This window comes from Parabacteroides gordonii MS-1 = DSM 23371 (assembly GCF_000969825.1).
GTDB lineage: Bacteria > Bacteroidota > Bacteroidia > Bacteroidales > Tannerellaceae > Parabacteroides > Parabacteroides gordonii.
The window spans coordinates 3,112,749-3,170,419 of sequence record NZ_KQ033919.1 but is presented as its reverse complement, the minus strand read 5'-3'; the positions used below and the strand labels follow the sequence as shown (position 1 = coordinate 3,170,419).

General features: G+C 46.3%; 56 protein-coding genes and 1 pseudogene (1 of these 57 only partly in view). 31 read left to right on the top strand and 26 right to left on the bottom strand.

Going from position 1 to position 57,671, the window contains the following annotated elements:
• Nucleotides 1-439, bottom strand: the 5' portion of a protein-coding gene (locus HMPREF1536_RS12010) for an RNA polymerase sigma-70 factor (protein ID WP_044193406.1). The gene continues 119 nt to the left of window position 1, outside the view; 439 of the gene's 558 nt are visible here — the first part of the coding sequence; it begins with the start codon at nt 437-439; its stop codon lies off the left edge, out of view.
• Between the two features lie 498 nt (nt 440-937).
• On the bottom strand, nt 938-1,819 hold the full coding sequence (locus HMPREF1536_RS12005; protein WP_044193409.1) for an ion transporter: 882 nt from the start codon (nt 1,817-1,819) through the stop codon (nt 938-940).
• An 81-nt stretch (nt 1,820-1,900) separates the two neighbouring features.
• On the opposite strand from HMPREF1536_RS12005, the gene HMPREF1536_RS12000 reads away from it, so the two are divergent.
• From HMPREF1536_RS12000 to HMPREF1536_RS11965, 8 genes are all read left to right on the top strand, one after another.
• Nucleotides 1,901-3,592: a right-handed parallel beta-helix repeat-containing protein gene (locus HMPREF1536_RS12000; protein ID WP_028729963.1), complete on the top strand. Its 1,692-nt coding sequence runs from the start codon at nt 1,901-1,903 to the stop codon at nt 3,590-3,592.
• Nucleotides 3,593-3,745: 153 nt separating this feature from the next.
• Nucleotides 3,746-4,645, top strand: a complete 900-nt coding sequence (locus HMPREF1536_RS11995) for a Fic family protein (protein ID WP_028729964.1) — start codon at nt 3,746-3,748, stop codon at nt 4,643-4,645.
• 293 nt (nt 4,646-4,938) lie between these two features.
• On the top strand, nt 4,939-7,917 hold the full coding sequence (locus HMPREF1536_RS11990) for a SusC/RagA family TonB-linked outer membrane protein (protein WP_028729965.1): 2,979 nt from the start codon (nt 4,939-4,941) through the stop codon (nt 7,915-7,917).
• Nucleotides 7,918-7,939: 22 nt separating this feature from the next.
• A complete protein-coding gene (locus tag HMPREF1536_RS11985) occupies nt 7,940-9,517 on the top strand; it encodes a RagB/SusD family nutrient uptake outer membrane protein (RefSeq protein WP_028729966.1) in 1,578 nt (525 codons plus the stop codon).
• A gap of 280 nt (nt 9,518-9,797) precedes the next feature.
• Nucleotides 9,798-10,613 (top strand): transglutaminase-like domain-containing protein, encoded by an 816-nt coding sequence (locus HMPREF1536_RS11980; RefSeq protein ID WP_052349924.1) that lies wholly within the window; start codon nt 9,798-9,800, stop codon nt 10,611-10,613.
• Nucleotides 10,614-10,641: 28 nt separating this feature from the next.
• Nucleotides 10,642-11,679, top strand: a complete 1,038-nt coding sequence (locus tag HMPREF1536_RS11975; RefSeq protein ID WP_044193413.1) for a 6-bladed beta-propeller — start codon at nt 10,642-10,644, stop codon at nt 11,677-11,679.
• A gap of 162 nt (nt 11,680-11,841) precedes the next feature.
• Nucleotides 11,842-12,603 (top strand): glycosyltransferase, encoded by a 762-nt coding sequence (locus HMPREF1536_RS11970; protein WP_044193415.1) that lies wholly within the window; start codon nt 11,842-11,844, stop codon nt 12,601-12,603.
• A complete protein-coding gene (locus tag HMPREF1536_RS11965) occupies nt 12,584-13,564 on the top strand; it encodes a glycosyltransferase family 2 protein (protein WP_028729968.1) in 981 nt (326 codons plus the stop codon). The genes HMPREF1536_RS11970 and HMPREF1536_RS11965 overlap by 20 nt, the downstream gene beginning before the upstream one ends.
• A gap of 3 nt (nt 13,565-13,567) precedes the next feature.
• On the opposite strand, the gene HMPREF1536_RS11960 is transcribed toward HMPREF1536_RS11965, so the two are convergent.
• A complete protein-coding gene (locus tag HMPREF1536_RS11960; RefSeq protein ID WP_028729969.1) occupies nt 13,568-16,354 on the bottom strand; it encodes an ATP-binding protein in 2,787 nt (928 codons plus the stop codon).
• A 490-nt stretch (nt 16,355-16,844) separates the two neighbouring features.
• On the opposite strand from HMPREF1536_RS11960, the gene HMPREF1536_RS11955 reads away from it, so the two are divergent.
• The 11 genes from HMPREF1536_RS11955 to HMPREF1536_RS27875 all read left to right on the top strand — a co-directional run bounded on the left by HMPREF1536_RS11955 (nt 16,845) and on the right by HMPREF1536_RS27875 (nt 25,638).
• Nucleotides 16,845-17,792 (top strand): hypothetical protein, encoded by a 948-nt coding sequence (locus HMPREF1536_RS11955; RefSeq protein WP_028729970.1) that lies wholly within the window; start codon nt 16,845-16,847, stop codon nt 17,790-17,792.
• A gap of 79 nt (nt 17,793-17,871) precedes the next feature.
• The gene (locus HMPREF1536_RS11950; protein ID WP_028729971.1) at nt 17,872-20,874 is read left to right on the top strand and encodes an N-6 DNA methylase; all 3,003 of its coding nucleotides are present in this window, start codon (nt 17,872-17,874) and stop codon (nt 20,872-20,874) included.
• A gap of 308 nt (nt 20,875-21,182) precedes the next feature.
• Nucleotides 21,183-21,677, top strand: a complete 495-nt coding sequence (locus tag HMPREF1536_RS11945) for a hypothetical protein (RefSeq protein ID WP_005834205.1) — start codon at nt 21,183-21,185, stop codon at nt 21,675-21,677.
• A gap of 11 nt (nt 21,678-21,688) precedes the next feature.
• Nucleotides 21,689-22,003: a hypothetical protein gene (locus tag HMPREF1536_RS11940; RefSeq protein ID WP_005834203.1), complete on the top strand. Its 315-nt coding sequence runs from the start codon at nt 21,689-21,691 to the stop codon at nt 22,001-22,003.
• A gap of 28 nt (nt 22,004-22,031) precedes the next feature.
• Nucleotides 22,032-22,532: a DUF4313 domain-containing protein gene (locus tag HMPREF1536_RS11935; RefSeq protein ID WP_005834201.1), complete on the top strand. Its 501-nt coding sequence runs from the start codon at nt 22,032-22,034 to the stop codon at nt 22,530-22,532.
• Between the two features lie 73 nt (nt 22,533-22,605).
• A complete protein-coding gene (locus HMPREF1536_RS11930; protein WP_209279531.1) occupies nt 22,606-22,953 on the top strand; it encodes a hypothetical protein in 348 nt (115 codons plus the stop codon).
• Between the two features lie 5 nt (nt 22,954-22,958).
• Entirely contained in the window at nt 22,959-23,168 is a 210-nt protein-coding gene (locus HMPREF1536_RS11925; protein WP_034522946.1) for a hypothetical protein, read from the top strand.
• Between the two features lie 25 nt (nt 23,169-23,193).
• A complete protein-coding gene (locus tag HMPREF1536_RS11920; RefSeq protein WP_028729973.1) occupies nt 23,194-24,216 on the top strand; it encodes an LPD29 domain-containing protein in 1,023 nt (340 codons plus the stop codon).
• A 29-nt stretch (nt 24,217-24,245) separates the two neighbouring features.
• The gene (locus tag HMPREF1536_RS27880; protein WP_005834194.1) at nt 24,246-24,404 is read left to right on the top strand and encodes a hypothetical protein; all 159 of its coding nucleotides are present in this window, start codon (nt 24,246-24,248) and stop codon (nt 24,402-24,404) included.
• Between the two features lie 90 nt (nt 24,405-24,494).
• Nucleotides 24,495-25,478, top strand: a complete 984-nt coding sequence (locus HMPREF1536_RS11910; RefSeq protein WP_005834192.1) for a hypothetical protein — start codon at nt 24,495-24,497, stop codon at nt 25,476-25,478.
• A 10-nt stretch (nt 25,479-25,488) separates the two neighbouring features.
• Complete coding sequence (locus tag HMPREF1536_RS27875) at nt 25,489-25,638, top strand: hypothetical protein (RefSeq protein ID WP_157395738.1); 150 nt, start codon at nt 25,489-25,491, stop codon at nt 25,636-25,638.
• Here the strand turns inward: HMPREF1536_RS27875 and HMPREF1536_RS11905 are convergent.
• From HMPREF1536_RS11905 to HMPREF1536_RS27870, 21 genes and pseudogenes are all read right to left on the bottom strand, one after another.
• Nucleotides 25,627-28,728 (bottom strand): DEAD/DEAH box helicase, encoded by a 3,102-nt coding sequence (locus tag HMPREF1536_RS11905; RefSeq protein ID WP_028729974.1) that lies wholly within the window; start codon nt 28,726-28,728, stop codon nt 25,627-25,629. The two genes, HMPREF1536_RS27875 and HMPREF1536_RS11905, sit on opposite strands and share 12 nt — an antisense overlap.
• Nucleotides 28,725-29,558, bottom strand: a complete 834-nt coding sequence (locus tag HMPREF1536_RS11900; protein WP_137569085.1) for a Hachiman antiphage defense system protein HamA — start codon at nt 29,556-29,558, stop codon at nt 28,725-28,727. Before HMPREF1536_RS11900 ends, HMPREF1536_RS11905 begins: the two co-directional genes overlap by 4 nt.
• A gap of 224 nt (nt 29,559-29,782) precedes the next feature.
• Nucleotides 29,783-30,283, bottom strand: a complete 501-nt coding sequence (locus HMPREF1536_RS11895) for a glycoside hydrolase family protein (RefSeq protein ID WP_028729976.1) — start codon at nt 30,281-30,283, stop codon at nt 29,783-29,785.
• Entirely contained in the window at nt 30,280-30,873 is a 594-nt protein-coding gene (locus HMPREF1536_RS11890) for a DUF3872 domain-containing protein (protein WP_028729977.1), read from the bottom strand. The genes HMPREF1536_RS11895 and HMPREF1536_RS11890 overlap by 4 nt, the downstream gene beginning before the upstream one ends.
• Nucleotides 30,874-30,887: 14 nt before the next feature.
• Complete coding sequence (locus HMPREF1536_RS11885) at nt 30,888-31,457, bottom strand: conjugal transfer protein TraO (protein WP_028729978.1); 570 nt, start codon at nt 31,455-31,457, stop codon at nt 30,888-30,890.
• 2 nt (nt 31,458-31,459) lie between these two features.
• Nucleotides 31,460-32,458 carry a conjugative transposon protein TraN gene (traN, locus tag HMPREF1536_RS11880; RefSeq protein ID WP_028729979.1) on the bottom strand — a complete coding sequence of 333 codons (999 nt, stop codon included), beginning with the start codon at nt 32,456-32,458 and terminating at the stop codon, nt 31,460-31,462.
• Between the two features lie 26 nt (nt 32,459-32,484).
• Complete coding sequence (gene traM, locus HMPREF1536_RS11875; RefSeq protein ID WP_028729980.1) at nt 32,485-33,786, bottom strand: conjugative transposon protein TraM; 1,302 nt, start codon at nt 33,784-33,786, stop codon at nt 32,485-32,487.
• A 2-nt stretch (nt 33,787-33,788) separates the two neighbouring features.
• A complete protein-coding gene (locus HMPREF1536_RS11870) occupies nt 33,789-34,094 on the bottom strand; it encodes a TraL conjugative transposon family protein (RefSeq protein WP_005834178.1) in 306 nt (101 codons plus the stop codon).
• Nucleotides 34,095-34,107: 13 nt separating this feature from the next.
• Nucleotides 34,108-34,731: a conjugative transposon protein TraK gene (traK, locus tag HMPREF1536_RS11865; RefSeq protein ID WP_005834176.1), complete on the bottom strand. Its 624-nt coding sequence runs from the start codon at nt 34,729-34,731 to the stop codon at nt 34,108-34,110.
• An 18-nt stretch (nt 34,732-34,749) separates the two neighbouring features.
• Complete coding sequence (gene traJ, locus HMPREF1536_RS11860) at nt 34,750-35,757, bottom strand: conjugative transposon protein TraJ (RefSeq protein ID WP_028729981.1); 1,008 nt, start codon at nt 35,755-35,757, stop codon at nt 34,750-34,752.
• Between the two features lie 21 nt (nt 35,758-35,778).
• Entirely contained in the window at nt 35,779-36,408 is a 630-nt protein-coding gene (locus HMPREF1536_RS11855) for a DUF4141 domain-containing protein (RefSeq protein WP_028729982.1), read from the bottom strand.
• Nucleotides 36,409-36,482: 74 nt separating this feature from the next.
• Nucleotides 36,483-37,499 (bottom strand): hypothetical protein, encoded by a 1,017-nt coding sequence (locus HMPREF1536_RS11850; protein ID WP_028729983.1) that lies wholly within the window; start codon nt 37,497-37,499, stop codon nt 36,483-36,485.
• A gap of 12 nt (nt 37,500-37,511) precedes the next feature.
• Complete coding sequence (locus HMPREF1536_RS11845; RefSeq protein WP_262496405.1) at nt 37,512-37,970, bottom strand: TraG/VirB4 family ATPase; 459 nt, start codon at nt 37,968-37,970, stop codon at nt 37,512-37,514.
• A 92-nt stretch (nt 37,971-38,062) separates the two neighbouring features.
• On the bottom strand, nt 38,063-39,874 hold the full coding sequence (locus HMPREF1536_RS11840; protein WP_046151773.1) for a reverse transcriptase/maturase family protein: 1,812 nt from the start codon (nt 39,872-39,874) through the stop codon (nt 38,063-38,065).
• A 559-nt stretch (nt 39,875-40,433) separates the two neighbouring features.
• Nucleotides 40,434-42,518, bottom strand: a pseudogene (locus HMPREF1536_RS11835) (TraG family conjugative transposon ATPase); the annotation flags it as partial.
• Entirely contained in the window at nt 42,515-42,847 is a 333-nt protein-coding gene (locus tag HMPREF1536_RS11830) for a DUF4133 domain-containing protein (protein WP_005834165.1), read from the bottom strand. The gene HMPREF1536_RS11830 and the pseudogene HMPREF1536_RS11835, both read right to left, overlap by 4 nt.
• Before the next feature lies 1 nt (nt 42,848).
• A complete protein-coding gene (locus tag HMPREF1536_RS11825) occupies nt 42,849-43,145 on the bottom strand; it encodes a DUF4134 domain-containing protein (RefSeq protein WP_005834163.1) in 297 nt (98 codons plus the stop codon).
• 237 nt (nt 43,146-43,382) lie between these two features.
• Nucleotides 43,383-44,072 carry a DUF4122 family protein gene (locus HMPREF1536_RS11820; protein ID WP_005834161.1) on the bottom strand — a complete coding sequence of 230 codons (690 nt, stop codon included), beginning with the start codon at nt 44,070-44,072 and terminating at the stop codon, nt 43,383-43,385.
• Between the two features lie 2 nt (nt 44,073-44,074).
• Nucleotides 44,075-44,515 carry a DUF3408 domain-containing protein gene (locus HMPREF1536_RS11815; protein ID WP_005834159.1) on the bottom strand — a complete coding sequence of 147 codons (441 nt, stop codon included), beginning with the start codon at nt 44,513-44,515 and terminating at the stop codon, nt 44,075-44,077.
• 5 nt (nt 44,516-44,520) lie between these two features.
• On the bottom strand, nt 44,521-45,282 hold the full coding sequence (locus HMPREF1536_RS11810) for a ParA family protein (protein ID WP_005834157.1): 762 nt from the start codon (nt 45,280-45,282) through the stop codon (nt 44,521-44,523).
• 5 nt (nt 45,283-45,287) lie between these two features.
• A complete protein-coding gene (locus HMPREF1536_RS27870) occupies nt 45,288-45,560 on the bottom strand; it encodes a hypothetical protein (RefSeq protein WP_157395725.1) in 273 nt (90 codons plus the stop codon).
• Nucleotides 45,561-45,936: 376 nt separating this feature from the next.
• On the opposite strand from HMPREF1536_RS27870, the gene mobA reads away from it, so the two are divergent.
• From mobA to HMPREF1536_RS11755, 10 genes are all read left to right on the top strand, one after another.
• Nucleotides 45,937-46,386, top strand: coding sequence for a conjugal transfer protein MobA (mobA, locus tag HMPREF1536_RS11800; RefSeq protein WP_005834153.1), 450 nt, complete (start codon nt 45,937-45,939; stop codon nt 46,384-46,386).
• A 3-nt stretch (nt 46,387-46,389) separates the two neighbouring features.
• A complete protein-coding gene (gene mobB / locus HMPREF1536_RS11795) occupies nt 46,390-47,640 on the top strand; it encodes a conjugal transfer protein MobB (protein ID WP_028728912.1) in 1,251 nt (416 codons plus the stop codon).
• 34 nt (nt 47,641-47,674) lie between these two features.
• Complete coding sequence (gene mobC, locus HMPREF1536_RS11790; RefSeq protein WP_005834149.1) at nt 47,675-49,702, top strand: conjugal transfer protein MobC; 2,028 nt, start codon at nt 47,675-47,677, stop codon at nt 49,700-49,702.
• A gap of 325 nt (nt 49,703-50,027) precedes the next feature.
• Entirely contained in the window at nt 50,028-50,285 is a 258-nt protein-coding gene (locus HMPREF1536_RS11785) for a hypothetical protein (protein WP_005834147.1), read from the top strand.
• Nucleotides 50,286-50,301: 16 nt separating this feature from the next.
• Complete coding sequence (locus tag HMPREF1536_RS11780; protein ID WP_005834145.1) at nt 50,302-50,559, top strand: DUF6926 domain-containing protein; 258 nt, start codon at nt 50,302-50,304, stop codon at nt 50,557-50,559.
• 16 nt (nt 50,560-50,575) lie between these two features.
• On the top strand, nt 50,576-50,854 hold the full coding sequence (locus tag HMPREF1536_RS11775; RefSeq protein WP_005834143.1) for a hypothetical protein: 279 nt from the start codon (nt 50,576-50,578) through the stop codon (nt 50,852-50,854).
• An 11-nt stretch (nt 50,855-50,865) separates the two neighbouring features.
• The gene (locus tag HMPREF1536_RS11770; protein ID WP_005834141.1) at nt 50,866-51,060 is read left to right on the top strand and encodes a hypothetical protein; all 195 of its coding nucleotides are present in this window, start codon (nt 50,866-50,868) and stop codon (nt 51,058-51,060) included.
• Between the two features lie 19 nt (nt 51,061-51,079).
• Nucleotides 51,080-51,850, top strand: a complete 771-nt coding sequence (locus HMPREF1536_RS11765) for a DUF3560 domain-containing protein (protein WP_005834138.1) — start codon at nt 51,080-51,082, stop codon at nt 51,848-51,850.
• Nucleotides 51,851-51,949: 99 nt separating this feature from the next.
• On the top strand, nt 51,950-52,378 hold the full coding sequence (locus tag HMPREF1536_RS11760) for a hypothetical protein (protein WP_225607944.1): 429 nt from the start codon (nt 51,950-51,952) through the stop codon (nt 52,376-52,378).
• Between the two features lie 40 nt (nt 52,379-52,418).
• Nucleotides 52,419-52,709 carry a DUF4120 family protein gene (locus HMPREF1536_RS11755; protein ID WP_005834134.1) on the top strand — a complete coding sequence of 97 codons (291 nt, stop codon included), beginning with the start codon at nt 52,419-52,421 and terminating at the stop codon, nt 52,707-52,709.
• 111 nt (nt 52,710-52,820) lie between these two features.
• On the opposite strand, the gene HMPREF1536_RS11750 is transcribed toward HMPREF1536_RS11755, so the two are convergent.
• Together HMPREF1536_RS11750 and HMPREF1536_RS11745 are read right to left on the bottom strand one after the other, a co-directional pair.
• Nucleotides 52,821-53,894 carry a nucleotidyl transferase AbiEii/AbiGii toxin family protein gene (locus HMPREF1536_RS11750; protein ID WP_005834132.1) on the bottom strand — a complete coding sequence of 358 codons (1,074 nt, stop codon included), beginning with the start codon at nt 53,892-53,894 and terminating at the stop codon, nt 52,821-52,823.
• Complete coding sequence (locus HMPREF1536_RS11745; protein WP_005834130.1) at nt 53,891-54,613, bottom strand: type IV toxin-antitoxin system AbiEi family antitoxin domain-containing protein; 723 nt, start codon at nt 54,611-54,613, stop codon at nt 53,891-53,893. Before HMPREF1536_RS11745 ends, HMPREF1536_RS11750 begins: the two co-directional genes overlap by 4 nt.
• 782 nt (nt 54,614-55,395) lie before the next feature.
• Between HMPREF1536_RS11745 and HMPREF1536_RS11735 the strand changes: the two genes are divergently transcribed.
• Together HMPREF1536_RS11735 and HMPREF1536_RS11730 are read left to right on the top strand one after the other, a co-directional pair.
• The gene (locus tag HMPREF1536_RS11735; RefSeq protein ID WP_005834127.1) at nt 55,396-57,168 is read left to right on the top strand and encodes a DUF3945 domain-containing protein; all 1,773 of its coding nucleotides are present in this window, start codon (nt 55,396-55,398) and stop codon (nt 57,166-57,168) included.
• Between the two features lie 42 nt (nt 57,169-57,210).
• The gene (locus tag HMPREF1536_RS11730) at nt 57,211-57,471 is read left to right on the top strand and encodes a DUF4099 domain-containing protein (protein WP_005834126.1); all 261 of its coding nucleotides are present in this window, start codon (nt 57,211-57,213) and stop codon (nt 57,469-57,471) included.
• Nucleotides 57,472-57,671 lie beyond the last annotated feature (200 nt).

The window sequence follows — 57,671 nt, the reverse complement described above, 5'->3', positions numbered from 1 at the left end:
ACAATCCTTCTTTCCGACTCATCTTAAAAATACGGCGGCGCTGCTCCGGCATTTGCTCAATGGCAATATCGATCAGGAGAGATAATTCTTTTGCGTACAGATCTTCTTCTATCAGGTCGGTGTATTCATTGGAAGAAGATTGTTGTTTTTGTTCATAAGACTCTTTTACAAGGCTGTGTTCATAATAATCGTAAATCATATTCCGGGCCATCCGGTACAAGTAAGCTTTCAACGAGTTCACCTTCGAAATGCTTTCCCGGTTTATCCAAACCTTAAAGAAAATATCCTGCGCCATATCGCACGCTTCCTCTTCATCCTTAATAAACCCCAGCAGAAAATTTTTCACTCGTGGATGATACAGCATAAACAAGGCATCGAAAGACTTATGATCTCCCTGCCCCAGTTTTTCCATATATTCAGATTCACGATCTCCACCCATAGCGACACAAATATAGACAATAAATTATTATACAACCCCGCAATTATTTTACAGATAGTCTAAATATTGGTATTCTTATTCCTATCTTTAGCAAGTAATAGTTATTTCTACAAACCTAATACTAAAAACGATGGATCAATACATAAAAACAATAATCAGTGTAGGCGGCAGTGCAATCATGCTGGTAATGATCGTCTGTGTTATATGGTACGTTATAAAAGATACCTGGAAAGATATAAATGACAAACGAAGGGACTGAAATATCCTAAGATCGATGCCTCAAAAAAGAAATAGCCCTTTTCCTCTTTTTGCTAAAAACAGTTGATAGTAATAACCAGAGCGATACGCCCCAAGCAGTCCCAAGAATGCCTAGAAATAACACCGGGTTTGCTTCTATCTGATAGAGAGAATATCCTCCGATACCAAAAATAAAAGTAATAAACAATGCTGCAAAAATTGTGGTCAATAGTGTTCTCATAGCTGCAAATATAGAAATATTCACGAAATATCCAGCTTGCCACCACAATATTTACAAAATTTGGCCTCTTCTTCATGCCCCGTTCTAAGGCAATGCGGACATCTCAGCAGGCTGCGTTTCCTATGTTCTTTCATCATTGTAGCCGAAACAATACCCGTTGGAACCGCAATGATCGTATACCCGATCAGCATCACACAAGCCGAGATAAAACGTCCGACAGGAGTAACAGGGGTAATATCTCCATAGCCGACCGTAGTCATCGTAACAATCGCCCAATAAATACAATTGGGAATGTTATTGAACTGGGTATTCGGCTGTGTCCCCTCGACCATGAACATGATCGTTCCGATAGAAGTAACCAGGATCAGGACAAAAAAGAAGAATACGAATATCTTCCGGCTGCTCAACCGCAGGGATACCAGCAATAAATTTCCTTCTTCCAGAAAATTAAATAATTTGAATACCCGAAAAACCCGGACCAGGCGGAAAGTCCTTATTATTAACAGGTAACGTGCTCCGGTAAAGAAGAATCCCAGATACAGAGGCAAGGTCGCCAGTAAATCGACAATACCGAAAAAACTGAATATATACTTTTTAGGCTCAGGACTGCAATAAATACGAACCAGATACTCAAAAGTAAAAAACGCTGTAAAAACATATTCCAGTATCTGAAGTGCCAGCCTGAAATGATCGGAAAAGGTCACGACACTCTCCATTATCACCACCAATACGCTCGCAATAATAAATCCGATCAGAAAAACATCAAACAACTTCCCCTTAGGCGTATCAGATTCAAATATGATGATATACAACTTCTCCTTCAACTCCTTATTATGAAGAAAAGCATTGATCCTGTTCCTAATCCTACCCAAAAATCCGGATTTCGTTCCTTCCTGTTCCATATATCTAAATTTCTTATTTGGAGATTTTTATACGAACTCCTATCTTTGTAACAATTCAATATTCAATTAGACAAAAATACCATGAAAAAATCAATTCTTTTTACCATTTGTTCTTTTTTTGTGCTTACCGCTACCGCACAAAACATTATTAAAGTGAGTCCTGAAAAGGGGGACATGACTACCAAACTTCAGGTGGCCGTAGAGAAAGCGCGAAGTTATAACGGGAAAGCCGTTGTTATCGAATTGCAGAATGCAGACTATAACATTCATCGGGAAAGTTCGTCACAGATACTTTACCACATTTCAAACACTGCTTCAGAGAAGGAGAACCCGGATCAGACCAAGCATATCGGATTATGGTTGAAAGGGCTGAAAAACGTAACGATCGACGGAAAAGGCGCCCACCTCGTCACTCATGGCGAAATGACCAGTTTCGTAATCGACCAGTGCGAAAATATTACTTTACGTAACTTCACCGTAACGGCTGCCGATCCGACTGTACCGGAACTGACAGTTACCGAAGTAGGGGAACGCCACATGACTGTACGTATTCACCCCCGGTCACGCTACCAGATCAAAGACGGCAAATTCTCCTTTGTCGGCGACAACTGGTCACTATCCGATGGGATCGCACAAAGCTACGACCCGGAAAAGGATATTACCTGGCGTAGCTGGTCACCCCTCAACGGACTTCGCAAAGCGATCGAACTCGAACCGAACTTGCTCCGTTTCGTTTACGATAACACACCACAAGCCCGGCCGGGACTGACTTTCCAGATGCGCGACGGCATCCGCGACCAGGCCTGCGGACTGATCCAGTTCAGTAAAAATGTAATATTGGACAACTTACACCTGGATTTCCTGGGTAACTTCGGCATCGTCGGCCAAATGTCCGAAAACATCACTTACCGCAATATGGCTTTCGAACCCGAAGCCGGTAGCGGACGTACCTGCGCCGGATTTGCCGATTTCGTGCAAATGTCCGGTTGTAAAGGAAAAATCACCATCGAAAACTCCCGTTTCTCCGGGGCACATGACGATCCAATTAACATACACGGTACCCACCTAGCCGTGACGGAGTTTCTTGCCCCCAACCAGATTGTAGTGAAATATATGCACCATCAAACTTACGGCTTCCAGTCGTTCCTGCCGGGTAATACGATCGAATTCATCGACCCGCATACCCTGTTATCCCTCTCTTCTGCAAAAGTAAAAAAGGCAGAGATGAAAAACGAACGCGAAATCACGATCACCCTCGATAAACCGGTAACATCCAAGGTAAAAGAAACAGAGGGGCTTGTTATCGAAAATGTCACGTACACTCCCGAAGTCGAAATCCGCGGAAACTACTTCTCCCGTATTCCTACCCGCGGGATTCTGGTATCCACCCGCCGCAAGGTTATCATAGAAGACAACACTTTCTTCCGTATGCAAATGAGCGGTATCCTGATCGCAGACGATGCCCGAAGTTGGTTCGAGTCGGGCATGGCACGTGATGTGACTATCCGTAACAACTACTTTATCGAATGTGGAGGCCCGGTGATCTTCATCGTTCCCGAAAACGACCGGAATGAAGGCTACGTCCACCGCAATATCACAATCGCCAATAACCGTTTCCGGTTAACAGGGACAGACGCTATCTCCGCCAAATCGGTCGACGGCCTGAAAATCACAGATAATTTGTTCCTGACTCCTAAAACCTCCACCACGGAAGAGTTGATAAAAACACGGGAATGCAAAGACGTTACAATAGAAGGAAATATCATTCAATGATGAACATGTTACAAAACGAACAATTCATTATGTGCATGGATAACAATATATGACACTCTATTTTTTGAGATGATTTTGCCGTTATCGGCAAGAAATTGATATATTTGCATATAAATATCCACATTTCTTGCCGATAACGGCAAAATTATAATTATGAAATATTACTCAGTCAGCGAATTTGCAAAACAACAAAATCTTCCGGAAAGGACGATACGTCACTATTGTGCTACAGGAAAAATAGCAGGGGCTTTCCTGACTGGAAAAACATGGAACATTCCGGAAGAAGCTGTAATCTCTGATTCTAAAACCAAAAAGCGATTCAATGAAAACCCGCTACTTGATGCTCTCAAAGAACAAAAAGACATGAAACTGAACGGAGGAATATACCACCGCGTTCAGGTAGACCTCACCTATAATTCAAACCATATTGAAGGTAGCCGGCTAACCCACGATCAGACAAGATTCATCTTTGAAACCAATACAATCGGAGCTACAGGCGAAATGATAAACGTCGACGACATAATCGAGACAACCAACCATTTCAAATGTATCGACATGATTATCGAAAAAGCGAAAACAAAAAAGTTGACAGAAACTTTTATCAAAGAATTGCATTATACACTAAAATCAGGAACTTCCGACAGCAGGAAAGATTGGTTTCAAGTTGGCAACTATAAAAAATTACCTAATGAAGTTGGAGGAAATAAAACCTGTTCCCCCGAAGAAGTCCCTGGCCGGATAAAAACGCTTTTGGCAAATTATAATGCCATTAACAATAAAACAATCGAAGATATTATCAGTTTCCATAGAGAATTTGAATGTATTCACCCCTTTCAGGATGGAAACGGACGCGTAGGACGCCTGATCATGTTCAAAGAATGCCTGAGTAATAATATTGTACCATTCATAATAGACGAAGAGTTGAAATGGTTCTATTACCGTGGCCTACAAGAATGGAACAGAACACATTTATATCTTGTTGATACCTGCCTTACCGCCCAGGATAAATTCAAAATAATTCTTCAATACTTCAAAATCGACTACAACGAATAATCTTTTTTCTAAAACCTTTCCGCCTAATTTCATATCACCTATAATAATCAACCCTTCTGAAAAACAAAAGATAGACATCTTATTATCAGGCAGTAAAGTCTGCGTATTTACTGAAAAACCACACATAAAAACAAATATTTTTTCATTAAATAAAATAACACATTCACACACAAACCTTGTTTTTCATAAATTATATTCTTTACATTTGTTTATTTTAGAAAAAATAGAATTATATTTGAGCGTGATAATTCTCAGTAACTAGTATAAGTGTTAACCAAGAAAATTAAATGATTATGCAAGGAAAGAAAACGATTAGTTCTTTCAGACGCTGCAGAGTAGGGATACTTTCTGCATTAATGTCACTTTGTATGACAGCTGTCTTCGCTCAATCGGGCACTGTTAAAGGAAAAGTTTTAGATGAACTAGGCGAACCTATCATCGGAACAAACGTAGTAGAAAAAGGTTCGACCAATGGTACTGTCACAGACGTAGACGGTAACTACACACTCACATTGAACGACCTCTCGAAAGCCGTTCTTCAATTCTCATTCATCGGTTATAACACGACGGAAGAAGCGGTAAAAGGCCGGAAGACAATCGATGTCAAACTGGCTCCCTCTGTTGTTAACCTGGGTGAAGTCGTAGCTATCGGCTATGGAACACAGACACGTAAAGAAATTACCGGTTCCGTTGCCAATGTTTCGGAAGAGAACTTCAACAAAGGAGTAACAAGAGACGCCTCCGACCTGTTGCAAGGGAAAGTGGCCGGCCTGACGATCACGTCCGGTTCCGGCGACGTGACCAAAAGCTCGACTATCCGGCTGCGCGGAACATCCACCCTGCAAAACGACCAGGGGCCGCTGATCGTTATCGACGGTATTCCCGGAGGCGATATGACTACGGTAGCGCCTTCCGATATCGAATCGATATCGGTGCTGAAGGATGCTTCTTCAGCCGCCATCTACGGGTCGCGTGCAGCCGGTGGTGTTATCCTGATCACCACCAAAAGAGGTTCAGGCTCGAAAACACAGATTTCCTACGACGGATACGTCGCTATGGATCACCTCGCCAACAAGCCCGACCTGATGAACGCCGACGAATGGAGAGCTTACGCCAAAGAATCCGGGCAGGATCCCAGCGTATACGACCAGTATGGAGCCGACACCGACTGGTTCGACGCCATGACCCGGACAGGTATTTCACAAAACCATGCCATCTCCCTTTCCGGAGGAGGTTCGAAAAGTAATTACCGCGCCTCATTCACCTACCTGGATCGCAACGGTATCATGCGCGACAACGACATGAACCGCTATAGCTTCCGCTTCCAGTTCCAGCAACGGGCCATCAACGACCGCCTGCGCATCGGCTTGCTCGGGTCAGCTACACTGACGGATGCGCGCATCCCCTATGGCGACAATTTCGTATTAGCCTATAGTATGCTTCCCGTGTACCCGGTTTACAATGCCGATGGTTCTTATTTCACCAAAGTCAACACAGAATATGACCAGGGAAACCCGGTGCAAAACCAGGATCTGAACAGAAAAGACATGAATAATATCTATTTCTACGGCGCAGGAGATATACAATTTACCGTGATCGACGGGCTGAACGTAAAAGCGAATTTATACAAAAGCCGCTATTCCAGTGAGTTCAGCCAATACGACAACTCCGAAACCAAACAGGGACAAAGCAATAACGGATACGCCCAGAAACGGAACCGCACCTGGAACCGCAACCTGATGGAATGGACAGCCGACTACGAAAAAGTATTCGGAACAGCCGAAGAGCACAAGATACAAGGCATGATCGGTTACTCCTGGGAAGATAACAATTATTCGTCATTCACTTCACAGAACCGTAACTTCCTGACCAACGACCTGGGATCGAACAACCTTCAATCGGGTACCGGCCTGAAGACTGGCGACGTATCTTCCGATAAGAACTCCTATAAACTGATCTCCATGTTCGCACGTGCCCATTACAGCTATGACGAACGTTATATGATCACAGCTACCGTACGCCGCGACGGTTCTTCCAAATTCGGTGCCAACCATAAATGGGGTACGTTCCCATCCGCATCCGCAGCCTGGGGTATCTCGCAGGAATCGTTTATGAAGGACGTCAAGTGGGTGAACGATTTGAAATTCCGCGTCGGATATGGTGTCACCGGTAACCAGGACGGCCTGCAACCTTATAAGAGTCTTGAGTTATACGGATCAGAGGGTATCTATTATAATGACGGCAGCTGGCAGACAGCATACAAGATCAACCAGAATGCCAACCCCGACCTGAAATGGGAATCGACCGCCATGCTGAACGTCGGCCTCGACTTCACCTTGTTCAACAGCCGCCTGAACGGTACCATCGAATGGTATAACAAGAAAACATCCGACATGCTTTACAATTACGAGGTTCCGACTCCCCCGTTCGTGTACAACAAAATGCAGGCCAACGTAGGCGATATGACCAACAAGGGTATCGAAATCATGCTGAACATGGATATCCTGCGTAAGAAAGACTTCTCTTGGAACATGTCATTGAACCTGGCCCACAACAAGAACGAGATCACCAAACTGTCGAGCGACGTATATACGACCAGCCGCCTTTACACGGGCGATCCCTGGCTACGCGGCGGTTCAGGCGTTACCTCACACGTCATTGAAGAAGGCCGTCCGGTAGGACAATTCTATATGCTGATCTGCGAAGGGATCGACGAAAACGGCAAATACATCATCAAAGACAAAAACAAGGACGGACAGATCACCGACGACGACCGCGATTATTGCGGCGACGCACAGCCGGATCTGACATTCGGATGGAACAACTCATTCAGTTGGAAAAGCTGGGATCTGAGCTTCTTCTTCCGCGGTTCCATCGGCCAGAAAGTATTCAACAACCCGCGTGCCGCCTATGGCAACAATACTTTCCTGATCGGTACCAATGCTTTGAACGATCCGTTGGTTCATCAGCTCACAGAGTCTTCCCGTATCTGTTCCTACTACATCGAGAATGCTTCCTTCATGCGCCTCGACAACATGTCACTGGGTTATACGTTCAACACGAAGAAAATCGACTGGCTGGATAAAGCCCGTGTCTACGTGGCCGGACAGAACCTGTTCGTAATCACTGGCTATAAGGGTGTCGACCCGGAAGTAGAAATCTTCCGCGGAGAAATAACAGATGCGGATGCCGGTCTTTCCCCGGGTATCGAACACCGCCAGTTCTTCCCCAAATCAAGAACTTTCACTTTAGGCGTTAACTTAACATTCTAACTTACTAATTAAGCACATTCTTATGAAAAAGAAATCATTGATAATATCACTTGCCGGAGCAACTCTTCTCCTTTGCTCTATGCCCTCGTGTATGGATCTGGGCGAAACAGTGTACGATAAAGTGCAGGCCGACCATTTCGGCAAGAACGAAGCGGAAATAGCATCCATAGTCGGGCCGGTTTACAGGAGTCTGAACCAATATGTTCCTTACAACTTCATGGCATTGTCCGAATGCAGCGGCGATATGGCGATTGTCCCGACCCGCAAAGGGGGCGACTGGTACGACGGCGGACAATACCGCGAATTACACATGCACTCGTGGACAGCCAACACCAACCAGATAAAGAATTGCTGGAGCATGGCTACCAAGTCCATTTCTACCTGCAACCTGGTCTACAGCATCGTTGAAAGCAACACTTTCATCAGCGACGAACTGAAACAAAGAACATTGGCCGAGATTAGGGGCGTACGCGCCATCTGGTTCTACATTATGATGGATAACTGGGGGAATATTCCTCTTATCACCGACTTTAAAGACACCAGTCTCCCCACCGTGACACCGCGCAAGGAGGTCTACAATTTCATACTGAAAGAACTTACCGAGATTAAAGATGTCTTACGGGAGGATGTCAGTACGGCTTCTTACGGGAAATTCACCAAAGGAGCCGCCTATGCACTATTAGCTAAAATGTATCTGAATGCCGAAGCATGGGGTGTCGACGTCCCACGCTGGCAGGAAGCAGCAGATGCCTGCGATGTAGTAATGAAGCTCGGCTATACCCTCGAATCGGACTGGAAAGCCAATTTCGCAAGCAACAACGAGTCGTCTATGGAAACCATTTTCCCGATTTGTTTCAGTGCAAACGACCAGGATCTGAATGGGACTGATTATCGTAACCGCCTATTTGCCTGGACGCTGCATTACAAAGACAATCTGGTTCTCGGATTGAAAGTGACGGGTGATAACGGAGTTTGCGGACAGCCGGATTATGTAAAACTGTTCGACGATGCCGACATCCGTAAAAACGGATCTTTCCTGCTGGGTGAAATGATCGACCCGGCTACCGGGAAAGTGATCATCACGGCTCACGACCGTCCGTTGATCCACACGGCAGATGTAACGATCATCCCGGGAACCGAACGCGACGGCACCGCCTGGGGCGACGTAAACCAGGAAGATGGCGGCCGTGCCATCAAATGGCCTTTCGACAAATCGACGGTGGACGGTATAGAGAACGATTTTGCATTGTTCCGCCTGGCCGATATCTACCTGATGAAAGCCGAATGTCTGGTACGGATGGATAAGGACAACGGAGAAGCGACCCGCCTGGTCAATGAGATCCGCCAAAGAGGATTTGAGAATTCGGAACATAATTATGCGTCAGTCACACTCGATGAGATTGCCTTGGAACGTAAGCTTGAACTTGCCTGGGAATGCTACTCCCGTCAGGATTGCATCCGTTTCGGCACTTTCCAGAATGCCCGTTTCCTCAAACCGGAGACGAAAGGGGAAGATTACAGAAACCTGTTCCCTATCCCGCAGGATGCCTGGCAAACGAATCAAAATCTGAAACAGAATCCGGGCTATCCGGCATTCTGATAAAACAAAGACAACGCGGAACGTCTGAGAATCCAGACGTTCCGCGCTTCTAACAAATCAGATGGTTTATTTTCGTAAAAACGCGTGAACGACTATCTGACAGGCCGGTCTGAACCGACTTTAAAATTGCACGCATGATATACAAGGTGCTAAATATACCTCCTGCCGTTATGTTAGGTATTTGATACACAAAGACTGTGCATTTGCAAGGCATAACCATAGCTGCATCTCAAATATTTACTAATTTTGCCATCAATTGTAAATCATAAAACGAAACGTCATGAGTAAAGCCCCATTTATGCTGATTATATGTATGTTTATTGTACAATCAGCTTTTGCACAATCATATTCCCAATACTTCCGCTTGGAGAATCAGGATACCGTCAACTTCACCTTTACAGTAAGAAAGCCTGATATTAAAGCAATAGACTGTTATCCTCAACGGATTACCCAAATATCGAAAAAAGGAGACAACTATGAAATATCACTCACAATTATCAACCCTTATCTGGATGGAAGCAAACTGGCAAAAATGAAAGAAGCCAAATATGATAAATCACAGGAATACGACAGAGAGATCGCCAGATTTTTGCAATCTACTCCGTTGATAGATACACAAAACGAACACGTTAGGCAAATAGCTGATACGTTATTTAAAGATGACACGCAGACCTTTGTCATAATAGAGAAAGCCCTCAAGTTTGTCCACAGTTATTTGTCACCTTCCGATTCCATAGCCAAACAGATTGATGCAGGCACTTGCAGAACCGTAGATGTAAATACTGTTATTCAGACAAGGAAAGGTACTTGCAGCGAATATACAAACGTATTTACGGCTTTGATGCGTTACATGAATATACCGACTCGTTTTGCCGTAGGGTATTTCAATGTCCCCGAATGGAAAGCCGAAAGCACCCATGCCTGGCCTGAATGTTATATAGAAGGTGCTGGTTGGTGTACTGTCGATCCGACTTTCCCTTCGTATATCGGCCCGCATTTTGCTGAAATCAGGATGCGTTACGGAATAGATTACGAAGACTGCGACATCAAAACCCTGAGTGATGATATCGAACCAATTGAGTTTACAAAAAGATAAGCCATTGTGAAAGGTTAATTATACGATTATGAACACATCCATCCGCCCTTCGGGCTTATCCAATCTGTTGAGCAAGGTAGTGTGCCTCTTGCTTATTTTCATCTGTTGGAGTTGTACACAGAGCAGTGAAACTGAAAAATATCAGAAGAAAAGGGATAATATCGTTAATGTCAAAGACAAAATAAAAGAGATCGCGATAGATGATGTTCTGATCGGACGGATGGCTCAAACTAGGCTAATCGACAATTATCTGATTATAGGCGATTACAGATCACCGGACAAGCTCATACATATTTTCGATAAAAACGATTTCCATCACATAACCAGTGTTACTTATCAAGGACAGGGCCCCGGCGAAATAGCCAATATGGGACATATAGCGATCGATGAAGCTCATCGCAAATTTTATGTATCCGATCATGGCAAGCAAAAGATATTCAGCTACGATCTGGACAGTGTTCTAAACAATCCTTATTATGAACCGGCTGTCAAAGCGGATATGAACATAGGATTATTTCCCAGCGAATACAGATATTTCAATGATACGCTATGTATCGGCCGGATCATTCAACCGATAGGGTCTAATAATTTCAAGCCGATCGTCGGAAAATGGAATATGCTGACAGGAGAAATAAAGCTAATGAAATATGAGCATCCCGACATAAAAAAGAAACGCATGACGTCTGATGTTTCTTTCGAGCACGGGATATATGCCGAATGTTATTCAAATTACGACTTAATGACTATTTGCGATCTGGACGGAAATTTAAAATACAATATATACGGCCCCAAATGGGAGAATGAACCGGGCCCAACGCTCCACTACACAATGCAACCTGCTTTTTGCGGCAACAAGATCATCGCCGGCTATTCCGGAGAAGACGGCCGCGGAGAGGGTTCTTATCCAACAAAATTCATAGTCTTTGACCTCGCCGGAAACTATCTCCAGACCTTAGAAACAGGCTATAAGATTGCCGATTTCTGCTACGACAAAGAAAATAACCGTATCATCATGTGCATGAATGACGATATACAGTTCGGTTATTTGGATTTGGATCTGGATTGAATTGCAGAAGTACTTTTCTTCCCTCTCAGTTCAGGAACTCTTGTCTTGCTGAACTGAAATATTACGATATGTTGAAAATCATATAACAAATTAAAACATTTACTTTTAAATCCAACAACGATATCGTACCTTTGTTACGAACAACTGATAACTTAATATTATATGTCTGTAATTGTTTCCCTAACAAGCCATCAAAAAAGACTAGCAACTCTTCATCTTTGTTTGGATAGTCTTTTTCTTCAGCAATATCAACCAGATAGAGTTGTATTGTATCTGCATGAGGGTGAAAAAATAGCTGAGAATATAAAATCGTTTCAAGATAAGGGGCTTGAGGTAAAATATTTTACAGATGACTATAAGCCACATAATAAGTATTTTCATGCTATGCGCGAATATCCAGACGATATCATTATAACTTTCGATGACGATGCCATATATCCTCCATATCTTTTAAAATTATTAGTTGAAACCCACCAACAATTTCCCGAAGCTGTTATTACAGGACGAGCTCATAAAATCCGGATGAACCAAGATGGCAGTCTGCTTCCCTATCAACAATGGGACTGGGAAACTTCAGTAACAGGGACACCATCAATACAGATAATGGCAACAGGAGTAGGAGGTGTTTTATATCCTCCATATTGTATGCATCCTGAACTTTTTAATGCAGAAAACATTCTTAGGTTATGTTTGTATTCAGATGATATCTGGTTGAAGTGTATGCAGGTACTAAATAATACTCCTGTAATTGTTGTTGCACACAAACCTCAGCATCCGAAAAGTATCAAAGAAGTCGCAAAAGAAGGACTTTTTCTAGTGAATAAACTTCAGAACAGAAATGATTTTTATCTGTCATCTGTAACAAAACAATATAATATTAACTGGAAGGAAATGATTGAAAACGATGAAAAATATAATACTTAGCATAATTATACCGGCATATAATACTTCAGACTATCTGAAGAAATGTATTGACTCCCTACTTTTTCAAACTTTACAGAAAATCGAAGTTATTGTAGTGGATGACGGCTCTACGAATGATCTAACTTCGATTATAGATTCTTATGGAAATAAAGAAAATTTGATTTATATACGGAATGAATATTCGGTTGGACCTGGAGCTGCAAGAAATATAGGGCTTTGTCGAGCAAAAGGGAAATTTATTGCATTTTGCGATAGTGATGACTGGGTTGATTTGGATTTATATGAAAAAAGCATTGCCCATATGGAGAAGACTGATGCAGATATCGGAATTTTTTCAGTAATAAGAGAACGCGATGGATTTAGAGGACAACCAGAGTATTTATGTTATTTTAATCAGTTTTACACTTTTTCGTCTGAAATGGCGTTGCGAATATTAAGCGGACAATATGAAATGGGGATTAAACTCCATAGAGCTTGTTGGAATAAAGTATTCAGGAAAAGCTTTCTTGATGCCTCCAAAGCGAGATTTGAGGAAGGTATTTATTTTCAGGGTGTTTTATTTTGCGTTTATACATTTCTTCGTGCTGAGAAAATAGTATGTGTTCCTCATGCTGCGTATCATCATTACCGACGCTCCGATTCGATCATTCAATCTTTCAGCGAAAAACATATTCTTGACTTTAAGGAATGTTATTTAAGAATGAGAAAATATTTTGTTGAGGAGAATAAATTCGCAACATATCAATTAGATTACTACCGATTATGCGAAAGTTATATGAACATAATTATTAAGCAAATATTTGAATATGAACATTCTGAGGAACGAAAGAAATTTTTCCTCAGAAAAGTGTTACAAGCATTTACATCATTAATAACAACAGATGAGTATTTTGCTTATGCCACAGCTGAAGAAATTAGACAGCATATACAACCAAACATTACAGATACAACTTTATATTGATTGTTACCAAGAACAACGTGGGTCAATATAATAGTAGGGAACTGTTAGCTCACTACCAAACCAGAAACAAATATAGGTGCTGGAAAAGCACCCGCTTTTGATTATATTCATATTATGTATTACAATTACTTTGTAGTCGGGCAGTTCGGATAAAAGTTGATCGGCATCTTTTAAATAATTATATGCTTCGCTCTGACTTCCATAAACAGCTTCGTGCAAGGCCAGTGCCATATAATGAAAGGCTCTTTGCCTTGCACATAGTTCACGGCTAAATATACTTTCTTTTAGTAAATATTTATTGCCATTCATTTCATCATTTATACTATAGTAATACATGGCAAGTATACTCAACCTGTGTCTATAATTACTATAATGATTTTTTTTCATTTTCAAATGATAGTCTAATACGTCTTTTAATAATTCATGACGTTCTTCATAAATCATTCTAAAAAAGTTTAGATGAAATCCACACCAGTTATAATGCTTATCATTAACACCATACCTTTCGGCAAGTTCTATCATACTTTTTTCTATCATTTCTATACATTGGGGCATATCTTTGGTACATCGTGTAAGTGCATACCTTATTGTGAAACTCAGATAACGATAATCAAAGCCATTATCCTTCATCTCTGCAGAGCGCTTTAAATAAAGCTGATACGTAGCTTCGTTTTTATTCGCTTTTATCAGCGTATCAGCCACCATTGCGTCATGATAGTGCAGGCATTTTAGCATTTTAGACGGCAATACAGCACTTCTTTGAAGTTTCTTTATCAATAGCATCATCATATCAAGTTTTGCTAATGCTATTTTATAACTCATATTTTCATAATGTAACAAAGCAAGCTCCCACATAGCTTGCAAGCAAATATGCTGAATATTGCTATTTTCACTATGATAAATTTCATTTATAAGTTCATCAAAAAGTGCCCTACAATTTGCCGTCAGGCTTTGTTGATTTGCCGCTAAAGCATACATCAGATATAGTTCATAGTATTGTTCTTCAGGTAGTTTTTGCTTTAATTCCTGCTTTAAACTAGTTTCAAACAGATTTTGCAAAATAAAAAGTACAGTGTTAAAATTCTTGCTTTTTATAAGTTGCCGCACTGACTCAATACTTTTTGTTAGTTTACTAGGTATGTATACATTTGCAAGACAAGTGAATATATTAAGTGGATAAACCGTAGTAAGATCTGCTTCCTCATATTGCGGAGATGAAAAATGTCTTCGATAGCATTCTGCATATATATCATGCTGCGGTATTAGAGCATCGTCGCTGTTATATCGAGCGAGGCCTACTCTGACAATCTTTTCGGCAATCTGGTGCTTTTCCGATCCTGGAGGGATTGAAAAGGGGATGTGTGACCAATATATCAGGTTGCACAGCTCTTTACAGTCCGGATTAGTTAAGAAAAACTCATTAAACTTACTCAATAAATGCTGCTCCATTATCCCACTACGGCGGAATGCTTTACACAAAAGCATTAGTTCATCTACACTTTTTATCGAATGAGATTCTTCCCAAATATATTTAGAGAATATAAATAATTCAATTACATTAAATTCAAGTGCATGTAGCCATTTAGTCGTTATTTCATCTTCGGCAAGTTTATGAAATGAAAAGCAATCTAAAATATCATGTATTCTTATTTCATAGATATGTCGTTTTACAACACAATTCTCTTTTAAATATTTAAATTCCTGACTGTTGTTAAAATAATAAGGCTGTCCAGAGAGGAGTATAAAAACCGGAAGTTTACGTTGGTTGATTGAAGTAAGAAATGATACTAAACATTTTGAGATTACTTGATCCAACTTTTGCAAATCGTCGAGAAAAATAAATCTTCTGTTTATTGATATTTCTTGAGGGATAAGTAAATCATTCTCACAAATATTAGTTAAAGCCCCAATAAACGACTCGATATCATTTTTGTTTTCAATAAGATCAAATAATGCATCACTTATATTCTTGTTGTTTAAGCCACGGATATATTCCTTTGTTATTGCATCTGGAGCTAAATAAGGGAATAAAAAGAAAAGAATCATATTTAGAAACAATTCAGCGTTTTTCTCTGTAGATTGTACAAAAGAACCAAAAAATAAATCTTCTTTTTCATCAATTGTATGGCGATTGAGAAGTTGTTCTATCAAATGACTTTTTCCAGCTCCCGATATACCCTCTAAAGTATGGATAGCTGTTCTACTTTTTTTTATAAAATCTTTAATTCCCGTTACTAACTCTTCCAGTGTTTTGATTTGAGTAGAGATTGTAAGTGTACCTTTCAAATTTTCAGTAGGTATAATTGGGCGCAGTGGCGGAACTTTTAATTTACCTATGGTAAATATTGGTACAGTGCGTTCATTTTTGTTTTGTGTATATTCTTTTCCTATCTCAAACTGAAATTTTATCTGGTTTTCTCCTGGTTCTAATATAATCTTGTTTTTTGAAAGAAGCTTTAAACCTTTGATGCCAGGGGCAGCACGAAGAGCTACAATTCTTTTTGAATCACTGAATACACTGAAATATCCTATGTAGCTTTCACCTATGTACAATGAACGCACAGGCTCCTTAAAAGATACTCTACTACCACCAACAGTATAAAAATTGATATCCTGTGTTGCAAAAAGTTCTGAACCGGTTATCGGCACTAGTTTATACTCCTCATCAATATTAAAAAATTTATGGTAAATACGATTATTATTTGCAAGCCAATGCTCCAAGGTATACCGTGTACAAAATATGATATCTCTGCAATTTAAAGCATTGTATAATGCTGTACGAATATCCATAATCGTTTTTGTACTTATTCGTATATTTGATACAGTCTGACGCTATTTATTTGACTGTAAATAGATTAACAAGAATTCGCGTGAGGTGTGGGCAACGGATAAGAAATTAGTAAGCCTCTGTGGAACACCATGTTTCTCACGCTTTCAAATAACTCTCTTACTGGGTACAAAGGTAACATTTATTCCGGAAAAAACAGTCTGTTTCAGTCGGAAATCCATCTAAAATCTTATCATTTCATGTTCTGTGGAGTAGAATGCAGCTACTCGTCATAGAGAGACCGTAGTTTCCATAGCCACAGGCAAAGGTAGCCCGTGTTCTTGTCGGACATTGCAAGGTCAAGCCCTTCGGGTTTCGGGGAAAATCATCCTCGCCCGGAGGGCTTGCGGTATTTTCCCTCGAAAACCTTGCATGTCCTGAACACGACCTTTTAAGCCTGCGACTATGGGAACTCCGGCCCCATAAGCCGGACTAACTAAAAAAAATAAGATTATGCAGACCGACAACATTGCAAAAAGAGGAAACACTCCCGACCTGCTTTCCGGCATCTTAAGTGTACAAGTAAGAAACGAGGACAAGATTACGGAACATGACCGTATCTATTGTCAGAGCCAGCAGGATTTGCTCTACGAGACGCTCGACCAGATCGACCGATGGTATGCCCTCTTCAAAGAGGACGCGGAACAGTACAAAGAAAAATTCAAGTTCAAATACGAGGAGAACGGCAAAACCACGTACAAAAACTATCATGCGTATAATCACTACGATGACGAAAGCTATTCCCACAACGAGTTCAAACCGTTCGACATCATCAACGATCTGGTGGATAAGAACTGCAATGCAAATGCAAATTTCGCCAACCGTATCATTTCCTATTTTAACAAGACCTATAACGTGTCCGTACCTGTTCCGAAGATTGACGAGAAGACACTGCACATGGGATTCCGTCCCGTCTATGAAACCTATGTGGATATGGTCATAGAACATCTTGGCGGCAAAAGTTTCCGTGAAACTGCGGAAGAGGAACTGCTCAAACGTTTTTTGCAAACGGTCACGCCTTCCTGTTGGAGCAAGGTCAAGCCCGAACTGAAGAAAGACAAAATCATATTCCCTGACATCGTTCGCTGGGATAATATTCATCTTGAATATCACCAAGAGTACGAGTTTGAATATGGTACAAAACAAAAGGTGGATACCTTCTGCGAGGGCATTGCTTTCGGTACGGATGACGTCTTATGTGGAGGTATCGGAATGATTGTCGGCTTATGTGACAGAAATGTCGATATAACTGGATGGTACGACCTCACGACCACCAATGCCGAGCAGATTAAGTTCTACAAGAACGGTCGTATAGACGTCAAATTCAAGGACAGCATAGCTGCCCGTAACTGTTTCGACCGTCTTCGATTGGGCGAAATCAAACTGAGAAACGAGAACTGACCATGAGAGACCAGCCACAGCCACCCCGTAAGGAAGTCCTTGCGGGGTGTTTTTCGTCTTACCAACAATCATCAAAGATATGTATGCAATCATTCCCCAACAGATACCGCAAGACAAGCGGGCTGAAGTCAACGAGAAGATCCTGTTTGCCATAAACTCCGGCAAGGACCTGATTCCCGCGGAGAGCATCTACAACTGCTATACCGGCGTCGGCGGGCTGCATAACCTCAGGCAATCAGACTTTGCCAGCTATCACGAGTATGCCCGGGCCAAGAAAGAGTTCGAGCTGGGACAGTTCTTCACCCCTCACGAGATATGCCGGGAGATGGTCGATGTATTGTCGCCAACTTCCTCGGAAATGGTTCTTGATATGTGCTGCGGCATGGGCAACTTCTTCAACCACCTGCCCAACCGGCACAACACCTACGGTTTCGATATCGATGGCAAGGCTGTCGCCGTTGCACGGTATCTCTATCCGGACGCACATATCGAGAAGTGCGACATACAGCAATACCGTCCGGAGCAACGTTTCGACATCATCATCGGCAACCCGCCGTTCAACCTGAAGTTCGACTTCCGGCTGTCACAGGAGTATTACATGGATAAGGCCTATGACCTGCTCAATCCGGCGGGCATCCTGATGATTGTCGTCCCGTCTTCGTTCATGCAGAGCGAGTTCTGGGAGAAACGCAGGATAACGGGCATCAACGATAAGTTTTCCTTTGTCGGGCAATGCGGGCTCGCACCCCATGCTTTCACATCGGTCGGCGTGGATAACTTCAACACGAAGGTCATGGTATTCCTGCGGCATTCCCGGCATATAGGGATGCAGCCCTACAATGCCGACGAGTTTGTCACGATGGAGGAACTGAAAGAGCGCGTCATGCAAGCCCGTGATATGAAGCATCGTTTGCGTTTTGACCTGATGCGTGAAACCAACCGGATAGACAAGGAAGAGCTGGAGCAGTTCGAGTACAAGCTCTCCAAGTATATGTACGAGTTGAAAGCCCACGCAAGTCTGAACAGGCATATCGACAAGGCGACGGCTCTTGTCACGAAATTCCGTAACCAGAAGCCACCCGAAAATGCCACCAACGAGCAGGTCAAGGAGTGGGAACGCAAGAAGCTGACGACTGCCAAAGTGCTTGCCGTCATCCGCAAGTACATCACAACACAGAATGTCGTGCCCCGGAAGGAAATCGCGCTGGTCAAGACCTCCTACGGTTTCAAACTGAAAGCCTATGCGCCACGTCTGCTGGATAAGGTGGAACACAAGGCGGCCGGCATCAACAGCCTGATACTGGAGCGGACAGCATTGCCGGAACCGGAATTTCTTACCGAAGCCAATATCAGACAACTGCAAGCCGCCCGCAAATTCATCGCACGTAAACAGCGGCAGTATGACATACAGAACCGGGAATTTCCCGATATGCAGCCCGACCACAAACTGGCGGAGTATCTGGACAACGCGACATTCGTCAATAAGGACTACGAAACCTGCCAATTCACCCACCTGCAAAAACATGACCTCAATCTTGTCCTGCAAAAGAGGTACGCCCTTCTTAACTGGCAACAAGGTTCCGGCAAGACCGCCGCCGCGTACCACCGGGCCAAATACCTGCTTAAATTCCGCAAAGTGCGCAATGTAGTCATACTGGCTCCTGCCATCGCCATCAACATGACCTGGGACGCTTTCCTGAAAACCAATAAGGAACGATACCGTGTGATCCGTACCTCCAAAGACCTCGAAGATGTGCCGGAGGGCATCTTCCTGATTGTTTCCACCTCCATGCTCGGCAAACTGAAACGGAGTCTTGCCCGGTTCATAAAGCTCCGCAGCCGTAAGCTGTGCCTTATATTCGACGAGTCGGACGAAATCACCAACCCCAACTCACAACGGACGAAATATGTCCTCTGCCTCTTCCGCAGGCTGAAATACAAGCTGCTCGACACGGGAACCACTACACGCAACAACATATCGGAACTGTACAGCCAATTCGAGTTGCTGTATAACAACTCCGTGAACATGATATGCCGGTGTGACCGCATCTACCGCGAGAACAAGGAGCGTGAAATAGAATCGGAAAGCAATCCTTATTATGGAGAACCATTTCCTGCCTTTCGGGGACATGTGCTGTTCAAGGCCTGCCACTGCCCCGGCAAGGCGTCCGTGTTCGGTATCGAGAAGCAGAACCAGGATGTGTATAACAAGGACGAATTGTTCTCGCTTATTGCCAGGACAATCATCACGCGCAAGTTCAAGGACTTCGCCGGCGAGAAATACAAGGTCAGGATGCACACCGTTACCCCGTCGGACGGCGAACACGAGGTGTACCGTGTCATCATCGAGGAGTTCTGCCGTATCTGCGAACTTTATTATAACAGCACCGGCGACACCCGCAAGGAAGCCGGTCTGCGGCTGATGCGCCAAATCAAGCTGCTGATAAAAGCCTGCTCGGTCCCGCATCTGATAGAGGGTTATTCGGGAGACCCCTATCCGGGCAAGACGAGATACATACATAAACTGGTCAGGAAAATTCCGGGCAAGGTAGCCATCGGCTGCACCTCCATCGCCGCTTTCGACCTCTACCGCCGATACTTTGAGGAACATTTCCCCGAACGGCCGCTATTCATTGTCCGGGGGGACATATCGTTCAGAAAACGGCAGGAAATCGTGAGCCGTTTCGATGCCACGATAAACGGCGTGCTGATATGCACCCAGCAGAGCCTGAGCAGTTCCGTAAACATCCCTTCCTGCAACGATGTCATTCTCGAATCGCTCCAATGGAACATACCGCGTATGGAGCAATACTACTTCCGTTTCATACGGCTGGATTCCCGTGACACGAAGAACGTGCATTTCATCACTTACGAGGATTCCGTGGAACAGAACCTCATGGCACTGGTGCTGACCAAGGAGCGGCTGAACGAGTTCATCAAGAGCGGCGAGGTCAAGGAACAGTCCGAAATATTCGACGAGTTCGACATTACGATGTCCGTTATAGACAGCCTGCTCATACGCACGCAGGACAGCGAGGGCAAGATACATATCAGCTGGGGCAGTCAACGCATAGCAAACTGACCATGAAAACGAATCCGCACATATATCCGGCATCCGTCCTCCCCGAAGGCAATGCCGGATTTTTCGTACCTGACAGCAGGAAGGAAATAACCATGTCAAATCCGCAGAGCCCACTCCCACAGGCAAAGGTAACTCCGTGTTCTTGTCGGCTGTGCAAGGTCGGGCCGCAAGCGGTTTTGCGGAAAATCATCCTCGCTGCGCTCCGGTATTTTCCGCAAAAACCCTGCACCGCCGGAACACGGACCTTTTGAAGCCTGTGGAAGTGAACCCTGCGGATTCATCATCCATAATCATAAAAAATAAGAACCATGAATCTGAATGAAGCAGAAATAGCAGTAACGACAAAACGGCTGGTAACGGTCAATCCGAAGAAAAGCTACCGGATGGAATTGGCCGACTATTGCGACATTGACGAGTTCCACCATGCCTGTGCCACCCGTTTCCCGGAAGAAGCCGAGCCCGAATACCGTTACACGGACTGGGAGAACATTCCGGAATACATGGTCAGCAGCGAATGGCTGTGCCCGAACTTTTTCGAGGTACGTGACGCAATGGAACGGCTGGACGAGTTTCAGCAGGACTGTTTCGAGCAGTGGTGCGGACATTACGGCTACAACCTGGCGACGGAAGATCCGCACCTGCTCGTATCCTACTTTCAGGACAGCCCCCATGCACGGATGGTTGTGCGGGAGGAGGAAGAACCCGATGTGGAGGAGGACAACCTGGTCTATCAGGGTATCTCTTCCTACTATTCATTCGTGACGAGTTACCCGTATGAGGTATTTGATGACAATTACGACTAACACATACAATTATGAATATGAATTTCATAGGACCGATATTCCCGATAGACCCTTGCGCGCCGAGGGCGTTTATCGAAATCATGAACATCATCCTGATGTCGGCCAACATCATGGAGGTAAACAGGCGACTAATAGAGAGAAACGTCCACCCGCATTACAGATCGCTTTCCGGTTATTTCCGGTGGTCGTTCCGCAATGACCGTTTCACGCTGTGGCAGAGGGCGGAGTACAACTCGGATGTCTGTTTCGGACACAAGATAATGGAAATACACTTCGTGGCTCTCGTGTGCGAAGACCGCGTAAAGGCAAATACCATAAGCAATTAACCAGTAATAACTCAAAAACAACCGAATCATGAACACTTCATTTGAAATCATCCGTTCGGCAGGAACGGACCACCTGTGCTACCGGGTGAAGAACGATACATTCGTGGCAGTCCATAACCAGATGCTTTCTTTCACGGAAATGGAAGACGAATTTGAAATCGTTCCGACTGACAAATCCTATCGGGATAAGCTCTACATCTATCAGGGGCAGGCTGTACGGCTGGTTCCGCAAATCTATCGCAACGGCTGGCTCGCCCTCTGTCTGGAACTGGCCGATACGGAAGAGCCTTACACAATTCTGACGGTCAATCTGGAAGAGACGGATGCCATCGGACTGCCCGACAAGGCTTTCATCGACATCAACAACAATCCCGACGCGATGGAGTTTCTGGTTTTGAATAACCTCGCTACCGATACCGGCTACCGGAGAGGCAGCGGCTGGGTGGAGTACCCGATGGTACACGTCAATCTGCCGCTTGTCTTCCAGCATTGTCCGGAATCGTTCAATCGCATCAATATCTACGCGTAATGTTTCCGATAAATAAACCGAATGTCTAATCGTGGGAGTCCGCTGGCGGCTCCCGCATTCATTTTTATGCCTTATGAAAACAGATTTCAGCGAACAAGTAGACAAACTCCGCAAGGAGATTACAGCCGCCATAAAAGCGGTATTGGAGGAATATGGGAAAACGGAAATGGAGTTTCCCGATACGGTGGACGCTGTGTACGTGATATGGTTCGACCATGACGGCGATCCCTATGAGTGCCTGGTGCGCAGGATACAATTCTTCGGGGAGGAACTTCATCTCGTTGTGGAAGACAAACATACCCATGAGTTGTACGAAATTGACGGTCCTTTTGAACTCGGGGCACGTTGTATCAACTGGCTGGACGAGATACTCCGGACAACCGTGCAGCTTTTATCCGATTCCAATACAAAAACTAAATAAAAATAATGATGGAAACAATAATCATTGACAGGATATGCACTTCTTGCGGGTGTGACAAAGAGACGGCTCGGGAATACCTTGATGCCGAAGTAAGAAACCTGCGTGAATTACGCGACGCGAACGATTTGCGGGAAGGTGATTTGGAATCGGCATGCGATAACCTCGGCATCGAACAGGACTTCCTGCCTTTTTTCTGCGAATCACTCATTTTTTAATGGTCATCAATTAAAAATCAACATTATGGGATACTTTCAGAATATAAACAGCCTTGCGGAACTGAAGAAGAGTTACCGCGTACTGGCATTGCAGAACCATCCCGACAAGGGTGGCAGTACGGAAACCATGCAGCAGATCAATCTCGAATTTGAAAGATTGTACGCCAAATGGAAGGATGACACGACCGTATCGGCCGCTGCATCCGGTTATGAAAACGACTATGCCGGCGCATCAGCCAACGAGTACACGGAATACGTCTATAACGAATACCGTTGGAAAGGCAGGAACTACAACGGACAGATGCGCGGGGAAATCGTGGAGATTATCCGCAAATGGCTCAAGGAGACCTATCCGCGGTATAAATTCTCCGTCACACAGAACGGTTACCGTTCCATCAACATCTATCTGGTCAAAGCGGATTTCGAGGCCTTCACGAAAGAGTCCGGTCTTATCTATAAAGATATCAACCATTATCACATTGGAACAGACCGGACCATTACGGAACGGGCACGCGAGGTCATGCTCAACGTCTGTGATTTTACCATGTCGTACAACTACGACAACAGCGACATCATGACCGACTACTTCGATACAAATTTCTATCTGACACTGGGCATCGGACGGTATGACAAGCCCTATCAGACGGAACTGCCGAAGCTGCAAACCAAAGATAAACTGCCTGAGGTTTTCAAGCATCCCGAAGGAGCCGCCCACAAGGCCATACGTCAGGCACTCGGCAAAGCCCGCTTCGACTTTATCCAAAGCCGGGCAAATGCCGGGAAACTGATTCTCGGTGAAGACACCTACGGGTCGAAAGGCGAGCATTACTTCTGGCCCAAGCAGTATTCCAGTGCCAAGACCGCACAAAAGCGGATTGACAAACTCACCGAAGCGGGTATGCGATGCCGGATGACCGGTTATAACGGAGGATGTATCGAATTTCTCGGTTATACCCCCGAAACGGAAGCAAGGCTGGAACAGGAACGTCAGGAATATATTGTAGCACATCGGCAATGGAAGGCAAAACAACAGCCTTTGGCAGTATAACCAATATAAACCGTAAAAAAATAAAGATTATGAAAGTCGGAGATTTGGCAACATTGATACGCCCATACAGGGGCTATCGTAACATCGAACTGGTAGAACGCCTGCAATACACCTGGCTTGTACGCATTTGTGAAAGCGGTCTGGAGATAGAAGTTTATGAAGATGAATTTACTATTGACGAACCATGAACCGAGGCGAACGAACTGAACAATGAGGCTCTGTCGAAAACCGGCAGGGCTTCATTGCTTTTATCAAACATATTAAAACGAATGAAAGCTATGACAACAACAGCCATACAACCTTGGGAGTGCCACGTGCCCAAATCGGTAAGCCTTTATTTCGTGGATTATAATGAGTCACTTGACGAACACGAGGATTTGCAGGAAAAGTGCATCCGGCAGAACAGTATGCTTCCGTTGGATGAAGAATCTTCCGAGTGGTACTCGGAGCAATTCTCGGAAAATCTTCGTACCGAGATGCGTGACATTAAAGAGTCTATGGAGAAAGCCGGACTTGGCACCGATTATGTCGAAAATGAAGATAACATCTGTGACATGCTCTATGAGCGGAATGACACCTATCCGACTGAAGGCCTGATAAAAAACACTTCCACGACCACCATGTTTTATTCGTTAGGATTGGAGATCGAAGGATACCAGTACGGCAAGTGCCATCGCAGTAAATCGGAAGCATACTGGTGCAACAGGATAAGACGGATTATCAGGTTGCGAAAGGGGCCGTATGACGACAGGATTCTTGAAATGCTGATGGCAGCCGCATACGGTGGAGAGCTGAGAATTTATTTCAATGCCATGTTCAACGATCTTGTTTCCAAAGATTCCGGACAGGACTTCAAGACCATCCGTTTTTATGGCAATGTCGTGGTTGCGATAGCGGACAGCCGTATCGGTTCGGGGGATCATACCATGTTACCTATTGACATCACACTCCCGTTCAACAGGGATAATCTCTTTGTGGATTCGCAGGTGCATTATTCCTATGCAGACGAAATCTGCGGTATGGTGCATGACTGGTGTGACTCCACCAAATGGGAAACCGGAATGAAGTCTGTTAAAAAGAAACTTTCCAAAAGCCACATGACGGAACACCAGCGGCAAGAGGCCGAATATGTCAAAACATTCAGGAAAGGAGGTTGTACAGCCGGGGATATAAATATTAGCAGACATAGGGATGTGTATTATATAAACGACTACCCGTGCGGGCACAAATGTCCGCATTGCGGGACATTCTGGGTTGATTAAATTATCTGTTATGGTACAAGAACGAATTGACGACTGGTGGGAATATGCCAAGGACCTGGCAAGAGCCGAGAGGGAATTACAGATTGAACGCTGGGTGTATATCTCCATCGAGTATAAGGATGAAGCCGGCACTTCTGTCCAGCTTCATTTATTTCATTAGAATACTTACAATATGCTTCCATTCTTCTCCAGACAATTTTGAACGTGTTGGTTTTAAGGAATCCCAATCATTTAATGATAGCGAATTAATTATATTACGCAATTTTGTAAATGAGTAATCTGAGATAGAACCTGTAATTATTTGCGATAAAGATAATGATAAAGAACGTGGTATACCCAACATTCTCATAGCTAAAGCTGGATTATTATCTACACCATAATAAACATAAGATGGGATGTATGAATCTTTCATTTCATCCTCATTTCCTTTTACTATACCTTCAAGTGCGCTTAATCCCCACGATGCTTTAAATCGTAGCTGATTCATATATGAAACAAATTGAGTTAAGCGTTTATCCGCATCATTGTCTGTAAAATGGGGATGGATTGAGGATATGGCATTTATTTTATCCCCTTTAACCCAACGTATTATCATTTTTGCAACCAATTCTGGATTAAATGGGGCTGTCGTATCATCAGTTCCCAGTCCCGTTTCTCTTAATTCTGAAATAGCTTTGATCTTCTCTGTTAAGTTTTCAGCATTTCTTCGATTAAACATTACATTCACATTCCATGTGTCTAAGTCTGCAATAGCCGGATTTGTTGCTTTTTGAAGCATAATCTTTAAAACAGATGGAACGGAAAAACCTGTCTTATCTGCATATTTCAAAACCCCAATATTATCTGCATATCGTGCTTGGATTGTTAAATATATCTGCTTACATAAATCTATGAATTTATTCCTTTGCTGTTCATTATCCAGCATAAAATACACCAATGAATCCTTAAAAAGCTCATCAATATCTACAGCAAGCTCGTTGTTGGAAACATTTAAAAGATGTACGAAGTATTGAAATATAGGGCTGAATGCATCGGTATATTCAGCCATTAATATTTCTATTCCCCTTTTTTTTATCAATGTCTCAAGTATATATTCTCTATCAAGAAATAGTTTCGCTAAAACACTTGTTAATTCTTCTGCACCTTTGCTAAGAATAGCTTTGCCTGTTTCTGCATTCGTATGAGTGTTAAATGGTAAGATAATCTTTCCAAAATCATCTACCATAGTCCGTCCAGATCTACCTGCTATATTCCAAAAGTCATTAGCTGATAATAAATTATCTCGACCACGTTGATATGTATCAAAATAAACAGAAGATACGGGAAAATTAACACCTTCAGCAATGGTTGTAGTTGCACATACGTAGTTAATTAATCCTTGACGAATAAGATGTTCTGTTAGTAATTTAGTTTCATCTGATAAGCCTGCATGATGAACAGCAACCCCCTTTCCTAAAAACTTAGAAAAGGATGTTGAGCATCCCAATTCTTCATCAATATATTTTTGGACTAAATGAATTTCATCACTATTAATATTATCGTCAATCCAACTATAGATTTTTTCTGCTACATTGTTAGCCGAACCTTTACCTTTGCAAAGTATAAGTTCCGTTTTTCCTTTCGAGGAAAAATGACGACATGAAAATTCCAATATCCTATCTTTAGGAGTTGTTGATACAAGTTGATATGGATTTTTTATTACTTGCTCATTCTCCTGATATAGATTGAAACTATAAGCAGATGGTAGTAAATTGAATGTAGCTTTGGCTTTAGTTACTTTCAATCCAATAACTATTTTTTCAGAAGGCCTCCAATCTACATTAATAATGTTACCTCCTCCAAGCCAGTCTTTTAATGCCTCTGTATTGCCAGGTAGGAACGGCGATAAAAGCATATATTTTGCATTGGGTCTCTCTCGACGTAACATAGCAATAAGTAATTCCAGTCGTGCACCTCGTTCTCCGTTTTCAATAGTATGAGCCTCATCAATGATAAATAACGAAACGTCTTCAACGGAAGGATGAGAACGGCGAATTAATAAATCTAATTTTTCTGGCGTTGAAACTATAACATCAACATCGTCTGCAATCAAGAAATCGGCCTCAGTCGGGTCTATTTCACTTGCAGAAGATGTGCGTTCAACATTGAAGCCTATCGCGGATAAGTCTTTACGTAGATCAAAATATACCTGATTAACTAATGCTCTGGATGGCACGACGTATACAACCTTAGCGTCTTTTCGTAAAGATTTTGTCAAAACAATATTGAATTCTGCCAACATAGTCTTACCGGCACTTGTTGGCATCTGCACTATTGAAGCATTTGCATAGACATCAAATAAATTTTGCTGCATAGCCTGTCTTTGCGATGGTAAAAGCTCCAATATATTATGAGAACTTTTGAACTCACAAAGTTTTTTAATTTGATCTTGAAAGGCTGTCCCATTCCAAATGGAATTCCGTATTAAAGATTGCAAGTCTTTGTTAATTATAGAGATAAAGTCTCTTAACCGGATGTCCGAAGGTATTAAGTCTAATGCAATGTCAATATGTTGTCTTACAACATTATCAATACGTTTTTTATAATTATATCCGTTAATTAGATATTCAGCTGTTTCTGTTAAAGCTTTTGAGGTATGATATAATCCAACCAATATAAGAGCCTCTTCTTTTTGTGCTTGAACATCGAATTGGTTCAAATATTGATCCTCGAATTTTACTTGTTCCTTTTGTAGATTAGAGATTTCGGATATGGCTCTACGAATATCTTCAAACCCATCACTTTTACGAATTAAGAAAAAAAGTGCTTTAAAAATACCAGCCAAAACACGTTGACTCCAAGACGACTCAACATCTTTGAAATCAACAAATTGTTTTAAATCAAGACGGGCGGAAATAGTTTTATCTAAAATAAGGGCAAGACTTGACAAATAAAAATAATATATTAACGAAACATTGTCTAATTCATAGCCCATTATTTTGTCAAAAATTTCCCTATCTTCCTTTTCCTCTATGTGTACATTTTTTAATAGCTTATAAGCATGTTCTGCCCACTTTAGGTTAGTGTTCTCATGAAATGAAAGACCTATAAGTAAAAATGCAAGGCGACAAGATAATTCAATATCAGACGAAGTAAAATTCGAATTGTTTATACATATTGATTGAAGATGATATGTTTGATTACTCTTTTGTAAGAGCATATTGATATCATCATCATTTAGAATCTGCTGTATGTAGTCCATGCCATTCATTGTACCATTTCTTTGACTTTTTGATAAAACAAATCGACTGTTTCATCAATAGTTTTTTCAGTAAATGAAAAAATGGCAAAATCAACCAAACCAGGCTCAAATTCGTGCGCTAAAGATTGCATCTTTCCAAAATCTTTTGCTTCATTCACGCAACTGGAATCTCGAACAAGACCGCAACCATAGGTAATGTCATATTTATCGACATTACCAGCTTTCATATTGATTACAACGCCTGCAATAACATAAAAATGTTTTGTTGAAGATAATCTACGCAAGTAATCCGTCAAACGTTGTAAAACTATACCTATATCGTCATGATGGTTCTTTTGAGACTTATAAATCGAGTCCTCGTGAACATCTACTACATGTGGAGGATTTTCTTTCTGTGAGGATACTTTAGCCTCTCCAATCAGAATATTAACTTTATCTCCTTCAGTCCTATATCCTATAGCATCAAAACCTCGACCCGGCAAATCCAACCTTTCTCGATATGATATATTTTTTATTGGAATTAAAAATCTCCTATTTTCTTCTATTTTCTCTTCAAAATAATAGGTCGTTAATAATTCTCCCAGATCACTTCTATATATATCTTTAAAAGCTAATGGTCTTTTACCTTCTTCTCGGGCAAAATCTGTTGCGATAGAATTCTGTTTGATTATTTTAAATAGAGCCTCTAAGTTGAAATCGCATCCGATTGATTCTGCTTGTTGTAACAATTCAGCATTAATGCCACTAAAAACCTCTGACCGTTGTTTAATATAACGGTCTGCAAATTTGTCTATGAATCTATCAAAGACTCGTATGTCAATTTTATCAAAGTGGTTCATTTGAGGCATCTATTTAATATGCAAAGATATGAATTTATTTTGTGATGCCCCAATTTCCGAGAAGGTAATCTCTTTTAAATACCAAATTCTTTATTATTAATAGGGAGGCTAAAAAGTCAGAATGACTTTCTGAGAATTGAATATTTGGAAACCAGGTCGAGATTGACCTTACCGAAAATAAGAAAAAGGGGCTTTACTAACACTTTAGTCAGCCCCTTAATAATTTAATGTATATACAACAATTCAAACTCTTTCTTCCGTCGTCGCTCGATGCTCGGCACCACCTTTCCCTTATAGCATCGGAACGAGATATACTCCTCGTAAATATCCCTGTTGCCGGATTCCAACTTTTGGATCAACCTGCTTTTCGGTATCTTCCCGTACCCGACCAACCGGTAATATCCGACATTATAGGCCAGCGTTGCGACCAGGAGGGCATCTTTTCCGAAGCGGCTGCACATCTTATGCAATTTCCTCAAATCGGCTCTCAACAGTGAATCCGCCTGCGCTTCCGTCATATCGGTCGTCAGTTTCTCGTGGGGAAGAATTTTGTGGCCGTACCCTACATAAGGCAGATGGTTTCCGTGCCAGCCTTCCGCTTCCTTGATACAGGCCACCGCCTTGTTGAACAGCCCGGCATCCGGTGGGGAAATCCCAGTCTGGGCAAACAGCCCGGGAACAAAGGAAAAGGCCAAAAGCCAAAGGGCAAACAGTTTGCTTCTCATAAGGCGGTTTTGTTGTAAAGACCGGTTTCCATTGTCAGCGGAGTGAAAAAGGGTTCATCCGGCGAATCGGGCGGGAAGCGAACAGGTGTCGTATCGATCTGCATGGTCGGCAGGTCTTTACTCTTTTCCGTTACTTCGGTCATCTCTTCCTCTTCATTTTCATTGTTGAAGGAGAAAGAGAGCAATACCACCTGCCCTGCATTGTCCTCGAAATAGATGTCGATGGTCTGCCGGTCCGTACATCCGGAGGTGTAATAGAGGCGGAACACCTCACGGTCCAACGGGTAACGGTCATTGGGTAGCAGTTTCATGCCGTTATCCAGAAGCAGCGAGCCTTTTCCGTTCGGCTGGAAATAGCGTATGGTGTAGCGTGCATCCTCGAAACGCCCGGCACGCTTCAACTCGCACCTGATTTCCGCCGTCTCGCCCAACACAAGACGAGTGGGCACAGGCATGGTTTCCACGGTGAAAGGGAACGCCTGCTGCACGTCAATTTTATCGTTGCAGGCTGTGAACAGACAAGCCAACAGGCTTACGAACAGGACGGACACCAGTCCGCTCCATACTCTTTTTTGATTCAATGTATTCATATTCATTCTTGTTTTTAATTGATGATAAATTTGACGCCCAGGCCGAACTGCGTACTGAACAGTCTCACCTTGCTGCCCCAGAGACAGCGCTCTCTAATGGAGGCGAGTAGCACGATACGGTCGGTAATGTAACTCTCCAATTCCAGCGTGACCGCCCCTCCATAGATGAAGGCGTCCTTTGTCGTGAGCAGCGAGCCGTCGGGTAACTGTTTGTCGCCCCAGTTCACCGTTTCATAACCGGCAAGGGCGGAGCCGCCGATGGAAAGGAAGAAGGTCTTGGACGGATCGGAGAGGAATTTCAGGAAATAGCCGCCCTCCAGCGTGAACTGGGCACGGGGAATCTGCATATTTCGGTATCCGTAGCTCTTCTGAAGATATTCCGCACCGACCACCCAACGGTTCGCGTGCTTGGTATAGGTCGACATCGCGATACCCGTGTAGAAATCCACCGGCTTGCCGAAACCGTCCGTGAAACCTCCCCTCAGTTCTATCCCCCGCATACCGGGCAGACAGCGTTGGGCGTTTGCCTGTCCCCCGAAGAGGACAAGCATTGCCGCAACTACGATAAACATGTACTTTTTCATGGTCATTTCACTTTAAGTTCGTTGATGACCTTTGCCCGGACGATATCCTCGTTCTCCACCGTGAACGACTGGTGGCGTCCGCCGTTTTTCTCATGCAGTTCCACAACCAGCATCTTGTCATCGGGAATCGTGAACTTGTCCAGCGTGAAAACGGTACGTTCGTCCTTCTTTCCGGCCACCACGGTGGCATAGTTGTATGCCCTGAGCGGGAAGATGACCTGCTCCTGGATAGCCGTGCGCTTCATGACCTTCTTGTCGACAATCTTGAACGTGATAAAATCGACATCGAAAGGCACGTGTGAGGTGTTGCAGAGCTGCGTGTGGAAATAGAGCAGCCCGTTGTGGGTGTACAGTCCGCGGAGCAGGTACTGGATGCCGAAAGACTTGCTGCCGATATGCTTGATGTTGCGCTTGTTGTCCTTATGAATGGCCTCCATAATCAGACGCACCAGTTTCGGCGACTCGCTGCCCAAATCCTGCAAATAGATGTCAAGGGCATTGTTCGGACGGTTTACCGTGCTTCCGTCATGGATAAAGTCTTTCATCTCAACGCTCAGAAGCAGCGGTTCTTCCGCGTATTTCACGTTGAAGGTGTAGAAACTCCCGCTTTCGGTAATGACCGAGAAATTGGTTTCCTCCCTGAAATTCCTGACTGTGGCCTTGACACGGATAACATTCTCCGCCCCGTCCGCCTTTCCGGCAATCAGGTGCGGGGAACCGAGGTCCACATAGCGCACCGCCGACGGGAAGATAATGTGTGTGGTCTTGTCATAAGTCACTTCCAGACCATACGGCGGAATCAGTCTGTCAAACGTCAGTTTGCGTGTCAGACCGTGGTACAAGTCCCCCTCTGTCTCCATCCGGGGATAGGCCTCCTTAGTCAATTTCACGGAATTGCCGGTTTGGCACTCCGTTTTCCCGTTCACTTTGTCCGTTTCCTGTGCGAAAGCACTCATCGTCATGCCCAGTACAAGGGCAAACATTACAATTACTTTGTTCATACGCTTAAAAATTAAATGGTGAATAATCAGTTGTTTTTCTTTTGGCTCAACATCAGAGTATAGCCTGATTTGAGATGTACCTTTTCCTCCCGCAGTTTTTTGGAGACATATTGCGACACCCCTTGAATCGCCCCCTTGCCGAGTTCCGATAACAGTTGGTCCCCCGCGGACTGGTTGGTGATGGAGATGCTCGTACCGAGGTTCTGTCCCAGATTGGCGGCCACCTCTTTCGCCGCGCTGACCTCCGCGGAATTAGGGATGTAGATGCCTTCCTGCCCATCGGAGTCATAGACCGTCAGTTCGACCGGGATAATCAATCCGCCGTATTCCAGCGAGACGATGCCGATACCGAGCCTGTCACCCTGGATACGCCCCGTACCAGTTACGAGGGTGTTGCGGGGCAGCAGGGTGTTTCCCGCACGCATCGGTTCCAGCAGGCGGAGCCGCACACTCTGACCGTTGAGTACGGTCTGGTCGCCATGCACGCAGATACGGATGGTGTTCTTCTCCGCAGTACCCCCGTTTCCTACCGGAGTGGCGAAACCCCGGTTGCGGGATTCCGATAGTCCGGCGAGAATCCGCTCGTCGCTCATGGGTTGCGAGAGGGAGGAAACGACCGGAACGGACACCTGTCCGATAGGTACGATGTCGGCCTTGCCGTCGGCTTTTCCCGGAGCTTTATCCGATGTTTCCCGGGCAGCACTGTTTTCCCCTGAGGTGTATTGGGCGGCGAGCTGGTAGGATTTCTCCAACAGGGCAACCTGCTCCTCGTAGGATGGCTGGATACTATGCTGCTGCACCATCGAATTGCGTAATTCCTCGACTTCCTTGCGCAAGGCCTCCTTTTCCGGGTCTTCTTTCGGCTCCTCGTAGAAATTGCCCAGAGTCCGGTTGATGTCCCGGTAAGCTGAGGTCGAAGATTGAAAAGAGCCGCTGCCACGGTAGACCGTTCTGCCTGAAGACGCTGTTTCCGCTTTCGTCCCGCCTGCATCAAGAGAGAGAATTTCATCCTGCCCGGACAGCCGTACCGTGCTGTCCGGTTTTTCCGTACCGAAAGATAGTTCTTCGAGTGTGCGCATCTTCTCCTCCTGCTTGCGCCGCATCATATCCTGCTCGTAGGCCGTCTTCTTGTCCCCGACAATCCCGGCATTGCGGGGATCGGGCAGTTCGGTGTTGAACCCGACCGATTGCTCCTGCTCCTTCCTCCCTTTTTCGGAGGGCGCGAAAATCAGCCATAGGGAACCTACGAATACGGCGAACATCAGCGCGAAGACCAGGTACTTCTTCAAGTCCTGCTTCCGTTTGAGTTTATTTGCTTCCTGTGTCATCGCTAATCGAAATTAAATTGGTTAAAGAACTCTTCCATTTCCCGCTGTGTCCGCCGGGAGAGCGTGTCCGTACCGTGAGGCACGATGTCCGGCACACTGAGCGGTGTAATCTCAATCACCTTTTCCCGCCTTGCGTCTTCCCGGCCGATGTTATAGACCGCCCGGAAGAGCATATAGAAATTGACTCCGGCGAACACCACGACCATCCCGACGATGGCAGCCACCCGTTTTCCGGGTGTCAGACGGCCGCACATCCCGCGCAGTCCGTCATCCAGATAATCTCTGGCCTTGATAAATAATTTTCTCATGTTGTATTGAATTTTATCTGTCCGTCACACGCAGGTCCCGGTTTTCGATGACCTGAAAGGCTTCGAGGATGAAACCGTGCGGATTGTTGTCGCTCCGGTTTGAATTGAGCAGGCGGCCTTTTGTCACAAGGCTGCGTTCCGTAATGCTTTTCTCGCGGATAATCAGCTGCCGTGCGTATGTCATGACCTCATAGGGGTACACGTTGAAGTTGCACGCCATGCTGTCAATCTCCACACGCTGGTTGATACCGGCTGAAATGATACGGTTGTAGTATCCCTGCTCCGCCAAATCCCGGTAACGGGTATAGGCGGAACGGTCGGCCAGGAACAACGCCCGCCGTATGTTCTCCTCAATGGCACTCTTGTCCGGCGACAACGAGAAGAAAAGCTCATGGAAACGCCGGGTATGCTCCCGTGCCTCCACCGGCCTGTTCTGCGACAAATCCTGGGAGAGAGCCAGCATCAGCGATTTACCCTGGTCGAGTACATAAATCTTTTCGCGCTGCAACTCCGCAAAGCCGTATGCCTTCCACACGGAATAGCACATGACGGCGCAGCACATGCAGACGAACACGATTCCGAACAGGCGTATTTGCCTGAAGCTGCTCTCGATGTTGTTTAATGATTTGAACTCCATAATGAAAATTTTGATAGGTTATCTTTTAATCAGCCTACCACCGATGTTGCCGATGACCGCACCAGCCGTTCCTGCCGCCACGGAGCCGGTACGTGCCGCTGCTTGGCTGACATTCCTGCCGTAGTTTCCTGCGCCTCCTCCGGCCTGCACGATCCAGTTCGCAACGGTGGGTATCGTGAAATACCCGATGATGCCGATGATTAGAAATGTGATATACACCGCATTGGAGCCGTCCGGAATGAACGTGGGGTCGGACAATTGTTCGATGTCCTGCCGGAGCATCAGCACCTGTATACGTGCCAGCACACTGCTGAAAAGGTCGCTGACCGGAAGCCACAGGTAGATGCTGATATAGCGGACGAACCACTGGGTGAGCGAGGCATGGAAGCCGTCCCAGACGGAAATGGCGAAGGAGATAGGTCCCAGTATCGAGAGGACGATCAGGAAGAACGTGCGGATGGTGTCTATCACGAGGGCCGCCGCCTGGAACATCAGCTCCAGCAACTCCCGGAAAAACGCCTGCACCGACCTTTTCATGTTATACATCGCCCGGTCTATATACATGCCGCACACTTCGATGGCGTCCAGCACGCCGAGTTCCTCCAGCCGTTTGTCGAACTCCTCCTTGTCCACCAGATAGGCCATCTCGGGATTGCGCTTCATCGCCTCGTATTCGAGCCGGTCCTTCTGCTCACGGTACTCGTTCATGTCGAATGTCTGGGTTTGCAGGATGTTGTTCGTCCCCTTGACCACAGGCGACAGCACGTTGTTGATGGTGCCCAGCACGACACTGGGAAAAAACATGATGCAGAACCCCAGCACGAACGGCCGGAGCAAGGGATACACGTCGACGGGTTCAGCCCTCGAAAGGGACTGCCATACCCGGTACGCGACATAAAACAGCGCACCCAGCCCGGCGATGCCTTTCGCCACTCCCGTCATCTGGGAGCAGAGCGGCATCATATCCTGATACAGATTCCGCAGAATCTGGTGCAGGTTCTCAAAATCTATTGCCAATAACATCATAACTCTTATGATTTTGAATGGTTACCAATAGCGTTCTGCCGGACTGCCGTACAGGGCAAGGATACGGTCCTGGTCGCTCTTCTTTTTCGCACGCAGGTAGGATACGCCGATATTCTTGTTCGTGTAATACTGCACAAGTCCCCGGTAGCTGTAAACCCGGTTGTAGCAGAGGTCGATGACCTCCATGCGCTCCTTGTCACTCATGGACAGGCCGTTTTCGTTGACGATGGTCCTCAGGTCGTTCAGGACATTGGCGGACTCTTCCAGCAGAATCGTATAGCCCGCCGCTATCGCACTGAGCTCCTCCGCGCTGAAATAGGGATCGGAGAGCATACGCTCGAAATTGGTCACGTAGATATCCGTGATGTCCCCGACCATCAGGATGGTCTGCTGTACTTTCCGGGCATCCTTGACCAGATTCTTCACTTTCTTCAGACCGTCATAGAACTCTTTTCCCTGCTGGTAAATCTTGACGGTTTCCTGAAAATTCTTCACCATGTTCGTGGCCGTCGTGGAGGTCTGCACGATGTTTTTGGTGGCGTTGATGATGCCCTGGGCAAGGTTCGTGGGGTCGGTGACGACCCACTGTGCCCGGGAGGTATGCGTGATGAACAAAGCACCCACGCACAACATAAAAATCTTTAATCTCATACTGTTGAATTTTTAATGATTGATACTCTTTGTCTGCCGGTTCAAAAAGCGGGTTTCATCCCGCCTGACGATTGCTATTTCGGTGGCAGCCGGGGCAGATGCGGGGCATGTTTCCGGTCCACTTCCCATGCCTCGGTCTGTCTTTTCTTGGCGGAGAACAAGTTGTCCGCGTAAGGACTCCGGCCGCATAGCCGGACAATCCTGTCGTCCAGCGACCGATAGGCTTCCTCTATCTGCTTTTCCAGCTCCGGCACAGGGCTGTCCGCACGGATGCCGTGTTTTTCCAGGAAGCCGCCGTAACAGTCCTCAATCCGGCGCGGGTCCCATACAAGTCCGGCAAGTCTACTCAGTTCATCGTCCAACTCTTTGAGGTACTCATCCGGCACACGCGCTCCTTCGATGCTGTCCAGAGCCTTTTCAGACTTGCGTTCAAGGGTGGTTTCCATCTTTCCGATGGCTTCCATCAATTTCTTTTCCCGGTCTTTATCTCCCGTTTCAATCGCTTTCAGACACTCCTCGTTCAGTTTGGAGTACCTGTTGAAATCCTCCGCGAGTCCGTACCGATACATGACATAATCCGACGGGAAAGTCCGGACAAGAATGAACTGACAGAGTTGCCAGTCTGCCTTTCCCTCGTACCGCCGGTCGAGAATCCGGCGGGCGGCATCCACCTCTTCCGGTTCCGGACGGGGTATGCCGCATCCCGGATGACGTTCCACATAGGCATCGAGCATAAAGACGTGCATGGCAAGCATACCGTGTATGCCGTCGGCTTCCTCAACCGGAAGCGAGGCAAGAGTGCCTTGCTGCTGCACGAACCAAGTGGATTTCAGGCTTTCCATCGCAGCCAGGATATCCTTGTCTGCCGCATCTTCCGGAGTAAGTATGAAATTCTTCCTCGCTATCCCCATTGCTATTTCTTCGGGGATATCGTAAGACCCGGCATAGGTATCCAGCAGGCCCTTCAGTCCTTTTATGTCCCTGTTTTCCAGCATTTCCATTGTATCTTTCCGAATGGCTTTCAACTGCTCGTAACCGATTCCGTTACGTGCCCGCCATTGCCATTCATGCGCCCAGTCCCTTAATCCCATATCCGTATTGCTTTAGTTGGTCAATGATGATTTTCCCTCCCGTTTGCTTGCCGCAAGCTGCCTGATGGCAAGCTCGATATTGCCCCCGAGTTTCTCGGTCAGGCGCATGAGTTCCAGCTTTTCCGTTTCTTCGGTGGTGTAGCAGTAATACTCGTCGAGCGATACTTCTGTGGCGTACACGGCAGACTGGGAGCTGCCAAGCCCTATCCAGACCTCTTTGTACCTGCGGGAAGGGTTGTTGGCCATATTGATGGAGAGGATTTGCGCACGTTCCTTGTCGGTCAGCCCCAGCAGGGACTGTATCGAATCGAACTTGTTGGCATATTTCCGCTGGTCCAGCAGAATCTTGCAGTCGCTGTTGTTAATGATCGTACCTTTCACGATGTCCGAGGAGATGATGTCCTCGACCTCCTGCGTGACGACCACGGCTTCGCCGAAAAACTTTCTGACCGTCTTAAGTAGGCTAAGCACCCAGCGCCTTGTCATATTTCTATGGTAGGTTTCCAAATGCTCGCCCCCGAACCGGACTTACACCTCTCAGCGTATCCGGCTCTCCACTAATTTTAGTCTATCTTTCCGTCATGTATCTTTTTGTGACAACTCCTGCACACGGCAATCGTTTTGCGTTTGCGGGCAATCATGTGTCGTTCCCAGCTTTCCTTACCCTGCAAGTTCTTTAGTTTCCTTACATGGTGCATAACAAGGTCGTCTGTCGCTCCACATAATTCACACTCATGGGCTTTCAGCCTTTCAACAAGACTTGTCCGCCCCGCAGTATAAATTGTTCGTGGCATGGTGTCACATTCCGATTTATAGGTGGGCTTCTTGCGTTTGAAGCCACCGTCGTAAAAGTATCTTTCCTTTACACCTGTTTTAGTCATGTGCTTTATGATAAACCTACCGTTCTTACGATATTTCTTGTTTACCTTGCGTGTGCGGCACTTATATTTGCCTGCAAACGTTTTGTACATGCTGTATTCCATGATGTACTTGAAATTATTCAAGGCATGGGCACAGTTGTTGGCTATGGAGTAGTAATTATAGAAACCCACGATTTCCCGATTATAGCTATCAAGGATTTCAAGGTCGTCATTGAATATCAGTCCCGATTTACATTTCGGTTTCCATATTTCCTTTCCGTTACGGTTTGTCATTTCCAAGACTCCCCAATCGAACAGTTTTTTACGGACAGTTTCCATACTGACATTCAAGCAGACCCTTTTACCATAGGTTCTTCTTAATCTACCCCGTTTATCACGTCTTTGGTCGTTGGACTTTCTTACAGTAATTTCATATCCGAGAAACTTGGCAGGTCTTTCGGTATGGGTGACAAGTGTCTTTTCATCAGACAGTTCCAATGCCAGTTTATCAGCAAGGAAGTTTTTAATATCTCCCTTTATCTGTTGCGCATCTTGCTTACTTCCGATAATTCCCACGAGAAAATCATCTGCATATCTCGCATATTTCATTCTCCTGTAATCGGCATCCATTTCTTCGCCATTGGGATATTTAGCCCGTCCTTGTTCTATTGCTTTCAGTTCAAGGATTAGCTTTACCCTTTGCCTTTCGTCTTTTACGGACTTCAATCTTCGCACAATACGTTTTCTTGCATTGCCGAAGTCCAAACTTTCTCTACTGAATTTTCGTTTCTTCCCTTTATCGAATTTGGCTATGTATTCCTTTATATACTTATCCAGCTTGTCAAGGTATATATTAGCCAATATCGGGCTGATGATACCCCCTTGCGGTGTGCCACTGTAAGTATTGTGGAATTGCCATTCTTCGATATATCCCGCTTTCAAAAACTTGCGTACTAAGCGTATGAAGCGTTCGTCCGCAATGCGCTCCTTGAGTATGTTTATTAATACATCATGGCTTATATTATCAAAGAAACCTTTTATATCTCCCTCTACAAACCACTTTGCACCGCTAAACTCCTTTTGGATGTGAGTTAATGCAGTATGGCAGCTTCGATTGGGTCGAAACCCATGCGAGGTGTATTCAAAATTTCCCTCGTATATGGCTTCCAATACCATTCTTACTACTTCTTGTATTAACTTGTCATTGAAAGTCGGTACGCCAAGAGGTCTTTTCTTACCGTTTTTCTTCGGTATGTACACCCTCTTTGACGGTTGGGGCTGGTACGTTTCATCTTTTAACGTATCAATCAACTTTTCAATTCGTTTCAGGCTCATGTTGTCAATGGTCTGACCGTCCGAACCTTTAGTCATGTTGCCCTCTTTGGCGTAGATGTGCTGATAGGCAACATAGAACATTTCCTCATTGAACAAAATTCTGTAAAGACGTTCAAACTTGTAGCTTACATCCTTACTGTGTTCTGATAGACTGTTTAATACTCTTTCTGGACTTCTCATAATGTCTCTCACATTTTCCGTTAATTGTATTAATAATTAGCTGCTTCCCTTCGCCATGTACAAGGCGTTACCTTGCTCGGACTACTATGGAAGCTCCGTTACCACTCCGAATTTTCATAGGTCAAACCTAATAGCCTTTCGGCACTTCGGGATAGGTAATCCCCGTTTATTACATCGTAACTGTTGGCATGATAGATTGTCGGATACGACTTCCGTCCTTCACTCGCTTACTGCGGTTGTGTCGTGATAAGTTCTTGCTACATTCATACCTATACACTGAAGTAGTATCACGATATGGCGATTGATAGTTACCTTACGCCATAGCCTAAAGGGGAACCACTCGGACTATCGTTTAATCAATTCGGACTTTATCCTCATATCTATCTTTTCATCTCGCCATTCAGTCGCAGTTTGGTAACTAACTGACTTATGACTTTTCCGACATGCTACACTCCCTGCTCGGTTAAGTTTTCCCGAAAACAGATAAGTCGGCTGATGATAGGTTATTTTCAAAGAACACTTTCCTAATCTCTTGCCAAAGAGATGTTTACGATGCAACCTTTACGGGCGCACAGAGGTATTTCAGATATTCCGCCATGCCCTCCTTGCTGATGGCCTTCCAAGCCTCTTCCAAAAGGATCATCTTACGGATACCTTTCAACCTGCGCATCTTGTTGATAAAGGTTTCCATGATGATGATGGTTACAATGGGGAATAAAACCTTGTTGTCCTTGATATTATCCAGTTCGAAGACGATGAACCGCTTGCCCAGCAAATCCAGTTGTTTGTCTGAGTTCAGCAGAAAATCATACTCCCCGCCGCGATAATAAGGTTCGAGGACATTCAGGAAATTGAAGACATCAAAATCCTTCTCCCTTGTCCGTTTCTCCTTCAGTATCTCCTGATACTCGTCCCGGATAAACTCATAGAAGGTATTGAACGAGGGAACCAGCCTGCCGTCCGTGCGTATCTTCTCCAGAAAGAGATTCACCGCGTTGGAGAGGGCGACTTCCTCGGCCCGTGTCGGCGGTTCGTCATCCCGTTTCCAAAGGGTGAGGATAAGCGTCTTGATGCTCTCCTTTTTCTCTATGTCGAAAACGCCGTCTTCCACATAGAAGGGATTGAAGGCAATCGGGTCGTTCTCCTCGTAGGTGAAGTAGATACCGTCCTCGCCACCGGTCTTGTTGTGAATCAGGTTGCAAAGCCCCTGGTAGGAGTTTCCGGTGTCTATCAGCAGGACGTGTGTTCCCTGCTCGTAGTATTGCCTAACCATGTGGTTGGTAAAGAACGACTTGCCGGAGCCGCTCGGCCCTAAAATAAATTTGTTGCGGTTGGTAATCACGCCTTTGCGCATCGGCAAATCCGAAATGTCGAGATGGACGGGTTTGCCAGTCAGACGATCCACCATGCGGATACCGAACGGGGAAAGCGAATCCCTGGAACAGCTCTCGCCGATGAAGAAACAGAGAGCCTGTTCGATGAAAGTGTAATAACTCTCCTCGAAAGGGAAATCCCCCGCGTTTCCGGGGATGGCCGCCCAGAACAAGGTCGGGGTATCGACGGTGTTATGGCGGGGCTTGCACTCCATCAGCGCAAGCTGGCTTCCCACATCGTTCTTGATCTGTTTGAGCCTGTTGCGGTCGTCACTCCATGCCAGCACGTTGCAATGCGCACGGATGGAGGTAAGTCCGAGGCTGTGCGCCTCATTGAGATATTCCTCAATCCATTCACGGTTGATCTGGTTGCTGCGGCTGTACCGTGACAGCGAGTGCATGTTGCGCGCCTGCTTCTCGAACTTCTTCAGGTTCTCGGCCGGGTCGTCGATAAAGAGATACTGGTTCACGATGTGGTTGCACGTGAGCAGTACCCCGATGGGAGCCGCGAACGAAAGACGGCAGTCGCTCCGGTCGGTGGACAGGCGTTCATAGCGCATGTCCGTCGCCACCTTGCCCGGCAAATCGTCCGTATCGGACAGGGTGTGCAGGCAGAGGCAGTTGTCGCCGACCTTCATCTCTGCGGCCCCGAGCGTGAGGTCCTGCAAGCAGGTCGTTTCCTCCTGCGAGAGCGAGAAATACTTCTCGATGATGCCCGCGCTGTTTTCCGTCCCGGTAATCTCGTCTTTCCGCATCCGCGTGATACGGACAAAGCCGCTGTCGTTGATGATGCGCTCGAACTGGTCGCAACTCTCCAGGAAACGTGTCACCGTATCCTTGTCCTGCATCTCCTTCGGAATGATGAAATTCCGAGTGAGTGCCGTGAAATTGCTTTGGGTACGGCTGCGTTCCTTCGTCGTCTTGGTCAGAAAGAGGTAGCTTGTGTGCCTCAAATACGGCCGCTCATTGAAATGCCTTTCAAAGGAACGGGAGAGGAAACTGAGGTCGTCCCTTTGGATGTCGGGCGTGTAGTTCTCCTCGATGAACCAGTCCTGCCGGTGCACGATGCTGTAATTCGGCAATACCTTTACCGCTTTCGCCCATGCCGAGTGGATGGCCTCGTATTCGTTCCGCGTCACCGTGAAGAGTTCGGGCAGTTCCACCTTATAGGCTACCGTAATATCCGCGTCCTTGCTGATGATGCAGTCGTGTTCCACCGCCAGAATCGGAAACTTGCTTTCCAGCGTGGCTGCTTTCATTACATTTCTCATACGCTTCGTGTGTTATGGTTACGGGAAAACAACCGGAAGAAAGCCCTCCGATTGATGATGTACCGGGGATGGCTGCCGCGGGCCTGCAACTTCATCAGGCCGTACTCTCCGAACCTGGCATTGAGGTGGAATGTGCCCCATACCAGCAGAAAGGCCGACAGGACACCGAATGCGATGCAGGTCCATTGTCCCACTCCGGCCATGTACATGACTACGAAAATCACGAACACGGCGAGCAGTCCGCCCGCAAAGACAAACAGGTACATACTCTTCAATCCTTTGAACTCAGGACTGCGGCCGATTCCCTTGTTGATAGAATACTCCGCCATATTACAGGAAGAATGAGCGTAAGATGGTCGCTGCCACAATCAGGAAAATACACGCCCCGAACCAGCTGGCCGCCGTCTTCGAGGTGTCGGGGTCGCCGGATGAGAATTTTGAATAGACCTTTACCCCTCCGATCAAGCCGACCACGGCCCCGATTGCATAAATCAGTTTGGTTGCGGGATCAAAATAGGAAGTGACCATGTTGGTCGCCTCGACGATACCGCCGACTCCGTTACCCTGGGCGAAAGCCCCCGTTGCCGCAAGCAGCATGGCTGCCGAAAAAATGACTCTCTTTTTCATTGTCGAAAACTTTAAATTGTGAGACAAAATTTGATTTCGACAGCGAATATATAGGCTTTAATTCGTTGATTTACAAAGCTGACGATGCGTTACACCGGATGTCGTCACGTTACATCGGAAGCTGATTTTGAGGATTAGAAAAAGAGAGGTGAAAGGCTGAAAATCCACCTGCCGACAAGGCAAAAGAAAAATGGCAGATGTTGCTCTGCCATTTTACCTGTATCCAATTGTTGCGTATCAGACATATTTATCCCAATCGAACTTTTCCTCCGATTCCGGCGGTGCTTCCTTTTTCCGTTGCGGCAAAGGCTCACCGTATTCGTCCAGACACTCCTTGAAAAGACTCTCCACCAGTTCGATGTTACTCACTTCGGTGGTGAAAAAATCGAATATCTCGGTCTGCCGGATGTCGTATATCGACTTGACGGTACGGATAACCTTTTCATCGTTCATATTGCGGTTTTCCTCCGTCAACACGCCGACGGCATTCATCATGTCCTCGTAGGTCATACCCGTGGAAAAGTCCTCGTCCACTTCCGATACATAATCCGACATCAGTTCCGCTTTCTCTTCTTCGGACAATCCGCCCGGAGGGTTACCGGTAAAAGTGGATTCCACATCATCCGCGGAAATATCCTCCTCTTCTTCCATCTCCTCCGCCGGAGGAAGCGGCTCGCTACGGGCCGGAACCTTGCAGTCGATTTCCGGATCTTCCAGATAGACGATATTCGTCTTGCCGATGACCTCGTTGTCATCAACCTTCGGAGCGGTGACCGGCTCAGCCGATTTCCCTTTCTTTTTGGGAAGGTATTTTACCATATCCTCCCACAAGCCGTATATCCGCTGCCTGAACAGAAAAATCCACAGGCGATAAAAGAGATACCCGCAGCATACCGTCTTGACACTGAAATAAAAATAGGTTTCCATGGTTACAACGGTTTAGAAAGTTCCCGACTGTACATTTCATTGATTTCTTCCCAATGCCGCTCTATGTGGTCACCCAGGATATTGCTGATGTAACTGGCGATGCTGACCTCCGGCGCGATAAGCGGCAGGAAGCGTTTGATTCGTTCGTATATATCCCGGTTGATATAGGTCTGCGAACGGTTCGGACTCGGCGTATTGACCAGAAAAAGCTCCCGGTAATCCGAACCGCTTTCCTTTTTTCGTCGGTTCCTGACTGACTTCGGTTGCTCCGAGATCTCTCTTTCCGCCGGAGCGTCAGAGATATTTTCCGGTTCGGCTGTCGCCGCTTTTTTCGGTGCAGGTTCCGTTTCCTTCCGTTCCGTATCCCTTCCATACAGGGGGATATCGCTCGTCATCATTCCTTTGAGGAGGTCTTCATCCACCTCGACTATTTTCTTTGCCATACGCGTTACAGTTTAAGTTTCTCTTTCAGTTCGTTTGCCAGCTCCACGAATCCGCTCCCTTTCAGCAATTTGGCCGGAGGCGGCAGCAGTGTACAGCGGAAATAACTCTTGCTGCTGACGGACAGCTCCTTATCGTAGCGGCACGTGTCGGGAACAGTGGTTTCCAACACTGTCAGCTTCAGTCGCTGCATCATCATCCGGTAGATGTCGAACACCTCGGTATTGGCCCTGCGTTCTATCTTGTTCCAGAAGAAAAGGATGTCCTTCAGCGGGATTTCAGGTCTGTCGCGAATATAGTCCAGCACGGTGGTGGAGAAAGAGAGGCTGCTCTGCATGACCATCTTGTCCGCCGTAATCGGGGTAATCACGTAATCCATATTGACAATGGTACGGAACACGCCCTGCGCGTCCACCGTACCCGGCAGATCGACCAGAACCAGGTCGATGGGATGTTCGCTGTTTTTCACCAGCTCATCGGCGGCTTCCCTCGCTTTCTCCGCCCTGACACCGATAATCGGATAGGCTTTCTTTTTGATGCGTTCCCACTGCGCCATCATCTGCTGCTTATAATGGTCGCTCCGGTCAATGGCCTTTTTGTCCCTCTCCCGCATACGTACGAGGCTGTGCTGCGGAGAGTCGCAGTCGATGACCGCCACATTCAGATTTTCCACGTAATGAAAATAACTGGCGAGCAGAATCGTGAAAGCCGATTTTCCGACGCCGCCTTTCTGGTTGCTGAGTGCAACAAATAATGTTTCCTTGTCCATAATCATTATTGTTTTAAGTTATTACTGGTTGTTTGCATCACTGTTTGCTTATATGGTTTACCGGCTGCATGAACGGTTGCGTGCATCACTGGCCGGTTGCATGTCCGGGTGGTTACACCCTTGAATGATTGCACGGTTACATGGTTGATTGCATGGTGGCATGGTGGCACGGTTATATGGTTGCAACCAATAATGCCCGGTTGTATGGTTGCCTTCATGCAACCGTCCGTGCAATCATGCCCCAAACCGTTGTTGTCCGGTGTGCTGCAACCGTTCATGCTGCAAATAAACGCCTTTATCGTCTATCCCGTGCGGAATCGGAGCCTGATGCCGATATATGACACCGTATGACATTCTGTTACACCGACTTAACTATTTATCACACAGATTCTTACCGGTAACTTTGCAACCGGTCCCGTCATGGTTTGCAGAGGCATCGGATGTACCCCGCGAAACCCGAAAGTTTCACCGGCCCCGATAATTTGACGAAAGGCAAATTCATGTTCAAGCGAACATAGCAAGTTGTGTTTTGGGCCGCCCGAAATAATTCGGGCATCCCAAAACAACTTGCCGCTCGCCTGACGGCTCGGGAGGGATTTCCTCCAAAGTCGGAAATCCTGACGGACAGACAGGAACAACAAAAAAACAAGTGATATGGCAACAGAAAACAACCCTAAAAAGAGAAGGACGGCAGGCAGAAAGCCCAAGAGTGATCCCGCCGTTTTCCGCTACGGCATCAAACTGAACTCGGAAGAGAACGGGAAATTCGAGCTTCTTTTCGAGCAGTCGGGATTTTCCCAACGGTCGAAATTCATCAAGTCCATGCTTTTCGGACGTGAAATCAAGGTGGTAAAAATCGACAAGGCAACGATGGATTACTACATCCGGCTGACCAATTTCTACCACCAGTTCCAGGCGATAGGCAACAATTACAACCAGACGGTAAAGGCTGTCAAGAGCAATTTCAGCGACAAGCGTGCGCTTGCCTTACTGTATAAATTGGAGAAAACCACGATGGAATTAGTGGTTCTCAGCAGGCAGATCATCGCGCTGACCCGGGAATACGAGGAGAAATACCTGAACCGTAACCGTCAATCCCTATAAGTTATGGTAGCGAAAATCAACCGCGGCGCATCGCTCTACGGGGCGATAGCCTACAACCAGCAGAAGGTCGGCGATTCCCATGCCCGCATCATTTCCGGCAACCGGATGATTGCCGACATCACGGACAGTCCCGAGCGTCTGATGCAACGGACGATGTGGGCGTTCGAGAGTTACCTGCTCGCCAACAGGAACACGGAGAAACCCATCCTGCACATCTCGCTCAACCCGTCTCCCGAAGACAAGCTGACGGACGCGCAATTTGCCAATCTGGCAAAGGAGTACATGGATAAAATGGGGTACGGCGACCAGCCGTACATTGTATATATGCACGAGGACATCGGCCGTCGGCATATCCACATCGTTTCCACCTGCGTGAACGAGAAAGGCGAAAAGATAGATGATGCCTACGAGTGGAACCGTTCGATGAAAGCCTGCCGGGAACTGGAACGGGAGTTCGGGTTAAAGCAACACGCGGACAAGAAGGATGAACAGCTCGGCATTTACCTGAAAAAAGCTGACTACACGCAAGGCGACCTGAAACGGCAGGTATCCAATATCCTCAAAAGCGTCTTCACGGCCTACTGTTTCCAGACATTCGGCGAGTACAGCGCCCTGCTTTCCTGTTTCAACATCGAAGCCAAACAGGTCAAGGGGGAACACGGGGGCGTTCCCTACACGGGCATTGTCTATGCCGTTACGGACGACAACGGCAAGGCGGTCAGCGCACCCATCAAGTCCTCGCTTATCGACAAACGTTTCGGGTATCAGGGGGTGGAGAAACGGCTCCGATACAACACCGGGGAGTTCAAGGCGAAGAAATGGCAACCGAAAATCCGGAACGATGTGGCACTTGCCATGCACGGCTGCATGGGCAGTAAGGAAGCGTTCACGGAGCTGTTGCGTGAACGGGGCATCGACACGGTTTTTAGAACCAACGATGAAGGCCGCATCTACGGGGTCACGTTTATCGACCATAACAACAAGGAGGTGTACAACGGTTCCCGGTTGGGAAAAGAATTTTCCGCCAACGTGTTCGAGAAACTATTCCGCTCTCCGGAAGATGCCGTCCTGCCGCAAGCCCCCTTGTTCGGCGAGGATATGCAGTCGCTCCGCTCCGGTGACATGGAGAGTTCCATCGAGCAGGTCTTCGGCATGTTTTCTTTCGATGCCAACGGTGCTGACGCGCAAGAGGAAGCCCTCGCGCGAATGCTGCAAAAGAAGAAAAAGAAAAAACGCCGTTCACGCGGCCTTTGAAACCCGATTATTCATTCAATTAAAATCTACGATTATGCAACAAGAAGACGACATTCGCGGATTGGCCAAGACAATGGAGTTCATGCGGGCCGTATCCATCCTGTTTTTAGTGATTCATGTGTACTGGTACTGTTATCAGGCATTTTCCGACATGGGTATCTCCATCGGAATTGTGGATAAGATCCTGCTGAACTTCCAACGGACTGCGGGACTGTTCAGGAGCCTTCTATTGACAAAGGTATTCGCGCTCATATTTCTCGCCCTTTCCTGTCTGGGCACGAAAGGGGTCAAGAACCGGGATATGACCTGGAATAAAATTTATGCCTTCTTTCTCGGCGGGCTGGTGCTGTTCTTCATGAACTGGTGGATGCTGGAACTGCCGGTATCTTCCATAGCCAAGGCCGGACTGTACACGGCAACGCTCACGACCGGATATATCCTGATGCTGATGGCCGGCGTGTGGGTAAGCCGTATGCTGAAAAACGACCTGATGGATGACGTGTTCAACATGGAGAATGAATCATTCATGCAGAACACCGTCCTGATGGAAAACGAATACTCGGTAAATCTGCCCACCAAGTTCGTGTACCAGAAGAAAGAATGGGACGGCTGGATCAATATCGTCAATCCTTTCAGGGCCACTATCGTGTTGGGCACTCCCGGATCGGGAAAGAGTTTCGCGGTGGTAAACAGCTATATCAAACAGCAGATATCCAAAGGGTTCGCTGTATATATCTATGACTACAAATTCGATGACCTCTCCATTATCGCCTACAACGAACTGCTCAAGAATCTCGACAAATACAAGGTGAAGCCCGAATTTTACGTCATCAATTTCGATGACCCGCGCCGCTCGCACCGTTGCAATCCCATCAACCCGAAATTCATGGCGGACATCTCGGACGCCTATGAAAGTGCCTATACCATCATGCTCAATTTGAACAAGACCTGGATACAGAAACAGGGTGATTTCTTCGTGGAGTCGCCGATTATCCTGCTTGCGGCAATTATCTGGTATTTGCGGATTTACAGGGGCGGGAAATACTGCACGTTCCCGCACGCCATCGAATTTCTGAACAAGCCCTACGCGGATATCTTCACGATTCTGACCTCTTATCCCGCTTTGGAAAATTATCTGAGCCCGTTTATGGATGCCTGGCAAGGGGGCGCGCAGGACCAGCTCCAAGGCCAGATCGCGAGCGCGAAAATCCCCCTTTCGAGGATGATTTCCCCGCAACTGTACTGGGTGATGACGGGCGATGATTTCACGCTTGACCTGAACAATCCCGAACACCCGAAAATCCTTTGCGTGGGGAATAATCCGGACAGGCAGAACATTTATTCCGCCGCGCTCGGACTGTACAACAGCAGAATCGTGAAACTGGTAAACAAGAAAGGACAGCTTAAATCCTCTATCATCATTGACGAACTTCCTACCATATATTTTCGGGGTATCGACAATCTGATCGCCACTGCCCGAAGCAACAAGGTGGCCGTCTGTCTCGGTTTTCAGGATTTCAGTCAGTTAGCAAGGGATTACGGGGACAAGGAGGCGAAAGTGATCCAAAATACGGTGGGCAATATTTTCAGCGGGCAGGTCGTGGGAGAAACGGCCAAGAATCTCTCGGAACGTTTCGGTAAAATCCTGCAACAACGGCAGTCGCTCTCCATCAACCGGCAAGATACCTCGACTTCCATCAACACGCAGATGGATTCGCTTATTCCTGCATCCAAAATCGCCAATCTCTCGCAAGGTACGTTCGTGGGCAGCGTGGCGGATAATTTCGGGGAGGAAATCGAACAGAAGATTTTCCATGCCCGCATTATCGTGGATACCGAGAAAGTGGCGGCAGAAACCAAGGCTTACAAAAAGATACCCGTCATCAACGAGTTCAAGGACAGCGAGGGCAACGACATCATGCAGCAACAGATAGAACGGAACTACACGCGTATCAAGGCGGACGTGGTGCAGATTATCGAGGATGAGATGGAGCGTATAGCCAATGATCCGAACCTCAGGCACCTGCTTCCGCAGGAGGACGGAAAGCAAGAGAAGCAGTAACTGTCATACCTATATATTATATCATCGTGGCGGAATGTGTCGGACGGCATGTTCCGCTTTTCTTTTTTTATGCTTTCATCACAAGCACTTCTAAAAAACAAATGCACTATTTCTTTTCTACCTGCAAAGGTAGTCCTGCGCCCCGACGGATAGTGCAAGGCCGGGGCCCCGTTGGGGTTTGCTGAAAAAATCATCCTCGCCGTTCCGGCTCCGGTATTTTTTCGCAAAGCCTTGCACTATCCGGGCACAGGACGGTCAGGCAGGTAAGAAAAGGAAATAGTGGCTCCCCGGAGCCTCAGATGTTTAACTCAAAAAGAATGCAGTTATGAGCAGAAGCAACTTCACACCGATGAAAAGATTCCACGAGATTCTCAACCGTTACGGTCTGAAACTGATGGAAGTCGGAACCAATCACCTGAGAGTATTCTTCGGAAACCGGAAACTGTTCGACTATTATCCGCTCCGAATGAAAGTTTTCGATTACCGTCAGTGGCAGCAACTGACCTACCCGTCGATGACAGACGGAACAGGAAAATGGGAAACGGAACTGGACGGCATTATCCGTGAACTGATGGTTCAATGATATAAAAACAGATGCCATGAGTGAGGACCGCAGAGAAACAATCGTATGGGACAACATTCCCGAATGGGCGCTCTACGCGCTGGAATACGGTATGGATGAAGACCTTTTCATCACCGACGAAGACCGGGAAATGGTAACCGGGTTCATCACCGAAAATTTCCCCAAAGGTTATGTCATGTCGGTGGATTGGGAATCGTACAGCGAGTTCGACCGCTATCCGGCATTCGGCAAGCCCTGCAAGACCTACAAGGTCACTTTTGTAATGGAACCATAACAGAAAATGAAACGGTATGGCAGAGAAAAGACAGCTGACGAGAGTGGTATTCAGAAGGTTCAAAGAGGGAGAGATAATCGCCCTCTTTCCATATATGCCGTGGAATGCGCATGGAAATGCCGTCACATCCTATATGCACACGGGACAGCATGCCGCGGCGGATTATGCCGGCGTGATTGCCGTAACAAGACCCGCCACCGCGGAAGAATACAGGGAACTGCTGGCTGAACTGACATCGGTCGGGTATGATAACCTGCATATCCTGAGACGGGCAAAACCCAAGTTTAACCCATAAATTAAAAGACGATGGAAAGTCATGTAAAAATCAAAGCATCACAGAAGGAAATGGAGTATCTCTTTGAAAATGACGAGTTCATTTCCGTGAGATTGTATGAACGGACAGATGCCGGTTTGTACAAGTGTATCCTCCGGCACAAGGAATTGGAGAAGCCCTTGAAAGGAATATTTACCATCAAAAGAATCAAGGAATTACTTTATTGACAACTTAAAACAAAAAGCGATGAACAGAGAAGAAAGACAACAGGCAAGAACGGACAGATACCGTGAGCTTGCAGACAATGCGAGAAAGCAATCCGAACAATGTTTCAGGCAGTCCGAATCCATGGCAAGCGTAATCCCGATGGGACAGCCCGTGCATGGGAAAGCGGACAGGAACTATCGGGAGAAAATCTGGAACAAGATGGGGCAAAGCGTGAAGGCTTCCGAGAAAGCGGATTATTATGAGCGGAAAGCGGAAGCGGCGGAGAACAACAACGCCATCTATCTGGATGACGACAATGCCGTGGAAAAGCTGGAGCAGAAGCTGGCCGAACTGGTCAAGGCGCAAGAAGACATGAAAGCGGCAAACAAAGTGGTCAAGAACAAGAAACTGACCGAAGAGGAGAAAAAGGTCCGGCTGATGGAATTGGGATACTCGGAAAAAAGTGCCGTCGAACTGCTCACCCCGTGTTACGGGCACATCGGTTTTCCGTCATTCTCACTTTCCAACAACAACGCCAACATCAACCGTATCAAGAAGAGGCTGGAACTGGCGAAACGGATGAAAGGCACACCGGAAAAGGAATACACGATTAACGGTGTGCGGGTGGTGGAAAATTATCCGGAAAACCGCCTTCAGGTATTTTTCGATGATATCCCCGCCAAGGAGATCCGGGATTCTCTCAAACAGCACGGGTTCCGCTGGTCGCGTCACAACAGTTGCTGGCAGTCGTACATGAACCGCCGGAACATCGACTTCATTAAAGAACTGCTTGAAGAAACGGAAGCGTAGACATCGTATGAATGAATCAATCTCCCGGCTTGCGACTTGCGGACGTAAATGCTCCTCCCGGTCTGCAAGCCGGATTTTATGATCTGAAAATGAAATGACATGAATGTAATCTGTACAAAATGCGGCGGCACGAAAGTAAGTTGTGAAGCCATGATTGACCCCAACACAAAGGAGTTCCACAATTATACCGACGAGTCATTCCAATACGGCTGGTGCGGGAAGTGCGGTCACGGAACCGTGTTGACCGACACGGACGAGGTAAAGGAGGATATCGACCGGATATATCAACGGTACGTGGAAGAAAAGAAAGAGGAACCCGAATACGCCGTTTGCGTTGTCGTGTGGAAAGACGACAATAACAGCGAACATGTAAAAATCCGGCTCTCTTCAGACTGCAATCCCGATGAAGAGGATGATATTTTCTTCTACTGCGACGGCCTCTCCGGTCTCAAATCATTGTGCGAATTTGGCGGCGAGGACTTCATCGTAACGGAAATCCATGACTTAGATAAATGCTGTAACGGCTAAATCCCACACAATCGTCAAACCCATTAAACAATATTGCAATATGAAAATTCTATGTCAGGAACACTACGACAAGGTAGTGAAATATGCAAAGGAAATCGGCGACACATCGCTGGATAATTGCCTGAAAAGGTTGGAACAGTGGGAGAACAATCCCAACTGCCCGTGTGAAATAGAACTTTACCGGGATTTCGCTCCCCACTCGTTCGGGTTCAGGGAATGCTATCCGGACGGAAAGACAGGTATCGTCGGGGGATTAATCTATCACGGCAATCCCGACCGGTCGTATTCCGTTCTGTTGGAACCGTTTCATGGATGGAGCATCCACACCTGATACTCATTAAAATACCTGTTTATAGAAAAAGCCGGTTCAAGTCCGTATGCAATTTGAACCGGCTTCTCTTGTATTGTGTTAATCCGCCACCGCAAGTTTGGGTATTCCTTTTCAAGATTCCAGCAACTCACTCGTTTTAGCCCAATAGTAGTAGGCTTCCGGCAAATTGGATTTCAGCTTGTTCAACTTGTTTGTCAATGAAGTCCGGATAACCAAATCTTTTATATCGTTCGGATTTTCCGGGTACGGTTCCACTTGTGTAACGCCTTTTTCAATCAGCGTGGCCAGGTAAGCCGCCCGTGCTGCATCAATAATGGCGTTGTCTATCAGATAACGTTGTTTGTACATGAACGACTTGACACGGATGATACCGTCCTGCATCAGATTGAAATCTCCTTCTCCTGCTTTGCCCCGTGTGGATATGCAAAGAGCCGTCTGGCGAATATCGTTGAACACCAGTCCTGCATCAGTCCCTAAAGAACGGTATGAAAGTTCCACCGCTGCAATCTTACGGAACGCCTGTGAGGTGATCTGCAAATCCGATACATTCTCGAACAGCCTGCCCACGTCATAGAGCTGTTTGGCAATCTCCATCGAGCAGGACTTGCCGTTTTTATAATAAGGTATTCCGGTCGTGTTGGGAGCGAAAGCCGTCAGCTTGTCCCCGAGAATATCTTCCGCGGAAGGAACCGTTACCATTAGCGGCTCTCCCTCCAAACGGATGAACGGGCTGTCTATGGCTATCTGCCGGGTCCGTAAATAATGAACATCTTCGTACAATACGTCCAGCAAGATGTAGGATTGCGCGTCCGTATCATTCCGGTAGGCTATCTGGTAGAAAAACTTGGAATGGCTTTTAGGGATGTTGGCGTCATTCCTTTGCTTGCGCTCTACAAGTTCCAGATCGGTAAAACCGAAATCGGCAAACGCTTTCAGGTAATCCTCGATATTTGTCCCCGGAGGACAAATCACATCAATGTCGATGGACAGACGATGGGCCGACTTTCCGAGTATGAGCATCAGTGCCGTTCCGCCCTTGAAAACCAAAGGACAGCCGGCCCCGACCAACATTTCAAGCAGCGACAATGCGCGGATTACTTTTTCTATCAGGTTCTTGTCATTGTAATGCAATGCGGATGAGACCTGCCCGATCCATTCTGTCGTGAAACATTCTTTCTTTATCATTGTATATTCAAATTATTCAGGATGGACGATAATTCTTCCTTCACCTTCCGTCTGCCGGCATACCTGAAAAGCCGGCTTCGGTTAACGGCATAAAGGTTAAAGGCATTTTCTATGATATGTTCGCTTTCACTGCCTTGCAGATAGAAAAAGTCGGAGTCCCTCAATATATCGACCAGCAATTTTTCCAATGTAGGCATCGGTACATCGGACACTTTCTGCAAGGGTGCTTCCGAAACCAGATTTTTGACAAAGAACGCCCTGCGGTCCATATCCACGTAACGGTATATCATTTCCTTGTCCGGTCGAAGGTAAGCCTCCCGGCCTTCGTTTTTCAGAAAATTGAAAACGGTTTCCGCCGAATCCCTTTCCGTTTCCACGTAGATTACACTGTTGGAAGAAAGATGATGTTGTAACGGTGCGATGATTTCACCTTGATAGACACAAAACCTGGCAAACGGGAAATTGGCTTGCAGCAGTTCATATACCTTTTTCACTTCATCTGTCGGTTTCGGAGAAAAGGATTGCTTCACCACTTTGCCATACATGCCGCGTCCGATTCTGACGAGTGCGTTATCATCTACAAGTTTGAACAGATACCATGACAAGGAAGACCTGTTGATGCCGGTTCTCTCGTGAAGATAGGCAAACAAGTCCTCTATGCTGAAATCATGGTGCATTTCGGCATAATCGAGTATGGCTGTTGTCGTTTCGTTACTCATCTTGAATCTGTTTTCTCTGCAAAGTTAGCAAAATTTCGGCACTAATTCAAAATAGTGCCAATAATTTGTATTTCCAATACCACGTCTCAACAATCAGTCCAATCGAAATCCCATTATTCACAAAATTTCGGCACTAAACCGGAATAGTGCCGATAATTTGCAGACTTCATCCATCCTTGCGCCACAGGCATCATGGTACGCTCCGCCGGCCAAGTCCTTTTTGAAGGTAACTCGGAAGTCCGAACCGTGTCGCGTTCAAGCCCTGCGGGTTTTAGGCAAAAAATTCCCTGCGGTAATTTTTCCGCCTAAAAAACGCGCAGGTTCAGCCTTTCCGAGTTGGGGAAAGGCCTGGGACTTAGCAGGCGAAGCCGAACGATGACGCATAATACGGACAAGGACGGGAAAGCCGTATTCCGTCCGCTCCCCGAAAAATCCCGGGTCTTTCCCGATATTATCACGCTCCCACAAAAGTCTGTTTCCTGTTTTCATCCTCCCGAAGAAGGCGGGGACAAAAGCGGCTCGCCTCACTCTTCTGCATAATACTGTTTCTTTGCTTGCGGGCGTCCTGCCCCTTGCGTTCCCTTTGCACCCCTTGTCGTGTCCGCCGCTCTTTTTTCGTGCCTTTCCGGCTTTTTCTCCACTACGGTTTCCCCTTTTGCGGTGTAACGTGATGTCATCCGATGAAACAAATCGACAACTATTTGTATATCAATATTTTGAATAGATTAAGCCTATATATTTGCATCGACAAACGATTTTATTAACGCTTAAAACATCCGTTTATGGCAGCAGAAAACATCAGGGGCGACACCCCGAAGCAAAGCCCTCCGGTCGTTGAGAACGAGCAGTTCAGCGACATCATCCTCATTCTTGACAAAATGGAACTGCTCCTGCAAGCAGTCACCAAACTCGACAAGAACGGCAGGTATGAATCCGTACCCGCCAAAGAGGAAAACCGCAACTCGTTCCTCAAACTCGACCGTTACGCGAACATGTTCGAGAGTTTCGTCAAGAACCTCTGGAGCCAGCTGAAAGACCCGACCCGGTTCGGCATCCTCTCCGTCAAGGAGCAGGCGCTCGATGACCCGAAAGTCAGACAGGCCATCGAAGACCTCGCCGCAGGAAAGAAGACCGACGCGGTGGAGGAGTTCCTCGCGAAGTACGACATCACGCCGAAAGGCAAAGAACAGAGTATCAACAATCAAAATGACAAAGAAATGGCAAAGCAAGAACAAACCACCCAGGCGCAGACCGCACAGGACGGCCAGCCCAAGTACCGGTTCAACGAATCGATGATCGACTGGGAACAGCTCAAGCACTTCGGGCTGTCCCGTGAATACCTTCAGGAGCGCGGGCTTTTGGACTCGATGCTCAAAGGCTACAAGACCAACCAGGTCGTGCCCATTACCATGAACTTCGGCTCCGCCGTACTCCGCACGGATGCCCGTCTCTCTTTCCAGCAATCCCCGCAAGGCCCCGTGGTGCTGGGCATACACGGCATACGCCAGCAGCCCGACCTCGAAAGGCCGTTCTTCGGGCATATCTTCTCCGAAGAGGACAAGAAAAACCTGCGTGAAAGCGGCAACATGGGACGTGTGGTGAACCTCAGGGTACGTAATGAGGAGGTGCCCTCGTTCCTCAGCATCGACAGGCTGACCAACGAGATCGTGGCCATGAAGGCGGAAAATGCCTATATCCCCGAGAAAATCAGCGGCGTGACGCTGACCGACCAGGAAAAGGCCGAGCTTCGTGAAGGCAAGGCCATCTACGTGGAGGGCATGACATCGAAAGCCGGTAATTCGTTCGATGCCTACCTCCAGTTCAACGCCGACCGCAAGGGACTCGAATACATCTTCCCGAACGACAGGATTTTCAACCGTCAGGAACTCGGCGGCGTGGCACTTTCCCCAAAACAGGTCGAGGCGCTGAACGCCGGCAAGGCGATTTTCGTGGAGGACATGAAGCGCAGGGACGGCGAGGTTTTTTCCGCTTTCGTCAAGCTCGACGAGGCCAGCGGCCGTCCCGCGTACACGAGATATAACCCCGACTCCCCGGAGGGAGCAAGGGAAATCTATATCCCGAAGGAACTCAACGGGGTCAAGCTGACACCGGAGGATAAAAAGGAACTGAGCGAAGGCAAGGCTATCTTCATTAAGGATATGATCAGCCGCAGAGGTGAGGTCTTTTCCTCGTTCGTCAGGCTCAACATGGAAACGGGCAACCCGCAGTATTCCAAGACTCCCGACGGTTTTGACCAGCGTGAGGAGTTCAAGATTCCGGCAGAAATATGGGGCGTTGTCCTGACGGCCAAACAGCGGGGACAGCTCCAGGACGGCAAGGCCGTGCTCGTGGAGGGCATGACGGGGTACGACGGCAAGAAGTTTTCGCAGTATGTCAAGGCCGACTTCAACAGCGGTAAGCTGAACTACTACAACGGAAATCCCGACCGTGACCGCAGCGCGACGCAACGCAACGTGGTAGCCGAGGCCAACAAGAACAAACAGGCAGAGAGCCAGGGCAACAAACGCTCTTCCAGACGAAGCGTAAGCCAATAAGGCCGGATAAAGCAGTATAAACCGATTAAAATTTTCACGAAGATGAAAGAAAACAAGAACAACACGCCTTTCAAGGCGGAAGACGTGAACTGGGAAGAGCTCGCCGCCATCGGCATCCTGAAGGACGAACTGGAAATGGCGGGGGAACTTGACACCCTCCTCAGAGGCGAGAGAACGAACGTGATAGCCCTCAGCCTGGTATTGCTCGGTGTGGATGTCGTTATGGACGCCACCCTTCAGCTGGTGCGGAAGAACGACACCCCGTTACTGGAAATCAACGGTATCAGACCCATCGGACAATAGTATTCAACCTGCCGTTTCCCTGAGCTTAAGCGTTTCGGGGAACGGCTTAATCTTTTTCACTTATGATAGCAATTATAGCAGAGAAGTTATCATAACTCGTGATAACTTTTCTTATCACAAGTAAATTATTATCCAAAGCCTTTATTTTTGTCTGTCTGTATATCAGCTATTTAAACACATTACTTTATATTACAGCTTTG

What these genes read in the sequence shown, in the direction of transcription:
- HMPREF1536_RS11840 (WP_046151773.1), bottom strand. Translation starts at nt 39,874, where the DNA reads ATGAGAAGTCCAGAAAGAGTATTAAACAGTCTATCAGAACACAGTAAG.
- traM (WP_028729980.1), bottom strand. Translation starts at nt 33,786, where the DNA reads ATGACACAGGAAGCAAATAAACTCAAACGGAAGCAGGACTTGAAGAAG.
- HMPREF1536_RS11760 (WP_225607944.1), top strand. Translation starts at nt 51,950, where the DNA reads ATGAATGTAATCTGTACAAAATGCGGCGGCACGAAAGTAAGTTGTGAA.
- HMPREF1536_RS11755 (WP_005834134.1), top strand. Translation starts at nt 52,419, where the DNA reads ATGAAAATTCTATGTCAGGAACACTACGACAAGGTAGTGAAATATGCA.
- HMPREF1536_RS11850 (WP_028729983.1), bottom strand. Translation starts at nt 37,499, where the DNA reads ATGGGATTAAGGGACTGGGCGCATGAATGGCAATGGCGGGCACGTAAC.
- HMPREF1536_RS11975 (WP_044193413.1), top strand. Translation starts at nt 10,642, where the DNA reads ATGAACACATCCATCCGCCCTTCGGGCTTATCCAATCTGTTGAGCAAG.
- HMPREF1536_RS11960 (WP_028729969.1), bottom strand. Translation starts at nt 16,354, where the DNA reads ATGGATATTCGTACAGCATTATACAATGCTTTAAATTGCAGAGATATC.
- HMPREF1536_RS27870 (WP_157395725.1), bottom strand. Translation starts at nt 45,560, where the DNA reads ATGAACGGTTGCAGCACACCGGACAACAACGGTTTGGGGCATGATTGC.
- HMPREF1536_RS27880 (WP_005834194.1), top strand. Translation starts at nt 24,246, where the DNA reads ATGAAAGTCGGAGATTTGGCAACATTGATACGCCCATACAGGGGCTAT.
- HMPREF1536_RS11970 (WP_044193415.1), top strand. Translation starts at nt 11,842, where the DNA reads ATGTCTGTAATTGTTTCCCTAACAAGCCATCAAAAAAGACTAGCAACT.
- HMPREF1536_RS11895 (WP_028729976.1), bottom strand. Translation starts at nt 30,283, where the DNA reads ATGAGAAGCAAACTGTTTGCCCTTTGGCTTTTGGCCTTTTCCTTTGTT.
- HMPREF1536_RS11980 (WP_052349924.1), top strand. Translation starts at nt 9,798, where the DNA reads ATGAGTAAAGCCCCATTTATGCTGATTATATGTATGTTTATTGTACAA.
- HMPREF1536_RS11785 (WP_005834147.1), top strand. Translation starts at nt 50,028, where the DNA reads ATGAGCAGAAGCAACTTCACACCGATGAAAAGATTCCACGAGATTCTC.
- HMPREF1536_RS11990 (WP_028729965.1), top strand. Translation starts at nt 4,939, where the DNA reads ATGCAAGGAAAGAAAACGATTAGTTCTTTCAGACGCTGCAGAGTAGGG.
- mobC (WP_005834149.1), top strand. Translation starts at nt 47,675, where the DNA reads ATGCAACAAGAAGACGACATTCGCGGATTGGCCAAGACAATGGAGTTC.
- HMPREF1536_RS11885 (WP_028729978.1), bottom strand. Translation starts at nt 31,457, where the DNA reads ATGAAAAAGTACATGTTTATCGTAGTTGCGGCAATGCTTGTCCTCTTC.
- HMPREF1536_RS11965 (WP_028729968.1), top strand. Translation starts at nt 12,584, where the DNA reads ATGAAAAATATAATACTTAGCATAATTATACCGGCATATAATACTTCA.
- HMPREF1536_RS11985 (WP_028729966.1), top strand. Translation starts at nt 7,940, where the DNA reads ATGAAAAAGAAATCATTGATAATATCACTTGCCGGAGCAACTCTTCTC.
- HMPREF1536_RS11730 (WP_005834126.1), top strand. Translation starts at nt 57,211, where the DNA reads ATGAAAGAAAACAAGAACAACACGCCTTTCAAGGCGGAAGACGTGAAC.
- HMPREF1536_RS11855 (WP_028729982.1), bottom strand. Translation starts at nt 36,408, where the DNA reads ATGAGATTAAAGATTTTTATGTTGTGCGTGGGTGCTTTGTTCATCACG.
- HMPREF1536_RS11905 (WP_028729974.1), bottom strand. Translation starts at nt 28,728, where the DNA reads ATGAATGGCATGGACTACATACAGCAGATTCTAAATGATGATGATATC.
- HMPREF1536_RS11900 (WP_137569085.1), bottom strand. Translation starts at nt 29,558, where the DNA reads ATGAACCACTTTGATAAAATTGACATACGAGTCTTTGATAGATTCATA.
- HMPREF1536_RS11820 (WP_005834161.1), bottom strand. Translation starts at nt 44,072, where the DNA reads ATGGAAACCTATTTTTATTTCAGTGTCAAGACGGTATGCTGCGGGTAT.
- HMPREF1536_RS11735 (WP_005834127.1), top strand. Translation starts at nt 55,396, where the DNA reads ATGGCAGCAGAAAACATCAGGGGCGACACCCCGAAGCAAAGCCCTCCG.
- HMPREF1536_RS11775 (WP_005834143.1), top strand. Translation starts at nt 50,576, where the DNA reads ATGGCAGAGAAAAGACAGCTGACGAGAGTGGTATTCAGAAGGTTCAAA.
- traK (WP_005834176.1), bottom strand. Translation starts at nt 34,731, where the DNA reads ATGGAGTTCAAATCATTAAACAACATCGAGAGCAGCTTCAGGCAAATA.
- HMPREF1536_RS11940 (WP_005834203.1), top strand. Translation starts at nt 21,689, where the DNA reads ATGAATATGAATTTCATAGGACCGATATTCCCGATAGACCCTTGCGCG.
- HMPREF1536_RS11890 (WP_028729977.1), bottom strand. Translation starts at nt 30,873, where the DNA reads ATGAATACATTGAATCAAAAAAGAGTATGGAGCGGACTGGTGTCCGTC.
- HMPREF1536_RS11930 (WP_209279531.1), top strand. Translation starts at nt 22,606, where the DNA reads ATGAAAACAGATTTCAGCGAACAAGTAGACAAACTCCGCAAGGAGATT.
- HMPREF1536_RS11920 (WP_028729973.1), top strand. Translation starts at nt 23,194, where the DNA reads ATGGGATACTTTCAGAATATAAACAGCCTTGCGGAACTGAAGAAGAGT.
- HMPREF1536_RS11780 (WP_005834145.1), top strand. Translation starts at nt 50,302, where the DNA reads ATGAGTGAGGACCGCAGAGAAACAATCGTATGGGACAACATTCCCGAA.
- HMPREF1536_RS11745 (WP_005834130.1), bottom strand. Translation starts at nt 54,613, where the DNA reads ATGAGTAACGAAACGACAACAGCCATACTCGATTATGCCGAAATGCAC.
- HMPREF1536_RS11765 (WP_005834138.1), top strand. Translation starts at nt 51,080, where the DNA reads ATGAACAGAGAAGAAAGACAACAGGCAAGAACGGACAGATACCGTGAG.
- traN (WP_028729979.1), bottom strand. Translation starts at nt 32,458, where the DNA reads ATGAACAAAGTAATTGTAATGTTTGCCCTTGTACTGGGCATGACGATG.
- HMPREF1536_RS11870 (WP_005834178.1), bottom strand. Translation starts at nt 34,094, where the DNA reads ATGAGAAAATTATTTATCAAGGCCAGAGATTATCTGGATGACGGACTG.
- HMPREF1536_RS11950 (WP_028729971.1), top strand. Translation starts at nt 17,872, where the DNA reads ATGTATGCAATCATTCCCCAACAGATACCGCAAGACAAGCGGGCTGAA.
- HMPREF1536_RS11995 (WP_028729964.1), top strand. Translation starts at nt 3,746, where the DNA reads ATGAAATATTACTCAGTCAGCGAATTTGCAAAACAACAAAATCTTCCG.
- HMPREF1536_RS11815 (WP_005834159.1), bottom strand. Translation starts at nt 44,515, where the DNA reads ATGGCAAAGAAAATAGTCGAGGTGGATGAAGACCTCCTCAAAGGAATG.
- HMPREF1536_RS11750 (WP_005834132.1), bottom strand. Translation starts at nt 53,894, where the DNA reads ATGATAAAGAAAGAATGTTTCACGACAGAATGGATCGGGCAGGTCTCA.
- HMPREF1536_RS11810 (WP_005834157.1), bottom strand. Translation starts at nt 45,282, where the DNA reads ATGGACAAGGAAACATTATTTGTTGCACTCAGCAACCAGAAAGGCGGC.
- HMPREF1536_RS11830 (WP_005834165.1), bottom strand. Translation starts at nt 42,847, where the DNA reads ATGGCGGAGTATTCTATCAACAAGGGAATCGGCCGCAGTCCTGAGTTC.
- HMPREF1536_RS11770 (WP_005834141.1), top strand. Translation starts at nt 50,866, where the DNA reads ATGGAAAGTCATGTAAAAATCAAAGCATCACAGAAGGAAATGGAGTAT.
- HMPREF1536_RS27875 (WP_157395738.1), top strand. Translation starts at nt 25,489, where the DNA reads ATGGTACAAGAACGAATTGACGACTGGTGGGAATATGCCAAGGACCTG.
- traJ (WP_028729981.1), bottom strand. Translation starts at nt 35,757, where the DNA reads ATGATGTTATTGGCAATAGATTTTGAGAACCTGCACCAGATTCTGCGG.
- HMPREF1536_RS11910 (WP_005834192.1), top strand. Translation starts at nt 24,495, where the DNA reads ATGACAACAACAGCCATACAACCTTGGGAGTGCCACGTGCCCAAATCG.
- HMPREF1536_RS11945 (WP_005834205.1), top strand. Translation starts at nt 21,183, where the DNA reads ATGAATCTGAATGAAGCAGAAATAGCAGTAACGACAAAACGGCTGGTA.
- HMPREF1536_RS11935 (WP_005834201.1), top strand. Translation starts at nt 22,032, where the DNA reads ATGAACACTTCATTTGAAATCATCCGTTCGGCAGGAACGGACCACCTG.
- HMPREF1536_RS12000 (WP_028729963.1), top strand. Translation starts at nt 1,901, where the DNA reads ATGAAAAAATCAATTCTTTTTACCATTTGTTCTTTTTTTGTGCTTACC.
- HMPREF1536_RS12005 (WP_044193409.1), bottom strand. Translation starts at nt 1,819, where the DNA reads ATGGAACAGGAAGGAACGAAATCCGGATTTTTGGGTAGGATTAGGAAC.
- HMPREF1536_RS11955 (WP_028729970.1), top strand. Translation starts at nt 16,845, where the DNA reads ATGCAGACCGACAACATTGCAAAAAGAGGAAACACTCCCGACCTGCTT.
- mobB (WP_028728912.1), top strand. Translation starts at nt 46,390, where the DNA reads ATGGTAGCGAAAATCAACCGCGGCGCATCGCTCTACGGGGCGATAGCC.
- HMPREF1536_RS11925 (WP_034522946.1), top strand. Translation starts at nt 22,959, where the DNA reads ATGATGGAAACAATAATCATTGACAGGATATGCACTTCTTGCGGGTGT.
- HMPREF1536_RS11825 (WP_005834163.1), bottom strand. Translation starts at nt 43,145, where the DNA reads ATGAAAAAGAGAGTCATTTTTTCGGCAGCCATGCTGCTTGCGGCAACG.
- mobA (WP_005834153.1), top strand. Translation starts at nt 45,937, where the DNA reads ATGGCAACAGAAAACAACCCTAAAAAGAGAAGGACGGCAGGCAGAAAG.